The organism is Enterobacter cloacae complex sp. ECC445, assembly GCF_021892025.1.
Lineage (GTDB): Bacteria > Pseudomonadota > Gammaproteobacteria > Enterobacterales > Enterobacteriaceae > Enterobacter > Enterobacter chengduensis.
Window position 1 is genome coordinate 1 of record NZ_JAKLRZ010000015.1, and the last position, 57,671, is coordinate 57,671.

Here is a 57,671-nt window from a genome sequence, read left to right on the forward strand (position 1 = left end):
CCCGGGGGGGGTTATACCGCGCCACTTTTTTTTAACCGGGGGGGGGGGCGGCTCCCCTCCCCCGGCAAAACCGCAACCAACCCCTGGGGGGGGTAACCCAACCGGCCACCCGGCTTTGCATTTAAATCCACGACAAGAAGCCCCATATATGAAGAATGCAACGTTCTACCTTCTGGACAACGACACCCATCAGGATGGCCTCAGCGCCGTCGAACAGCTGGTGTGTGAAATTGCCGCAGAACGTTGGCGCGCAGGCAAACGCGTGTTGATAGCCTGTGAAGATGAGCAGCAGGCGATTCGTCTCGATGAAGCGCTGTGGGCGCGCCCGCCGGAGAGTTTTGTGCCGCATAACCTGTCGGGCGAAGGTCCGCGCGGTGGCGCACCGGTTGAAATTGCCTGGCCGCAAAAGCGCAACAGCAGCGCGCGCGATATTCTGATTAGCCTGCGGATAGATTTTGCAGATTTTGCCACCGCTTTCACAGAAGTGGTAGACTTTGTCCCTTACGAAGAATCTTTGAAACAACTGGCGCGCGAACGCTATAAAGCGTACCGCCTGGCTGGTTTTAACCTGAATACGGCAACCTGGAAATAATGGAAAAGACATATAACCCACGCGATATCGAACAGCCGCTTTACGAGCACTGGGAACAGCAGGGCTATTTCAAGCCTAACGGCGACGAAAGCAAAGAGTCCTTCTGCATCATGATCCCGCCGCCGAACGTCACCGGCAGTTTGCATATGGGTCATGCTTTCCAGCAGACCATCATGGACACCATGATCCGCTACCAGCGCATGCAGGGCAAAAACACCCTGTGGCAGGCGGGGACGGACCACGCGGGTATCGCGACCCAGATGGTGGTTGAGCGTAAAATTGCCGCTGAAGAAGGTAAAACCCGCCACGACTACGGTCGCGACGCCTTTATCGACAAAATCTGGCAGTGGAAAGCGGAATCCGGCGGCACCATTACCCGTCAGATGCGCCGCCTCGGCAACTCCGTGGACTGGGAGCGCGAGCGCTTCACCATGGATGAAGGCCTGTCCAACGCCGTAAAAGAAGTTTTCGTCCGCCTGTACAAAGAAGACCTGATTTACCGTGGCAAACGCCTGGTCAACTGGGATCCAAAACTGCGCACCGCCATCTCTGACCTGGAAGTGGAAAACCGCGAGTCTAAAGGCTCCATGTGGCACATCCGCTATCCGCTGGCCGACGGCGCAAAAACCGCAGACGGTAAAGATTATCTGGTGGTCGCAACCACCCGTCCGGAAACCCTGCTGGGCGATACCGGCGTGGCCGTTAACCCGGAAGATCCGCGTTATAAAGATCTGATCGGCAAATTCGTGGTGCTGCCGCTGGTAAACCGCCGTATTCCGATTGTGGGCGACGAACACGCCGACATGGAAAAAGGCACCGGCTGCGTGAAAATCACCCCGGCCCACGACTTCAACGACTATGAAGTGGGTCGTCGTCACGCTCTGCCGATGATCAACATTCTGACCTTCGACGGCGATATCCGCGAAAGCGCAGAGGTGTACGACACCAAAGGCAACGAATCCGACGTTTACTCCAGCGACATCCCGGCGGAGTTCCAGAAGCTGGAACGTTTTGCCGCGCGTAAAGCCATCGTGGCTGCCGTTGACGCCCTCGGCCTGCTGGAAGAGATTAAACCTCACGATCTGACCGTGCCGTACGGCGACCGCGGTGGCGTAGTGATCGAGCCGATGCTGACCGACCAGTGGTACGTCCGTGCCGACGTGCTGGCAAAACCGGCGGTGGAAGCGGTTGAAAACGGCAGTATTCAGTTCGTGCCTAAGCAGTACGAAAACATGTACTTCTCCTGGATGCGCGACATTCAGGACTGGTGTATCTCCCGTCAGCTGTGGTGGGGTCACCGTATCCCGGCCTGGTACGACAACGAAGGCAACGTTTATGTTGGCCGCAGCGAAGACGAAGTGCGTCAGGAAAACAACCTGAGCGCGGACGTTGCGCTGCGTCAGGACGAAGACGTCCTGGACACCTGGTTCTCCTCCGCGCTGTGGACCTTCTCCACCCTCGGCTGGCCTGAGAACACCGACGCGCTGCGTCAGTTCCACCCGACCAGCGTGATGGTGTCCGGTTTCGACATTATCTTCTTCTGGATCGCCCGCATGATCATGATGACCATGCACTTCATCAAAGACGAAGACGGCAAGCCGCAGGTTCCATTCCATACCGTCTACATGACCGGTCTGATCCGCGACGATGAAGGCCAGAAGATGTCCAAATCCAAGGGTAACGTTATCGACCCGCTGGACATGGTTGACGGTATCTCGCTGGAAGACCTGCTGGAAAAACGTACCGGCAACATGATGCAGCCGCAGCTGGCAGAGAAAATCCGCAAGCGCACCGAGAAGCAGTTCCCGAACGGGATCGAGTCTCACGGTACCGACGCCCTGCGCTTTACCCTGGCGGCGCTGGCCTCAACCGGCCGCGACATCAACTGGGACATGAAGCGTCTGGAAGGTTACCGTAACTTCTGTAACAAGCTGTGGAACGCCAGCCGCTTCGTGCTGATGAACACCGAAGATCAGGATTGCGGCTTCAACGGCGGCGAAATGACCCTGTCTCTGGCGGACCGCTGGATCCTGGCGGAATTCAACCAGACGGTGAAAGCGTTCCGCGAGGCGCTGGACAGCTACCGCTTCGATATCGCGGCGGGCATCCTGTATGAATTCACCTGGAACCAGTTCTGCGACTGGTATCTGGAGCTGGCGAAGCCGGTCATGAACGGCGGCACTGAGGCAGAGCTGCGCGGCACGCGCAACACGCTGATTACCGTGCTTGAAGGTCTGCTGCGCCTGGCGCATCCGGTCATTCCATTTATCACCGAAACCATCTGGCAGCGCGTGAAGGTGATTGCAGGCATCAACGCTGACACCATCATGCTGCAGCCGTTCCCGGAATTCGATGCGGCTAAAGTTGATGAAGCGGCGTCCGCGGATACCGAGTGGCTGAAACAGGCGATTGTGGCGGTGCGTAACATTCGTGCTGAAATGAACATCGCTCCTGGCAAACCGCTGGAACTGCTGCTGCGCGGCTGCAGCGAAGCGGCTGTTCGCCGTGTCACCGAGAACAACACCTTCCTCAAGACCATGGCGCGCCTGGAAAGCATCACCGTGCTGCCTGCGGATGACAAAGGTCCGGTTTCCGTGACCAAAATCATCGACGGCGCCGAGCTGCTGATCCCGATGGCAGGTCTGATCGACAAAGACGCTGAGCTGGCTCGTCTGGCGAAAGAAGTGGCGAAAGTCGACGTGGAAATTGGCAAAATCGAAGGCAAGCTGGCGAACGAAGGCTTTGTCGCCCGCGCGCCGGAAGCGGTCATCGCGAAAGAGCGTGAGCGTCTGGTTGCCTTCGCCGATGCGAAGACCAAGCTGATTGAGCAGCAGGCGGTTATCGCCGCGCTGTAATGCTTTTACCCCTTACGCTTCAGGGCGTAAGGGGTAACCTTCCTGAAAACTCCTCGCTTGCACTCCCCTTTCTGCGGTGCTATTAACAGCAGTTATGTGTCAATTTTTGTAATGAGTAATGCTATGAGCGTGATTATCCCCGTCGCGACGACGATGCGCCGGATCGCTGAGCAGGATAACCCGGCTATCGCCGCCGTTATCCGCACCGTTTCTGCCGAATATGGCCTGACGGCTGACAAAGGCTACACGGTTGCAGATCCCAATCTGGACGCGCTTTTCCAGCTCTACAGCCAGCCTGGGCACGCCTACTGGGTCATCGAGCAAAACGGCCAGGTTGTCGGCGGCGGCGGCGTGGCGCCCCTCAGCTGCAGCGAGCCGGATATCTGCGAACTGCAGAAAATGTATTTCCTGCCAGCGGCGCGCGGGCAAGGACTGGCGAAAAAGCTGGCGCTGATCGCACTGGACCACGCGCGCAAGCAGGGTTTTACCCGCTGCTACCTTGAAACAACCGCCTTCCTCAAAGAGGCCATCGGCCTGTATGAACATCTTGGCTTTGAGCATATCGATGCGCCGCTGGGCTGCACGGGCCACGTCGACTGCGAAGTGAGAATGCTGAAAAGTCTGTAAATTTCGTTCCTGCCCCCTTCTGTTAAGCGGCCGTAAACTGAATGCTCTACACTCTCAGTTCACACCACAACGGGGGAAACACGATGTCGAAGATAAAAAGCTACGCCGCACCGCAGGCGGGTGCAGAACTTGAGCTGTACGAGTACGATGCGGGCGAACTAAAAGCAGAAGACGTCGAAGTACAGGTTGATTACTGCGGGATCTGCCACTCGGATCTCTCTATGATCGACAACGAATGGGGCTTCTCCAACTATCCGCTGATTGCCGGGCACGAAGTCATTGGCCGCGTCGTGGCGCTCGGTAGCGCCGCGCAGGACAAAGGGCTTAAAGTGGGCCAGCGCGTGGGGATTGGCTGGACGGCACGCAGCTGCGGCCACTGCGATGCCTGTATCAGCGGCAACCAGATCAACTGCCTCGAAGGCGCCGTTCCCACCATTATGAACAAAGGCGGTTTCGCCGACAAACTGCGCGCCGACTGGCAATGGGTTATCCCGCTCCCGGACAGCATTGATATCGAATCCGCCGGTCCGCTGCTGTGCGGCGGCATCACCGTCTTCAAACCGCTGCTGATGCATCACGTCACCGCCACCAGCCGCGTAGGCGTCATCGGTATCGGCGGTCTGGGGCATATTGCCATCAAGCTGCTGCACGCGATGGGCTGTGAAGTCACGGCGTTCAGCTCGAACCCGGCGAAAGAGAAAGAAGTGCTGGCGATGGGTGCAGATAAAGTGGTGAACAGCCGTGATCCGGACGCGCTGAACGCGCTGGCCGGGCAGTTTGACCTGATCATCAACACCGTGAACGTGGATCTCGACTGGCAGCCGTACTTTGAAGCGCTGGCCTACGGCGGTAACTTCCACACCGTCGGTGCCGTAATGAAGCCGCTGCCGGTTCCGGCGTTTACCCTGATCGGCGGGGATCGCAGCGTGTCAGGCTCCGCGACCGGTACGCCGTACGAGTTGCGCAAGCTGATGAAGTTTGCCGGACGCACCAAAGTGGCGCCGACCACCGAACTGTATCCGATGTCGAAAATCAACGAAGCAATCCAGCACGTGCGTGACGGCAAAGCCCGCTACCGCGTGGTGTTGAAAGCGGATTTCTGATGTAACTGTGCCGGGTGGCGGCTTCGCCTTACCCGGCCTACTTTCACCGCTGCGCCAATACGTTAAAGACTTCAGCTACCGCGACCGCCCCCGGATCCATCACGCCATCCAGGTTCTCTTTATTGACATACGACGAGCGTCCCGCGCCGGCTTTCGCCATTTTCGCCGTTGCTTCTGCGCCCTGCTGCGCGGCCTGCGCTGCCGCCTGAATATCGCCATCCTTCAATGCTTCAAGCGCCGGCTGCAGCGCGTCGATCAGGGTGCGATCGCCGAGATCCGCGCCGCCATACTGCTTCATCTGCGCCAGCCCGCTGAGCAAGGCCTCGGGTAGCGGCTGACCATCGTGGAGCTTTTGCCCGGCTGCCGTAAAGAAGATCGACATCAGCACCCCGCTCGATCCGCCCATCACCGTCGCCAGCCGTTCGCCCACCAGCAGCAGAAGCTTAGAGACATCATCAAGCGGAAGCGCGTTCTCCTCCAGACGCAGCGCAATATCCCGCGCCCCTTGCGCAAAGGTGGAGCCGGTATCGCCATCGCCCACTTTGGCATCCAGCGCGTTCAGGCGATTTTCCAGCTGGATCAGCGTTGTTGACGCTGCGGAGACAAACGCGCGCACCTGCGGGTTGTCAGACGGGGTATATTCCACGCGATCGTGAATAGCGCTATGCGCCACGGTGCGCAGCGGCGCAAACGCGACGGGCTTCTGCCAGCCCAGCGTCTCGACGTCAGCATGAATCGCCTTTTCAAAGAAATCGTTGAGCTTCAGCAGCGTGAGCGAAAAGCCTTTCATGTCCAGCGCGCTCACCAGCGGCGCAGGGCCAATCAGGTACGCGATATTCTCCTTCAGCGCCGAATGCGCCAGCTCTTTGGTCAATAACGCCATCTCCAGCGCCGATACGCCGCCGAGATTGTTAATCAACACCGCAAAGCGCCCCTCTCCCGCCTGCGCGCGTAACGGCGTCACCAGCGTATCGATAATGGCTTTGCTGTTCTGCGTATCCACGACGGAAGCCCCCGGCTCGCCGTGAATGCCCAGCCCCAGCTCCACGTGGCCTTGCTTGATCCGCCCCTCTTCATCGTCGCTGCCCGGCAGGTTGCACGTTTGCATCGCCACGCCCAGGCTCCAGAGGCTGTCGCAGGCCTGTTGCGCAATATCCCGCACTTCACTCAACGATTTCCCCTGCTCCGCCGCATAGCCCGCGATCTTGTGCACCAGTGCCGTACCGGCAATACCGCGCGGCTGTTTGTTATCCGGCAGGGCGATATCGTCCGCCACGATCGCCATCTCCACCTTCAGGCCGTAGCGTTTGGCCTTTTCAGCCGCCAGGCCGAAGTTAAGGCGGTCACCGGTGTAGTTTTTGACGATCAGCAGACAGCCGCGATCGCCCGTGACCGCGACGATGGCGTTCAGCACCGCATCCACGCTCGGCGAGGCAAAAAGATCGCCACACACTGCCGCCGTCAGCATCCCTTTGCCGACAAACCCGGCGTGTGCGGGCTCGTGGCCCGAGCCGCCGCCGGAGATCACCGCCACGCGGCTTTTGTCCCAGTCACCGCGTGCGACGATCCTGATGGCCGGATCGATATCAAGCTTGACGAGATTGGCGTGTGGCGCAGAAAGGAGTATGCCTTCAATGGCATCGTTGACCAGCTGTTTGCGATCGTTAAAGAAGAATCTGGACATAGTTTCCCACTATTTTGTGAACCGTATGCAAAAGCATAGTCCGCGCTGGATAATGCGCCGCAAAGTCAGGAATTTACTCAACCAAATTGCTATCAGGTTGCCTATACTCCACCCAGGACTAAGAGAGGAAGCGCATCATGAGTACACCACTGTTAATTGCCCGGACGCTGGAAAAAGAGCTGTATCTACTGCCCGGGATGGCGAACCGCCACGGCCTGATCACCGGCGCGACCGGGACGGGGAAAACCGTCACCCTGCAAAAGCTGGCGGAGTCGCTTTCGGAGATCGGCGTGCCGGTCTTTATGGCTGACGTAAAAGGCGATTTAACCGGTGTGGCTCAGGAGGGGACGGCCTCTGAAAAACTGCTCGAACGGCTGAAGAATATCGGCATCACGGACTGGACGCCGCACGGTAACCCGGTCGTGGTGTGGGACATCTTCGGTGAAAAAGGCCACCCGGTGCGCGCCACCGTTTCCGATCTCGGTCCGCTGCTGCTGGCCCGCCTGCTTAACCTCAACGACGTGCAGTCCGGGGTGCTGAATATTATCTTCCGCATTGCCGATGACCAGGGGCTGCTGCTGCTTGATTTCAAAGATCTGCGCGCCATTACGCAGTACATCGGCGATAACGCTAAATCCTTCCAGAACCAGTACGGCAATATCAGCAGCGCCTCGGTGGGCGCCATTCAGCGTGGGTTGCTGACCCTGGAGCAGCAAGGGGCCGAACACTTCTTCGGCGAGCCGATGCTGGATATCAAAGACTGGATGCGCACCGACAGCAGCGGCAAGGGCATCATCAACATTCTGAGTGCGGAAAAGCTCTACCAGATGCCAAAGCTCTACGCCGCCAGCCTGCTGTGGATGCTCTCCGAGCTCTACGAACAGCTACCCGAAGCAGGCGATCTGGAAAAACCGAAGCTGGTGTTCTTCTTTGACGAAGCGCACCTGCTGTTCAACGATGCACCGCAGGTCCTGCTGGATAAGATAGAACAGGTTATCCGCCTGATCCGCTCTAAAGGCGTCGGCGTCTGGTTTGTCTCGCAAAACCCGTCGGATATCCCTGACAACGTGCTCGGCCAGCTCGGCAACCGCGTGCAGCACGCCCTGCGCGCCTTTACGCCGAAAGATCAGAAAGCGGTAAAAGCCGCCGCGCAAACCATGCGCGCCAATCCAGCCTTTGATACCGAAGCGGCGATTCAGGGGTTAGGCACCGGTGAAGCGCTGATCTCGTTCCTTGATGCGAAGGGCAGCCCGTCCGTGGTGGAACGCGCCATGGTAATCGCGCCCTGCTCGCGCATGGGGCCGGTGACCGACGACGAGCGTAACGGCCTGATCAACCACTCTCCGGTTTACGGGAAGTACGAAGACGAGGTGGATCGCGAGTCCGCGTTCGAAATGCTGCAAAAAGGCGTGCAGGCGACAACGGAATCCCAGGATGCGCCTGCCGCGAAAGGGCAGTCTGTCGCCGTGGATGACGGTATTCTCGGCGGGCTCAAAGACATTCTGTTCGGCAGCACCGGTCCGCGCGGCGGCAAGCGCGACGGCGTGGTCCAGACCATGGCAAAAAGCGCCGCGCGACAGGTCACCAATCAGATCGTGCGCGGCATGCTGGGGAGTCTGTTAGGCGGTCGTCGCCGCTAGACGGGGAATCCACGGGCGGCCCAGCGCCGAACCCTGAACGCCGTTCTCCTGCAGATAGCGGTCAATTTCCACCATCCCCGTCCAGCGGTTCTCACACCACAGCGGTGCCAGGAGCGTTGGACGGCGAGCGCTGGCTGAAATGCGGTGATAGACAATGTCCGGCGGCGTGTGGCGAATCATCTCACCCGCCGTGACCGTATAGTCTTCAAGCTCGATACCGCTCAACCGCCCGGCCTCCCAGGCTTTCGCCATAATGCTGCCCTTCACGATGTGCAGCGGGTGAAGCTTGATACCGTCCACGCCGGTTTCAACCACCCTTTCCAGCGTTTCCAGACCATGCTGTTGGCCTTCGCCGGGCAGACCGACAATCAGATGTGAACAGACCTTCAGCCCGCGCTCGCGGGCCAGCCGCGTCGTGCGCTGGTAGCAGGCAAAATCATGGCCGCGGTTGATGCGGTGCAGGGTTTTGTCATGCGCGGTCTGCAGGCCCAGCTCCAGCCAGATCTCGTAGCCCTGCTCCTTGTACTCGCTGAGCAGGTCCAGCACCGCGTCCGGCACGCAGTCCGGGCGCGTGCCGACGCACAGCCCAACGATGTTAGCCTGGCTGACCGCCTGCTGGTACATGGAACGCAGCACCTCCACTTCCGCCCAGGTGCTGGTGTAGGCCTGGAAATAGGCCAGATATTGCTTCGCGCGGTTTACCAGGCTGGCCTGGTGGGCGAGCTGCTCAGCGATAGAGTTATGCTGCTGGGCTTCGTCAGCAAAGGACGCAACGTTACAGAAGGTGCAGCCGCCGCGCCCGATGGTGCCATCGCGATTCGGGCAGCTAAAACCGCCGTGCAGCGTCAGCTTGTGAACCTTTTGCCCGTAACGCTGCAAAAGATCCCCACCAAACATATTGACTAATTTCTGTAACTGCATAATCTGATAGACCGTCCCGGAGAAAGGGGACAAGCCTGCCATTTTTAGCCTCTGTCGGCGATGACCTGGATCAATCGCCCTGGACGGCCTTTATCTATATGAATAAATAATCAGGATTACTGCAATTTCATTCACGCCGTACGTGATTACTTTTCCTTATGTTCTGATTGTTTTTTTCATTTATAGCGCTACCGCTGAAAAACAGTGGGTTTATGCGGGTTTGCAGCCAATGCCAGATTATTATTCTGCTATAAAACCGCTACTCAGCACGCTACATTGATAATACCGCTTTCATATAGTGAGTCAGATCACACTCCGCTGCGCTCTTTAGGGGCTTTGAATCATTGTGAAACTACTTAAATATCTTTTATTTACAATTACATATACCTGCTTTAGCACATTTTTGTATAAATAAGATTGCCATTTGACCTGTGTACCAATTCCCGATAAGTTGGAAATCCGCTGGAAGCTTTCTGGATGAGCGGCCTGCTCATCATATTTATGCAGTAATTGAGATTCCCTCTGAAGCAAGTCCTCAAACTTGTTTACCTGCGCGAAAGGATGAAAAAGAGGGCGAATGCGAGGTCCGCGTATGAAGCGCAAACCCCGTCGCCATGCTCTTTCTGCGCCTGTGCGCCACGGTAAAGTTCAGAGAGAAGCCCGACGAGCCTGGGGAGGTTCACTGATATGTTGTACGATAAATCCCTTGAGAAGGATAACTGTGGTTTCGGCCTGATCGCCCACATAGAAGGCGAACCTAGCCACAAGGTAGTGCGTACCGCTATTCACGCACTGGCCCGTATGCAGCACCGTGGCGCCATCCTTGCCGATGGTAAAACCGGCGACGGTTGCGGCCTGCTGCTGCAAAAACCGGATCGTTTCTTCCGCATCGTGGCGGAAGAGCGCGGCTGGCGTTTAGCCAAAAACTACGCTGTCGGCATGCTGTTCCTGAACCAGGATCCTGAAAAGGCTGCCGCCTCACGCCGCATCGTCGAAGAAGAACTTCAGCGTGAAACCCTGTCGATTGTCGGCTGGCGCAATGTGCCAACCAACGAAGGGGTGCTCGGTGAAATCGCCCTCTCCTCGCTGCCTCGTATTGAACAGATTTTCGTCAACGCGCCTGCGGGCTGGCGTCCACGCGATATGGAACGCCGCCTGTTTATTGCCCGCCGCCGCATTGAAAAACGCCTCCAGGACGATAAAGAGTTCTACGTCTGTAGCCTCTCCAACCTGGTGAACATCTATAAAGGTCTGTGTATGCCGGCTGACCTGCCGCGCTTTTACCTGGACCTGGCGGACCTGCGTCTGGAATCGGCCATTTGCCTGTTCCACCAGCGCTTCTCCACTAACACCGTACCTCGCTGGCCGCTGGCGCAGCCGTTCCGCTATCTGGCGCACAACGGCGAGATCAACACCATCACCGGCAACCGCCAGTGGGCCCGCGCCCGTACCTATAAGTTCCAGACGCCGCTGATCCCTGACCTGCACGATGCCGCCCCGTTCGTGAACGAAACCGGCTCGGACTCCAGCTCCATGGACAACATGCTGGAACTGCTGCTGGCGGGCGGGATGGACATCGTGCGCGCCATGCGTCTGCTGGTTCCACCGGCATGGCAGAACAACCCGGATATGGATCCTGAGCTGCGCGCGTTCTTCGACTTTAACTCCATGCACATGGAGCCGTGGGACGGCCCGGCGGGCATCGTGATGTCCGACGGACGCTTTGCCGCCTGTAACCTGGACCGTAACGGCCTGCGTCCGGCGCGCTACGTTATCACCAAAGACAAGCTCATCACCTGCGCCTCTGAAGTCGGGATCTGGGATTACCAGCCTGACGAAGTGGTCGAGAAAGGCCGCGTAGGGCCGGGCGAGCTGATGGTTATCGACACCCGCGGTGGGCGCATCCTGCACTCTGCCGAAACCGACCACGACCTGAAGAGCCGCCATCCGTACAAAGAGTGGATGGAGAAAAACGTGCGTCGTCTGGTGCCGTTTGAGGATCTGTCGGACGAAGAAGTGGGCAGCCGCGAGCTGGACGACGACACCCTCGCCAGCTACCAGAAACAGTTTAACTACAGCGCGGAAGAGCTGGACTCCGTCATCCGCGTGCTCGGTGAGAACGGCCAGGAAGCGGTCGGCTCGATGGGCGATGACACCCCGTTTGCCGTGCTCTCCAGCCAGCCGCGCATCATTTACGATTACTTCCGTCAGCAGTTTGCGCAGGTGACCAACCCGCCAATCGACCCGCTGCGTGAAGCGCACGTAATGTCGTTGGCCACCAGCATCGGTCGCGAGATGAACGTCTTCTGCGAAGCCGAAGGACAGGCGCACCGTCTGACCTTCAAGTCGCCGATCCTGCTGTACTCTGACTTCAAACAGCTCACCACCATGAAAGAGGAGCACTACCGCGCCGACACGCTCGATATTACCTTCGACGTGAACGACGCGAGCCTCGAAGAGACGGTGAATGCGCTGTGTGACAAAGCCGAACAGATGGTACGTAACGGTACCGTTCTGCTGGTGCTGTCCGACCGTAATATCGCGAAAAACCGTCTGCCGGTACCGGCCCCGATGGCGGTAGGCGCTATCCAGACGCGTCTGGTTGATAAGAGCCTGCGCTGCGACGCCAACATCATTGTTGAAACCGCCAGCGCCCGCGACCCGCACCACTTTGCCGTGCTGTTAGGCTTTGGCGCGACGGCAATCTACCCGTACCTGGCCTACGAAACGCTGGCCCGTCTGGTGGATACCCGCGCGATCGATAAAGACTACCGTGCGGTGATGCTGAACTACCGTAACGGCATCAACAAAGGTCTGTACAAGATCATGTCCAAAATGGGCATCTCGACCATTGCCTCTTACCGCTGCTCGAAGCTGTTTGAAGCGGTCGGGCTGCATGACGAGGTCGCCAACCTCTGCTTCCAGGGCGTGGTCAGCCGCATCGGCGGCGCCGGTTTTGCTGACTTCCAGCAGGATCTGGTGAACCTCTCCAAACGCGCCTGGCTGGCACGTAAGCCGCTGGACCAGGGCGGGCTGCTGAAGTACGTTCACGGCGGCGAATACCACGCCTACAACCCGGACGTGGTGCGCACCCTGCAGCAGGCGGTGCAGAGCGGCGAGTATAGCGATTATCAGCAGTACGCTGAGCTGGTGAATAACCGTCCTGCAGCGACGCTGCGCGACCTTATTGCCCTGAATCCGGGCGATGAAGCGGTCAGCATTGACGACGTTGAGCCTGCGTCCGAACTGTTCAAACGCTTCGATACCGCGGCGATGTCCATCGGCGCGCTGAGCCCGGAAGCCCACGAAGCGCTGGCGGAAGCGATGAACAGCATCGGCGGCAACTCTAACTCCGGCGAAGGCGGTGAAGATCCGGCGCGTTACGGCACGAACAAAGTGTCTCGTATCAAGCAGGTGGCATCCGGTCGCTTTGGCGTGACGCCAGCGTACCTGGTTAACGCCGACGTGATTCAGATTAAAGTCGCTCAGGGTGCGAAACCGGGCGAAGGCGGTCAGCTGCCGGGTGACAAAGTTACCCCGTACATCGCCAAACTGCGCTATTCCGTGCCGGGCGTGACGCTGATCTCCCCGCCGCCGCACCACGATATCTACTCTATCGAGGACCTGGCGCAGCTGATTTTCGACCTGAAGCAGGTCAACCCGAAGGCGATGATCTCCGTGAAGCTGGTGTCCGAACCGGGCGTCGGCACCATCGCCACCGGCGTGGCGAAAGCCTATGCGGACCTCATTACCATTGCCGGCTACGACGGCGGCACCGGTGCAAGCCCGCTCTCCTCCGTGAAATACGCGGGCTGCCCGTGGGAGCTGGGCCTGGTGGAAACCCAGCAGGCGCTGGTGGCTAACGGTCTGCGTCACAAGATCCGCCTGCAGGTGGACGGCGGCCTGAAAACCGGCCTCGACATCATCAAGGCGGCGATTCTGGGTGCGGAAAGCTTCGGCTTTGGTACCGGCCCGATGGTGGCGCTCGGCTGTAAATACCTGCGTATTTGCCACCTGAACAACTGCGCAACCGGCGTTGCGACCCAGGACGAGAAGCTGCGTAAGAACCACTATCACGGCCTGCCGTTCAAAGTGACTAACTACTTTGACTTCATCGCCCGCGAAACCCGCGAGCTGATGGCGCAGCTGGGCGTGAAGCGTCTGGTAGACCTGATTGGCCGTACCGACCTGCTGAAAGAGCTGGAAGGCTTCACGGCGAAGCAGCAGAAGCTGGAGCTGTCTAAGCTGCTGGAGACCGCGCAGCCGCATCCTGGCAAAGCGGTTTACTGCACCGAGAACAACCCGCCGTTCGATAACGGCGTGCTGAACGCACAGCTGCTGCAGCAGGCGAAACCGTACGTGGACGACAAGCAGAGCAAAACGTTCTGGTTTGATATCCGCAACACCGACCGTTCCGTCGGCGCGTCGCTGTCCGGTTACATCGCGCAAACGCACGGCGATCAGGGGCTGGCGGCCGATCCGATTACCGCGCACTTCAGCGGTACCGCGGGTCAGAGCTTCGGCGTGTGGAACGCAGGCGGCGTTGAGCTTATCCTTACCGGCGATGCCAACGACTACGTCGGCAAAGGCATGGCGGGCGGTCTGCTGGCGGTGCGTCCTCCGGTCGGCTCTGCCTTCCGCAGCCACGAAGCGAGCATCATCGGTAACACCTGTCTGTACGGCGCGACCGGCGGTCGCCTGTTCGCCGCGGGCCGCGCGGGCGAGCGTTTTGCGGTGCGTAACTCGGGTGCCATTACCGTGGTGGAAGGCATTGGCGATAACGGCTGTGAATACATGACGGGCGGGATCGTGTGCGTCCTGGGTAAAACCGGCGTGAACTTTGGCGCAGGCATGACGGGCGGTTTTGCCTACGTCCTGGACGAAGACGGTGAGTTCCGCAAACGCGTGAACCCGGAGCTGGTGGAAGTGCTGGACGTTGATACGCTGGCTATCCATGAAGAACACCTGCGCGGTTTGATTACCGAACACGTGCAGCATACCGGTTCTTCGCGCGGCGAAGAGATCCTGGCGAACTGGCCGGCGTTCTCTGCGAAATTCGCGCTGGTTAAGCCGAAGTCCAGCGATGTTAAAGCCCTGTTGGGTCACCGTAGTCGTAGCGCAGCAGAGCTGCGCGTGCAGGCGCAGTAAGGAATTCAGATGAGCCAGAACGTATACCAGTTTATCGACCTGCAGCGTGTTGATCCGCCAAAGAAACCGCTGAAGATCCGCAAAATTGAATTTGTTGAAATCTACGAGCCGTTTTCAGAAGGCCAGGCCAAAGCACAGGCAGACCGCTGCCTGTCCTGCGGTAACCCTTACTGCGAATGGAAATGCCCGGTACACAACTACATCCCGAACTGGCTGAAGCTGGCCAACGAGGGGCGTATTTTTGAAGCCGCCGAGCTGTCTCACCAGACCAACACCCTGCCGGAAGTGTGCGGCCGCGTGTGTCCTCAGGACCGTCTGTGCGAAGGCTCCTGTACGCTGAACGACGAGTTTGGCGCGGTAACCATCGGCAACATCGAGCGCTACATCAACGATAAAGCGTTTGAGATGGGCTGGCGTCCGGACATGACCGGCGTGCGTCAAACCGACAAGCGCGTGGCGATCATCGGCGCGGGCCCGGCGGGCCTGGCCTGTGCGGACGTGCTGACCCGCAACGGCGTGAAGGCGGTGGTCTTTGACCGCCATCCGGAAATCGGCGGTCTGCTGACCTTCGGTATCCCGGCCTTCAAGCTGGAGAAAGAGGTCATGACCCGTCGCCGTGAAATCTTCACCGGCATGGGCATTGAGTTCAAACTGAACGTGGAAGTGGGCCGCGACGTGCAGCTCGACGACCTGCTGAAGGATTACGACGCCGTGTTCCTCGGCGTGGGCACCTATCAGTCCATGCGCGGCGGTCTGGAGAATGAAGATGCGCCGGGCGTCTACGACGCGCTGCCGTTCCTGATTGCCAACACCAAGCAGATTATGGGCTACGGCGAAACCGCCGACGAGCCGTTCGTCAGCATGGAAGGCAAACGCGTGGTGGTGCTGGGCGGGGGTGATACCGCGATGGACTGCGTGCGTACCTCTATTCGTCAGAATGCGGCGCACGTGATCTGCGCCTACCGTCGCGACGAAGAGAACATGCCGGGATCCAAACGCGAAGTGAAAAACGCGCGTGAAGAGGGCGTGGAGTTCCAGTTCAACATCCAGCCTCTGGGTATCGAAGTGAATGCCAACGGCAAAGTGAGCGGCGTGAAGATGGCGCGTACCGAGATGGGTGCGCCGGATGCAAAAGGCCGTCGTCGCGCGGAGATTGTCGCAGGCTCCGAGCACGTGATCCCGACCGATGCCGTGGTGATGGCGTTCGGTTTCCGTCCCCACAGCATGGAGTGGCTGGCGAAGCACAGCGTTGAGCTGGATTCACAGGGCCGTATTATCGCACCAGAAGGCAGCGATAACGCGTTCCAGACCAGCAACCCGAAAATCTTCGCGGGTGGCGATATCGTTCGCGGCTCTGACCTGGTGGTAACGGCGATTGCCGAAGGGCGCAAGGCGGCTGACGGGATCATGAACTTCCTGGAAGTGTAATACCGGCTGAACATGCGGTTTATCATCACCGCATGTTCACCTCCTCTTATTTTTCCCTCATTTAATCTCAGACTGATTCCATCAGGCTGAGATTTATTACGCCCCATTAAATGGTGAGCCTTTATCAACGGTCCGTGATTGCCTTTAAATCGTGAACGCAATCGTATATCCACAATAAAAATATAATTAAGTGTTGAAGCATAAGTTCATATAACGGAGTAATAGAAGAGCGGCGTAATATCTGCGCCGTAAACAAAAGGGATTTAAAATAATGGCTAAAAAACATGCCTATGTAGAATATCGCCCTAAATCAACGAGTGAGGATGAAGAAGTTATCCATCATGTGGTGATTGTTGACGGCGAAGAGATACATACAGAGAAAACGCAGGAAAAGGCTGCCGATTGGGCTTTGGAAAAGGGTTATGCGGTCCATGTCGCCCGCGAGCGCCATCTTAAGGACTTAGATCAACCGCCTCTGTTCCGTGTATATCCCTAGGGCAATGAGATGTGCTTTGTAATACTCCTTGGGATGAAAGCCTCAATGTGCGCTATTTAAAAGCCCTTCGGGGCTTTTTATTCTGTTTCTGAACATGAATGACTTTGAGAGAGAAAATACAACCGCATAGGTGAGATTTATGTCCGTCTATACCGACAATAACATTCACCGCCTGTATATATATTCAAAATAATATTCAAATTTGATATAGCTGTATTCTCTAATACGAAACGACAATAATCTTATTTAACTATATTGTGCGATCCTGCATCGGCACCTCTTTGCCGCTGATAGATTGATACTACATACGGAAATGAAGTTATGAAATTCGATAAAATCGTCACCGGGCTACTCTTTGCTATTTTGTTTTTCAGCGTCGGTAATGCTGTCGCCAAAACCAAACTGCTCTCCGATGCTCAGGTTAAGGATAAAATTATTGCGGAGTCTATCGCTGATTATCCCGGCGTCTGCGCCTGCCCTTTTAATCAGGCACGAAATGGCAGTTCCTGCGGGCGTCGCAGTGCATGGAGTAAAGCTGGCGGCTATTCACCCATTTGTTACCAGAATGAAGTCACTGCTGAAATGATAAAAGAGTGGCGGGAACGTAACAGCTAACCGCTATAAGCAGAAAGCAAAACAGGCCCCATGGGCCTGTTTGATTATTTAACAACGCGTAATGCGGGGCGACCACCGCGGGGCGGCGGTGGATCGTCATCCGGATCGTTGTCATCAGCATGATCCGGTTTATCTCCATCGATAATGGACATCACCGTCTCACTTTCAGTACCTGATGGCGACTCGTCATCATTCAGGCTGGCAACCTCTTCATCATACGCCGCTTCCGGCTCGAACATGGTACCTGCACCGTTCTCACGGGCGTAGATCGCCAGCACCGCTGCCAGCGGTACGGAGACCACGCGCGGTACGCCGCCGAAACGCGCGTTGAAGCGCACCTCGTCGTTTGCCAGCTCCAGGTTACCCACCGCACGCGGGGCGATGTTCAGTACGATTTGGCCGTCACGCGCGTATTCCATAGGAACCTGCACGCCCGGCAACGTCACATCCACAACCAGGTGCGGCGTGAGCTGGTTATCCAGCAGCCATTCATAGAAGGCGCGCAGCAGATACGGACGGCGTGGGGTCAGCTGTGACATTTCCACAGTCATTAGCCTCGGCCGAGACGCATTTCACGTTCCGGTTCAGTTAAGGATGCCAGGAAAGAGTCGCGCTCAAAGACGCGAGTCATATAGCCCTTCAACTCTTTCGCGCCAGGACCGCTGAACTCTACGCCCAGGGTTGGCAGACGCCACAGCAGCGGTGCCAGGTAGCAATCGACCAGGCTGAACTCATCGCTCAGGAAGAACGGTTTCTGACCAAACACTGGGGCAATGGCCAGCAGCTCTTCACGCAGTTGCTTACGCGCAGCGTCAGCTTCAGAAGCGGAACCGCTGATAATCACGTTCATCAACGAATACCAGTCTTTTTCGATGCGCTGCATGTACAGGCGGCTTTCACCACGCGCAACAGGATAGACAGGCATCAGCGGCGGATGCGGGAAACGCTCATCCAGATATTCCATAATGATACGGGATTCCCACAGGGTCAGCTCGCGATCCACCAGCGTCGGTACGCTTTGGCTCGGGTTGAGATCGATCAGATCCTGAGGCGGGTTATCCTTTTCCACATGCTCGATCTCAAAACTGACACCCTTCTCGGCCAGCACGATACGAACCTGATGGCTATAAATGTCAGTAGGACCAGAAAACAGCGTCATTACCGAACGTTTGTTGGCAGCGACAGCCATGAAAACCTCCAGGTATATTCAGAATTTTTACTGCTACCAGCCCAACAGGGGCCAGCCAGATGTTGTATCGCCCATCCCAGAGAAGACACATTGTTCAAGAAACGAACAAAAATCGAGTATTCACCGATATTTGGGCAGAAAATTGGATGATAGTTTACCAGATTTTGATGGCTTTGTGGTGAGGCGATTCTGGAAATGTGGAAAAAGAGAAGATACAGGCATGGATATTGTGGATAACCTGCGCATTATCCATAAAAAAACCCGCCGAAGCGGGTTTTTCGCCAATCGTTCTGCGCAAGCAGAATGGATTAACGTTTGGAGAACTGTGGACGACGACGTGCTTTACGCAGACCCACTTTCTTACGTTCAACCTGACGCGCGTCACGAGTAACGAAGCCAGCTTTACGCAGTTCAGAACGCAGGGATTCGTCGTACTCCATCAGAGCGCGGGTGATACCGTGACGGATCGCACCTGCCTGACCGGAGATACCACCACCTTTAACGGTGATGTACAGATCCAGTTTTTCTACCATATCAACCAGTTCCAGCGGCTGGCGAACTACCATGCGGGCAGTTTCGCGACCGAAGTACTGTTCCAGAGAACGCTGGTTGATTACGATTTTACCACTGCCCGGTTTGATGAAAACGCGAGCTGCGGAACTTTTGCGGCGACCAGTGCCGTAGTATTGATTTTCAGCCATTGCCTATAATCCCGATTAGATGTCAAGAACTTGCGGTTGCTGTGCCGCGTGGTTGTGCTCGTTGCCTGCGTAAACTTTCAGTTTACGGAACATAGCACGACCCAGCGGGCCTTTTGGCAGCATGCCTTTAACCGCGATTTCAATCACACGCTCAGGACGGCGGGCAATCATCTCTTCAAAGGTCGCTTGTTTGATACCACCGATGTGGCCGGTGTGGTGATAGTACACTTTGTCAGTACGCTTGTTGCCGGTAACAGCAACTTTGTCAGCGTTCAGAACGATGATGTAATCACCGGTATCTACGTGCGGAGTGTATTCCGCTTTGTGCTTACCGCGCAGGCGACGAGCCAGTTCAGTAGCCAGACGGCCCAGAGTTTTACCGGTCGCGTCAACAACATACCAGTCGCGCTGTACGGTTTCTGGTTTAGCTGTAAAAGTTTTCATTAAAAGCTTACCCAAATAATAAGTTACACGTTGGTGAACACCCAAACGTTTAGTCAGTTGAGGTTCACACGACAAAGTCCGGCAAACCTACCCCTTCGAATAGCACATGCCGACACATAGAAAGTTTCGGGAAAAAAACCTTCTCGTAACGTGGGGTCGCAAGATTATAGAGAAGTTGAGGTCAAAGATCGACCCTTAAATGTGATTTGGAATGGGTTTTTCGGGGGTGGGTTGCGTGCGGTCTGGTGACCTCACCCCCAGCCCCTCTCCCACAGGGAGAGGGTGGCATTTATTACGGCATATGCTCCAGCTTCAGGTATTCCTCGCTCTGCATCTCCTGCAGGCGCGACAGGCAGCGCTGGAACTCAAACTTCAGCCGTTCGCCCTGGTAAATCTCGTATAAAGGCACTTCCGCACTCACCACCAGCTTAACGTGGCGCTCGTAGAACTCATCTACCAGCGCAATGAAGCGGCGGGCCTCGCTCTCCATCAGCTTCGTCATCACCGGCACGTCCAGCACCATCACGGTGTGGAACAGACGCGACAGCGCGATGTAGTCGTGCTGGCTGCGGGCATCCACGCAGAGCGTCGTAAAGGAGACCGCCAGCGTTTGGTTTTCAACGCCGAGCGTCGGCAGCGGGCGATGGTTAATCTCGAGCTCCGGGGCGCGCTCGCGTTTTGCCCCCGCCAGCGCCAGCCACAGTTTATCCATCTCGCGGGTGGTCTCTGCATTTAACGGCGAGAGCCACAGGTGCGCCTGGGTCAGCGTGCGCAGGCGATAATCGACGCCGGCATCAACGTTCATGATGTCACAATGCTGCTTGATGGCGTCGATGGCAGGCAGGAAGCGTGCCCGCTGCAGGCCATTGCGGTACAGCTCATCCGGCGGAATATTCGACGTGGCCACCAGCGCGATCCCGCGGGCAAATAGCGCTTTCATCAGGCCGCCTAACAGCATGGCGTCGGTGATGTCAGACACAAAAAACTCATCGAAGCAGAGCACGTCCGTTTCCGCCTTGAACCTGTCGGCCACAATCTCCAGCGGATCGGTTTGCCCCTGCAGCGCGGTCAGCTCTTCATGCACCCGCAGCATAAAGCGGTGGAAGTGCAGACGCTGCTTACGTGCGCCAGGCAGGCTCTGGTAGAACATGTCCATCAGCCAGGTTTTTCCGCGACCGACCCCGCCCCACATATATAAACCGCGCGCAGGCGCGTGAACCACTGGCGCTTTTTTACCGAGCAACCGCCCAAACGCCGCCTTTAGCCCGCCGTTCTGTTCGGCTTCCGCGGGTTTGGCCGTGAGCTCCTGATAAATCATCTCCAGACGGTTTACCGCCTCACGTTGAACGTCATCAGGCTGATGGGTGCCCTCGTTCAGGGCCAGTTGATATCGCGATGCAGGGGACAGGTTTTGCATAATCTTATTGTTATTCCTTCAATTAACGCACACCAGCGGACGTGACTGATGAAAAAAAGGCCGTTCTACACTACGCGATGATACGTCAGGATTCCACTTCTGCAGAAATAGCGGTTATAGTGGCATTATCAGGCACAGGCAGGAGCCGAGCCAACACCCTACGGAACAACAAGACAACGGGAGAAGTTCATGACCTGGGAATATGCGCTAATCGGTTTAGTCGTCGGCATCGTCATCGGTGCTGTGGCCATGCGTTTCGGTAATCGCAAATTGCGTCAGCAGCAGTCACTGCAGTACGAACTGGAAAAGAACAAAGCCGAGCTGGAAGAGTATCGTGAAGAGCTGGTCAGCCACTTTGCCCGTAGCGCCGAGCTGCTGGACAACATGGCGACCGACTATCGTCAGCTCTATCAACATATGGCAAAAAGCTCCAGCAGCCTGCTGCCGGAAATGACCGCGGAAACCAACCCGTTCCGCAACCGTCTGGCGGATTCTGAAGCCGGTAACGATCAGGCACCCGTTCAGATGCCTCGCGACTATTCCGATGGCGCGTCCGGCCTGCTGCGCGGTGGTGCAAAACGCGATTAACCGCACAACCTGAATTTATTTTACGGGCGCAGCGAGTGCGCCCGTCCTTTCTTGATGACCCCAGCTATCATTTAGTTAAACACTTCATTGTTCAGCGGTTTAAAATTCAATAACATCAACGTGTTTTTGGGGCCGTTTTTCCTTTATTCCAGGTTACGAGAGTCAACATCGATGAAGAAAAAAAACCAGCTGTTGAGCGCTATCGCGTTAAGTGTCGGGTTATCTCTCTCGGCGTCAGTCCCTGTCTTCGCCGCCATTCCCACCCAGGTGCCTGGCCAGGCGGCCATTCCAAGCCTCGCGCCAATGCTGGAAAAAGTGTTGCCTGCGGTCGTCAGCGTTCAGGTTGAGGGCACCGCGGTACAAAGCCAACGCGTCCCCGAAGAACTGAAAAAATATTTTGGCGATGAGTCGCCCGACCAGCAGGCTCAGCCGTTTGAAGGCCTGGGTTCTGGCGTCATTATTGATGCGGCGAAAGGCTATATCCTGACCAACAATCACGTCATCAGCCAGGCCGATAAAATCAGCGTCCAGCTGAACGATGGCCGCGAATTTGATGCCAAACTGATCGGCGGCGACGACCAGAGCGACATCGCGCTGCTGCAGGTGCAAAACCCAAGCAACCTCACCCAGATTGCCATCGCGGATTCAGACAAACTGCGCGTCGGTGATTTTGCCGTCGCCGTGGGTAACCCCTTTGGCTTAGGGCAAACCGCCACCTCCGGCATCGTCTCCGCGCTGGGCCGCAGCGGCCTCAATCTGGAAGGGCTGGAAAACTTCATCCAGACCGATGCCTCAATCAACCGCGGGAACTCCGGCGGGGCGTTGCTTAACCTTAACGGCGAGCTGATTGGGATCAACACGGCGATTCTGGCCCCGGGCGGCGGCAGTATCGGGATCGGCTTTGCTATCCCCAGCAATATGGCCAAAACGCTGGCGCAGCAGCTGATCCAGTTTGGTGAAATCAAGCGCGGGCTGCTGGGCATTAAAGGTATGGAGATGAGCGCGGATATCGCAAAGGCGTTCAACATCAACGTACAGCGCGGGGCGTTTGTCAGCGAAGTATTGCCTAACTCCGGTTCGGCAAAAGCGGGGATCAAATCGGGCGACGTGATCGTCAGCCTGAACGACAAACCGCTGAGCAGCTTTGCAGAACTGCGTTCGCGGATTGCCACAACCGAACCCGGTGCCAAAGTGAAGCTGGGGCTGATCCGTGACGGCAAGCCGCTGGACGTTGAAGTGACGCTGGACAAGAGCACCTCCTCCTCTGCCAGCGCGGAGCTTATCGCCCCGGCGCTGCAGGGGGCGACGCTGAGCGATGGGCAGCTGAAAGACGGGACGAAAGGCATTAGCATCGACACCGTCGAAAAGAGCAGCCCTGCGGCCCAGGCCGGATTGCATCAGGATGACGTGATCGTCGGCGTAAACCGCAACCGCGTGCAGTCTATTGCCGAACTGCGCAAGGTGCTGGAGAGTAAACCGGCGGTGATTGCCCTGCAGGTCATGCGTGGCAATGAATCTATCTATATTCTGTTGCGCTAAGCATTTGCGACCCGGACATCGCCGCTGCGTGTGATGTCCGGATAACTCATGTTATGCTGCAAATCGTTCCTTTTTTAACGACACGCGCATCATGCTTTTAAAGCTCTTACGTTCTATTGTCATCGGTTTGATCGTCGCTGGCCTGCTGCTGCTGGCGCTGCCGTCTTTACGTCAGTTTAATAAACTGTCGGCTCCCCAGTTTGATAGCACGGATGAAACGCCGGCCACCTATAACCAGGCCGTCCGTCGAGCCGCGCCTGCCGTGGTTAACGTCTATAACCGTGGCCTGAATACCTCCGCCCATAACCAGCTGGAGATCCGCACCCTCGGCTCCGGGGTGATCATGGACGAGCGCGGCTACATCATTACCAACAAGCACGTGATCAACGACGCCGACCAGATCATCGTCGCCCTGCAGGATGGCCGCGTCTTTGAGGCGTTACTCGTTGGCTCTGACAGCCTGACCGACCTGGCCGTCCTGAAAATTAACGCCACGGGCGGTTTGCCGGTCATCCCGATCAACCGTAAACGTACCCCGCATATAGGCGACGTCGTCCTGGCGATTGGTAACCCTTACAACCTGGGTCAGACCATTACCCAGGGGATTATCAGCGCGACCGGTCGTATCGGTTTGAACCCCTCCGGGCGGCAGAACTTCCTGCAAACCGATGCCTCCATCAACCACGGTAACTCCGGGGGGGCGCTGGTCAACTCGCTGGGCGAGCTGATGGGCATTAACACCCTCTCGTTCGATAAGAGTAACGACGGCGAGACGCCGGAAGGGATCGGCTTTGCCATTCCGTTCCAGCTGGCAACCAAAATTATGGACAAGCTGATCCGCGACGGACGCGTGATCCGCGGCTATATCGGTATCGGCGGACGCGAAATCGCGCCGATGCATACCCAGGGCGGCGGTATCGATCAGATCCAGGGCATCGTGGTTAACGAGGTCGCACCGGGGGGGCCTGCGGCCAACGCGGGGATTCAGGTCAATGACGTTATTGTGTCGGTCAACGGCACGCCGGCGGTCTCTGCGCTGGAGACAATGGATCAGGTGGCAGAAATTCGCCCAGGCTCTATCATCCCGGTTGAAGTCATGCGCAACGATAAGAAACTGACGCTGCAGGTCACCATTCAGGAATACCCGGCAACGAACTGACAGGCATAAAAAAACGGAGCGATAAGCTCCGTTTTTTTTGCCGGGAGACGGTGCGTTTTACTTGTTAACGAACTCTTCGCCCAGGGTGATATCTTTTTTCAGCGTATCCAGCATGCCTTCCATCGCGTGTTGTTCAAACGCGCTCAGCGTGCCGATAGACTTACGCTCTTCGATACCGTTTTTACCCAGCAGCAGCGGCTGAGAGAAGAAGCGGGCGTGTTCGCCATCGCCTTCAACGTAAGCGCATTCAACCACGCCTTTCTCGCCCTGCAGCGCGCGAACCAGTGACAGACCGAAACGTGCAGCCGCCTGGCCCATAGACAGGGTTGCAGAACCGCCACCCGCCTTCGCTTCCACCACTTCGGTGCCCGCGTTCTGGATGCGTTTAGTCAGGTCAGCCACTTCCTGCTCGGTGAAGCTCACGCCTGGGATCTGCGACAGCAGTGGCAGAATGGTCACGCCAGAGTGGCCGCCAATGACCGGCACTTCCACTTCTGTTGGCTGTTTGCCTTTCAGCTCAGCAACAAAGGTGTTGGAACGGATGATATCCAGCGTGGTCACGCCGAACAGTTTGTTTTTATCGTAAACGCCTGCTTTCTTCAGCACTTCTGCCGCGATAGCCACGGTGGTGTTCACCGGGTTCGTGATGATGCCGATGCATGCTTTCGGGCAGACTTCTGCAATCTGCTGCACCAGGTTTTTCACGATGCCCGCGTTGACGTTGAACAGGTCTGAACGATCCATGCCTGGCTTACGCGCCACGCCTGCAGAAATCAGCACCACGTCGGCACCCTGCAGGGCAGGACGTGCATCTTCACCGGAGAAGCCTTTGATTTTAACAGCGGTCGGGATGTGGCTCAGGTCAACCGCCACACCTGGGGTTACCGGGGCAATATCGTACAGGGAGAGTTCTGAGCCTGAAGGCAGTTGGGTTTTCAGTAGTAGGGCAAGCGCCTGGCCGATACCACCAGCAGCGCCGAGGACTGCGACTTTCATCCTAAACTCCTTATTATGGTTAACTTAAGTATCTGTAAATCCGTTGCGGCGACCATAATTCAGCAGGTAAATAATTACAATTTTCGTAGCTAAAGAATTTGAGGTCACGCGACTTTATCTCTCACCAGAAGACTATCTGACGACAAAGAGCAACGCTTTAAGAGGTGGTTACAATACACCCTGCCCCGCCACCAAAACAACATCATTTTGATAACATTTAATTTACTTTTAAGCTTATTTGCGCGGCGTGACCCAGGCATGTTTTCTGATAACGAAATCTGATAAAATCACTCCCTTTCATAACATTATTTCAGCCTACCGCTCGGTAGATAATTTGCATAAAAATTCATCCACATGCATAATAATGTTGTTTCTATCGTCATATTCCGGGTGACTTATGCGAAGCTCGTCTAAGCAAGAAGAATTAGTAAAGGCGTTTAAGGCGCTACTCAAAGAAGAGAAATTCAGTTCTCAGGGAGAAATTGTTCAGGCGCTGCAGGAACAAGGCTTCGATAACATCAATCAGTCGAAAGTCTCCCGCATGTTAACCAAGTTTGGCGCGGTGCGTACCCGTAACGCCAAGATGGAGATGGTCTATTGCCTGCCGGCAGAACTTGGCGTGCCGACCACCTCCAGCCCGCTCAAAAATCTGGTTCTGGATATCGATCATAACGACGCCGTCGTGGTGATCCACACAAGCCCCGGTGCGGCACAGCTGATTGCCCGCATGCTGGACTCGTTGGGTAAAACGGAAGGTATCCTCGGAACTATCGCCGGGGATGACACCATCTTTACCACACCGGCCAGCGGTTTCTCCGTTAAAGATCTCCACGAAGCGATTCTGGTTCTGTTCGAACAGGAACTCTAAGCCCCTCTCCCCGTAGCGCCGCTGCGGGGATCGTTCTGCTTCCGCTGCGTTTACCCCCGCTTTTCTACTGCCCTTCACTTTGACAAATAGTGCTTTTTACCACCCATTAACATTCATCTGGTGAATGCTAAATCAAAAAATCGCACAAAAAATCAAAAGCTGATATCCATATGATTTAATTAGATTTACCCATCGATAATGTTCAAAAAACACCCAATATTATGCACTTTGGTTATAAAAAACAGTGCAGTTAACACGTAATAACAATAGAAACCATTAGTCTGGTATTAATTTTTACCGTTATTAGTGTATACTTGATTTTGTGATGAGGGTCACGAAACAAGACCCCACTAAAAAATTCGACGAGGTAAAAATCATGAAAATCAAAACGACTGTAGCTGCGCTGAGCGTCCTGTCCGTCCTGTCCTTCGGCGCTTTCGCCGCTGACTCAATCAATGCTGATCAGGCGCAATCCCGCGAAGCTATCGGTACGGTTTCTGTCGGTGCGGTGGGTACATCGCCAATGGACATGCATGAGATGCTGAACAAAAAAGCGGAAGAACAGGGTGCGTCATCTTATCGCATCATCGAAGCGCGTTCCGGTGACCACTGGCACGCCACCGCTGAGCTGTACAAATAAGTTTTAGTAATAACTGAAAACGTAAATCTCCACTCAACGGCACCAGGCATAAAAATAGCGGTTCAACCCTTCTCGCCGTTGAATCAAAAACCCTATTCAGGAGTAAAGACTATGAAAACTAAATTGATTATCGCAACCCTCGGTCTGGCTTCCGTTCTCTCTTTCGGTGCGAGCGCAGCCGTACAGCAGGTAAATGCCGATCAGGCACAAAATCTGCAGCGTATGGGCAGCGTCTCCGTCACGTCAGTCACCGGCTCACCGATGGATATCCGTCATGAACTTGCCGCCAAAGCTGAAAAAGCAGGCGCCAGCAGCTACCGCGTCACCGAGCTGAATCAGGGCGACCACTGGCATGCTACGGCAGAACTGTATAAATAAACCCTCGTCGTATCTCATCATACGACTTGCCCCTGGCCTCATGGTCAGGGGCTTTTTTTCATTCAATGCCGCGCGTTAAAGCGCAGCTGTCCTTCCAGCTCTTCTTCCGCTTCATCGAACAGCAATATCAGCGCGCCAAAGCGTCTGCGCAGCTTATCGGGCAAATGGATGAACTCAATTTCCAGCGGTAGCGGCAGCTGACTGCCGGTGACCACGTCCCACAGCGTATCCAGATTCGTCACGCTTTCCCGTTCAAGCTCAAACACGCGAATAAATTCACGGTAGAAGTCTTCCTGACCGTCAATCTCGTCAAAATCAAACGTATAGATTTTCATTGCCAGCGACCCTGTCCAGGCGAGCGGCAGATGCCGCCCTGTTTATTATAATCCCCCGATATGCAGGGTTTTCACTTCCAGATACTCTTCCAGCCCCAGCACGGAGCCCTCGCGTCCAAGGCCTGACTCTTTTACGCCGCCAAAGGGTCCCAGTTCCGTGGAGACGGCGCACTCGTTAATGCCGATCATCCCGCTCTCGATGGCCTGCGAAACGCGGAAGACCCGTGAGAGATTCTGGGTATAGAAGTAAGCCGCCAGCCCGTAGGGCGTGTTGTTGGCGCGCTGGATGACTTCATCTTCAGAGGTAAAGCGGAAGCACGCCGCAACCGGGCCAAACGTCTCTTCTTCTGCCAGCTTCATGCCCTCATGGCAGTCGCCCAGCACGGTTGGCATCCAGAAGTTCCCGCCAAGCGGATGGGACTTACCGCCTGCCAGCACGGTTGCGCCTCGGGCGACGGCGTCGTCGACATGCTCCCGCACCTTGTCGACCGCAGAAGATTCAATTAGCGGCCCGACGACGACGCCGTCCTCAAGACCATCCCCCACCTTCAGCGCCTTCACGGCATCGGCAAGTTTATTCACAAACTTGTCGTAGACGGTTTCCTGAATATAAAAACGGTTCACGCTGACGCAGACCTGACCGGCATTGCGGAACTTGTTGGCAATCGCCCCCTTAACCGCCGCGTCGATGTCCGCATCCTCAAAAACGATATAGGGTGCATTCCCTCCCAGCTCCATCGAGACTTTCTTCATGGTTTCGGCGGCGTTGCGCACCAGCGTTTTGCCGACGGAGGTTGAACCGGTAAAGGAGATTTTACGCACGTCCCGGCTGGCCATGATCGCATCGCTTATTTCATGCGTATTCCCGGCCACGGCGTTGAGAACGCCGTCGGGCACGCCGGCCTGTTTCGCCAGCGTAAGCAGCGCAAAGGCGCTGAGCGGCGTGTTATTCGCCGGTTTGATCACCCCGGTACACCCTGCCGCCAGCGCCGGGCCTAACTTGCGGGTGAGCATGGCCATCGGGAAGTTCCACGGCGTAATCGCCGCGACCACGCCAACAGGTTCACGGGTTGCCAGAATGCGCGAGCCGGGTTTGATTGGCGGAATAATTTCACCGTTCGCGCGCTTGGCCTCTTCGGCAAACCACTGGATAAAGCTGGCGGCGTACTCCACCTCACCTTCCGCCTCCTTCAGCGGCTTGCCCTGTTCGGTGGTCATTAACCGCCCGAGCCAGCTTTTATTCTCAATAATCAGTTCGTACCAGCGGTACAGAATGGCCGAGCGTTCTTTCGCGGTTTTGGCACGCCAGGCCGGGAAAGCCTGGGTGGCGGCAGCAATCGCCGCTTCGGTTTCTGCTTTTCCGGCTTTCGCGACGCGGGCGATGACTTCTCCGGTGGCCGGGTTAAGTACGTCAAACGTCGTGTCCAGCGTTTTCCAGATCCCGTTGACCAGATAACCGGTCTGAAAAAGGATGTGATCCTGAAGCGCCTGGGTCGTCATGTGTCCTCCCTTTCTGAATGTAAGAACGTGCTGAAATAAGTATAGCCACAAAAAAACCGACGCTTTTGGCGTCGGTTTTTTTACTTCAGTCAGTTATCCGTGAGGGCATTTTGATAGCGATGCAGCATCAGCGCCAGCCGTCCTACCGGCTCGGTTACCTGAAGCGGCGCGTCCCAGCGCTTAAGCTTTTCCTGATAGATATCGAGCTCTTCAAGCAGCTGCGTAAAATAACGACGCCGTTTGTCATCGCTGCTGGCGGATAGCACATGATCGGCGGTACGGCGTAACTGGCGGTGCCAGGCCGACAGATCGTCGTTGATCGGCACGGGCGCATTGCGCAGGCGCTGGTGCGCGATGATCATGGTTAACGCCAGGCGGAACTTCGCGATATCGCCCGGGAACTTGTTGAGCAGTAAAAACAGCTGCTGGTAGAGCGCGGGAAGGTGGTTCTCTTTACGGCGCGCGGTATTGGTTGTCATCGACGACACGGCGGCCGACACAAACTGGTTCAACAGCACGCGGCCCGTTCTTGCCTGCGAATTATCGCGAACCAGCAGGATCACCATCATTGCCAGGAAACAGCCCACCAGCTGACCTAACGCGCTGTCGAGGAACTGGCTGAAATGGAAGGTCATCGGGTTATCCAGCACGATGATATTAATCGTACTCGCCAGCGCCCCCAGCGATCCCAGCCGCCGCTTTTGCACTTCAATGCCGATAAAGAACGCCATCACCGCCAGGCTAATACAGAGCAGCAGCATGCTCTGCTGGGTCGACGGGATGATGACCAGAAAATAGAGCGCGCCGATCGGCAGGGCGGCAATGGTACCGTACAGAAAATCAATCGCGACCATGCGTGGGTTAGGCAGACGCATCGCCAGTGCGGTCACGACGGCAATCATCACCATCGCGCCGCTGCCGGACGTCCAGCCCGTCCAGAGCCAGAACAGCGTGCCGAGCATACAGGCGAGCGTGGTACGCCAGAAGTTGACCATCGCGTGATGGCGCTCGGCGGATTCGGCCTTGATCACCACCTCTCCCTGAAGCACCTCTTCTTCCGCCGCGCTGATTTTGGCGTTACCGATCACGCCGCGTTTCAACAGCAGATAGCGCGTCGCGGCGCCGACCCAGGTGTAGATCGTCACCGGCGTATCGCGCTCCCCGGTCCAGGCAATCACCCGGCGCATGCGCTTGAGCTGCTTATGTACGTCCTGAACGGTTTCCACCGGCTCGGCAAACAGTTCGCGGAACGTATCGGTGACCGCTTCCGGCCGGGTGTTCTGAATCAGATAGGTTTCACATGCCTGGGTAATCAGCGTAAGAGAAACGGTGTTGAGGGCTTTCAGGCGGCGATTCGCGCGAGCCCAGCGTGACGACTCCATGTTCAGGTTGCTGCGCATCCCCTCCAGCGCCTGGGTGCGGCGAACCAGGCCGCTCCAGGCGTTATCCACCTCTTCGCTGTCGCCGTGCTTGATGCAGAGCTGCATCAGCTGGTACTGGGCGACAATCAGCGCGTCGAGCTCACGGTCGACTTCCTGCTTGATGGAGCGCGGGGAGAACAACAGGTCAGCGACAATCGCACTGACAATACCAATCACAATTTCGCTGCAGCGTTCAACAGCAAACTGCGGGGCGAGCAGCGGTTCGGACTGAATGGTGATGATAATGATCAGCGCGGTATAGCCCGCCAGCCCCCAGGCGTAGGAGTTCTCCACCTTCACCAGAGACGAGATCCAGGTGCAAAAGCCCGCCCAGATACAGCAGACCATCAGCATCAGCAGCGGGGTGCGGATCATCAGGATAATAATGGTGAGCGCCGCGATACAGCCGATGAACGTCCCGATGATACGCAGCATTCCGCGATAGCGGATCGCGCCTGAATAGGGTTCCCCACCCGCGGCAAAGGCGGGACCCGCCGCGACAATCGCGGCCGTCAGCACTGCCCAGCGCGGGGTTTCAAGCTGGAAGTGGAAGCCAACAAACAGCGCCAGCACAATGGCACAGGCCAGCTTCACGGCGAAGCGAATGTGCTGGCTGGCGATGGAAAAGATGCCCATAGCGATTAACCAAACTCGCGCAGGCGGTGGGCGATTTTACGGAAGAACGAGTCCTGGCTGGCATCCCTGTCTTTTTCACCGGTAATCACCACCGTCGCCGTGGTCCCCGCAGGCCACAGGTTGCCCTGCTGTTCATCCAGGTGGATGCGCACCGGCACGCGCTGCGCCAGACGTACCCACTCCAGGTTGGAATCCACCGTCGCCATTCCTTTGGTATCGTTAGAGCTGCTGGAGTTGGTTACCCCTGCCGCGACGCTGTCGACGGTGCCTTTAATGACGCGGTTACTGCCCAGCGGCGTGATTTCCGCACGATAACCCGGACGCACGCCTTCAAGCTTGGTCTCTTCCATATAGGCGAGCACGTAGAAGGAGTTCTGCTTAACCAGCGCCACGGCGGTTGAACCACGGGTAATGAACTCCCCGGCATAGACGTTCAGGTTGGTTACCCAACCATCCGACGGGGCGCGGATCACGGTGCGCTCCAGATCGAGCTTAGCGAGATCGCGCGTGGCTTGCGCTTTCGCCAGCTGGTGCAGCACGGTTTGCAGCACGTTGTTGGACTGGTCAATCTCTTCACGGGACATGGCCTGAACGCCCAGTTGGTTACGGCGCCCTGCCTCGCGGCGTTTCTCCGCAGCCAGCGCCTGGTAATAGGCCACGTCCGCTTCGGCCTCTTCCAGCGCTTTCTGGTAACGTGGCTGGTCGATGGTGAACAGGACCTGGTCTTTCTTCACCAGCTGGTTATCGTGGACGTTGACCGCTGTGATAAGGCCGGCCACGTCAGGGGCGATTGCCACCACATCGGCGCTGAAGCGTGCATCACGCGTCCACGGCGATTCGGTGTAATAAACCCAGGCGCGGAAAATAGCGATGAAGGCGAGGATAACCAGCGCCATGGTGATGGCAGTGCGGGAGATTTTTCTTGTTAGCGTTTTCACATCAACCTCAGACAAACATGCGCGATATCAGGTAAAACAGGCAGCAATACAGCGCGGTATTGAACAATGCAGGGTGCCAGACGAAATCGTAGATCCCGGTAGGGACCAACACCTTGCGCACCAGCCAGAAGATCGCCAGTGATAAAAGTAGCTCGAAAAATATCGGTGGGAACGACAGACCGAACACCACGATAACGGGAAACAGACTCATGTTGACCTTGATAAGAGAGAGTGCAGGCTTCAGAATTTTTTAGCGCGCGCCATCGCAGGAGAGCAAGAAACGCCGGGCGAGAATGGCGCAGCCGTTATGTAATTAATAATATATTAACGTAACTGTTATGCTGTTATCTATAATATGTGATCTAAATCACTTTTAAGCCAGAGTGAACAATGGAACGTTTAAAACGCATGTCGGTCTTCGCCAAAGTGGTTGAACTGGGTTCGTTTACCGCCGCGGCACGCCAGCTTCAGATGAGCGTCTCATCCATCAGCCAGACGGTGTCTAAACTGGAAGATGAGCTTCAGGTCAAGCTGCTCAACCGCAGTACCCGCAGCATTGGGCTGACGGAAGCGGGTAAAATTTACTATCAGGGCTGCCGACGCATGATGCACGAAGTGCAGGACGTCCACGAACAGCTCTACGCTTTTAACAACACCCCGATCGGCACGCTGCGCATCGGGTGTTCTTCAACTATGGCACAAAATGTTCTCGCTGCCATGACCGCGGATATGCTGAAAGAGTACCCCGGGCTGACCGTTAATCTGGTGACGGGTATCCCTGCGCCGGATCTGATTGCTGACGGGCTGGACGTGGTGATCCGCGTCGGCGCGCTGCAGGATTCCAGCCTGTTCTCGCGTCGACTGGGCAGCATGCCGATGGTCGTCTGCGCCTCAAAAAGCTATCTGGCGCAGTACGGTGTTCCGGAGAAACCCGCCGATCTTACCAACCACTCGTGGCTGGAATACAGCGTGCGGCCCGACAATGAATTTGAGCTGATTGCCCCGGAGGGGATCTCCACCAGGCTGCTGCCGGAAGGGCGATTCGTCACCAACGATCCGATGACCATTTCGCGCTGGCTGGTGGCCGGTGCCGGGATCGCCTACGTCCCCCTAATGTGGGTGATCAACGAGATCAACAGCGGCGTGCTGGAGATCCTCTTCCCCCGCTACCAGTCCGATCCGCGTCCGGTGTACGCCCTGTATACCGAAAAAGACAAACTCCCTCTCAAGGTACAGGTGTGTATTAACTATCTGACCGAGTATTTTGTGGACGTGGCGGAGCTGTTTCAGGGAATGCGGGGAAGAAGAAAGGAATAATCGATTTATCCCTGAAAGTATATGAGCGATGAATATTCCCAGGATGAATCACATCCGCATTCTGGAATATTCCCTCGTTACTATCAGGAATAGCTAATTGACACTACCGCCGCCCGCCCATTACTTTATATGCAGTCTGTTCATCAGACTGTTATTAATTTGTTACTGATATGAATAATAAAATGTATTTCGCAGGATGACGTTAAACAAGGAAAACAAATGAATCTCTTTGAACAAACACCGCCTTCACGCAGGCGCTATGGTCTCGCCGCGTTCATCGGTTTAATTGCAGGGATTGTCTCCGCCTTTGTCAAATGGGGAGCCGAAGTACCGCTTCCGCCACGCAGCCCCACCGATTTATTCACCGGCGCATGCGGGCCTGAGCAATTAATCAGGGCCGCAAGCCAGATTGACTGCTCTCGTAATTTTTTGAACCCTCCCTATGTATTTTTACGCGACTGGCTGGGCGTCGTCGATCCTAACGCGGCGGTTTATACCTTTGCCGGACATATATTTAACTGGGTCGGCGTGACGCATATTATTTTCTCCATCGTCTTCGCCGTAGGCTATTGTGTAGTGGCTGAAGTCTTCCCGAAAATTAAACTCTGGCAGGGTTTGCTGGCGGGTGCGTTAGCTCAGCTTTTTGTGCATATGATCTCCTTCCCGCTGATGGGGCTGACGCCACCGCTGTTTGAGCTGCCGTGGTATGAACACGTGTCAGAGATCGTGGGCCATCTGGTCTGGTTCTGGTCGATCGAAATCATTCGTCGTGACTTGCGTAACCGCATCACGCACGAGCCGGATCCGGAGATACCGCTGGGTAACTTACGTTAAAAAAAAGGCGCTACATCGGTAGCGCCTTTTTTTTGCATGAACAGGTCAGGCGGTACCGCCCACCGTCAGGTTGTCCACCTTCAGCGTTGGCTGGCCCACGCCCACCGGCAGGCTCTGGCCCTCTTTGCCGCAGACGCCCACGCCGTTGTCCAGCTTCAGATCGTTGCCGACCATCGAGATCTGCTGCATGGCTTCAATACCGGAGCCAATCAGGGTTGCACCTTTCACCGCTTTGGTCACCTTACCTTTCTCGATAAGATACGCTTCTGACGTGGAGAAAACAAACTTACCGGAGGTGATGTCTACCTGGCCGCCGCCAAAGTTAGGCGCAAAGATACCGTAATCAACGGATTCGATAATCTCCTGCGGCGTGGATTTGCCCGGCAGCATATAAGTGTTGGTCATGCGCGGCATCGGCAGGTGCGCGTAAGACTCACGGCGGCCGTTGCCCGTCGGCGCGACGCCCATCAGGCGCGCGTTAAGTTTGTCCTGCATGTAGCCTTTCAGCACGCCGTTTTCAATCAGCACATTGTACTGGCCTGGCGTACCTTCATCATCGATTGCCACCGAGCCGCGACGATCGCGCATGGTGCCATCATCCACCACGGTGCACAGCTCAGAGGAGACGAGCTGTCCGATTTGACCGCTGAACACGGACGTTCCGCGACGGTTAAAGTCGCCTTCCAGACCGTGGCCCACCGCCTCATGCAGCAGTACGCCCGGCCAGCCGGCACCCAGCACCACCGGGAATGACCCCGCCGGCGCCGCAACGGCATTCAGATTCACCAGCGCCATCCGCACGGCTTCTTTTGCCCACGCGTCAGCGCGAGCTTCACCGTCGACATCGGCCAGGAACCAGTCATAGCCGAAACGACCGCCGCCGCCGCTTGAGCCACGCTCGCGTTTGCCGTCGTCATCGACCTGCACGCTGATCGAGAGACGCACCAGCGGACGGACGTCTGCCGCCAGGGTACCGTCCGTTGCGGCCACCAGAATCAACTCATACACGCCGCTCAGGCTGGCAGAGACTTCCTGCACGCGCTTATCGGCAGCGCGGGCGACTTTGTCCACGCGGCGCAGGATATCCAGCTTCTCTTCACGGCTCATGCTCTGGAGCGGATCGATGCTGGTATAGAGCGCAGAATGCTGCACTTCTCCCAGCGTTTTCACACGACCATCGCCGGTATCACGCACGATGGTACGTGCGGCCTGCGCGCTCTGCTCAAGTGCGGCGAGGCTAATCTGGTCGGCATAGGCAAAACCGGTTTTTTCCCCGCTGACGGCACGGACGCCGACGCCCTGGTCGATGTTGTAAGAGCCATCTTTGATGATGCTGTCTTCTAAAACCCAGGATTCGTGATAGCTCGACTGGAAATAGAGATCGCCGTAGTCGAGACGGCGTTCGGTCAGTTGACCAAGAATGGAGAACAGGTCCTGATGGCTCAGGCCGTTCGCTGCGAGCAAATGTTCACTTACCAGGTTCAGACTCATCGTATTGCTACTCGTTCGTTGCCGCCCGTGGCGGTATAAAGATCGTATTTATTGAGAGTGAGGCAATTACCTGCCCACGTCAAATCATTGCTGTGCATCTTTGCGCGGCTGGCGCAGCACCTCGTTAATCTGCGGTTTATCGATCGGACCGGTAATGCGGTAGCGCAGAATGGAGACTTTGCTCCACAGCGGCCCCAGCACCTTGCTGGCGGCAAATACCGCCGCACCGACAATCGGGTTCACCACGAAGGCCGCCGCAACGCCCACGCTCGCGGAAATTTCCGGCGCCACCACGGCTTCCATATCCAGCTCGCGACGCACAAGGTTTACGGAGCCTTTCATGGCGATATCCGCCTCCAGGCCGTCCACCAGCGTGTCATCCGTATGCATAACGCCATCTTTGATCCAGGCCGTGCTGCGGATGGAATCATAGTAGAAGCCTTCGCTGAAGGTATCGCTGAAGTCGAAACGCAGCTTGCGCAGCAGCGCGTCAAAACTCAGCAGGCGCAGGATCTGCCCGGCGCGCCCCGTGCTCACGTCGGCGATTTCACCTTTGCCGAAGCGGGTTTTCAAAATACCGTTCAGCGAGGCTTCATCAGGCTTCCACGGAGCATCACGCCAGTGAAGATCGTAATCGACGTCAAATGACGAGCCGCGCAGCGGCGTGCTGATCCCAAAGAAATTGGCTGCCGCATCCAGCTTGTTGCCTTTAATATCGCCCTTCAGGGACGTTCGCTGCTCGCCCGGCTTATTTACCCATTCCCCTGCGGCCGTCATGCGGCCAAAACCGGTATCAATCAGGCCGCCGGACAGCCTAAGCGTATTGGCCTGAATGGCGAAATCACCGTCGATACGGCCGTATTTTTGCCCCCACAGCCAGCATTCCGCACAGCGCAGCTGGAGATCGGGCCAGCCGCTAAAATCGATACGGGAGGTTTGACCCAGCGGCGATGTTGCTGCCGGTTTGTCTTTCCCGCTCGCGGCGCTTGCCGGGTTGAAGTAGAGGTAGCGGATCGCCGCCTGCCACGGCGCGTGATTGCGCATGGTCAGCGTACCGTTGATCTCTCTGCCCTGAGCCTCCACCTTCGTGCCGTTAGCGACGGGCTGCGAAATAATACTCAGGTTGTTCCACTGCTGCCCGCCCAGCATCAGCGACGGCGTGCGCACGGTTATGGTTTGCGGGAACTGGGCGGTTTCATCCACGTTTTGCCCAACGCCTTTCTGGAACAGCGCCAGCCACTCTGCGCCGTCCATCGGCGGGAGATTTAGCTCAATGCCCGCCTGCTCCGGCAGCGGCGGCGTGGAGCGGCTATCGGTTGTCCAGATGGCTTTGTCGAGGGTGAGCTTTTTGTTAAGCAGCCAGCGGCTGTTGAAGTGGTTTGTCCCGCCCGCGCTGCCGGTCAGCGCGAAGCTGTTCAGGTTGCCATCGACGTTCAGCTTGACCGGCAGCGGCTGCCCGGCCTGTTTATCCAGCGGCGCAGGAAGCTGGCTGCGAAGGTTTTTCAGATCGCCGGTGATGTCGACCTTGTACTGGGCACCCGCGTGGTAGGGCAGATCGATGGCCACTTTCCCCTGCCAGGGGACCGCCCCCTCCACTGACGCCTCAATCGGCTTCGGCAGGACATCCATCCGCGCTGGCTGCCAGCTACCGTCCAGATTGACGGCCACCTGATAGGCCTTTTCACCCTCGGTGGTGGTGAAGTCGATATTTACCGGCTGATTAAACCAGCTGGCGGTCAGCGGCTCGCTCCTGAGGTTACCGTTCACAAAGCTGAACTGCCCGCTGAGGTTTTTGAGGGTGCTCTCAAGGGGTTTGATGAACAGACTGTTGTTCTTCAGACGGACGTCACCTTTGGCGGTGGTCATCTCTCCGTCCAGCGGGATATCAAGATGTAAGCGAGCATTCACATCGCCATCAAGCTGGAGCTGCTGAAGCGTCGCGGCCAGCGATTCTTTCAGCGGCGTCTCCTCAAAGTACGGCCCCACCGCTTTACCCGGGCCGTTGATATCGGCGTCGATCAGCAGCTTCTCTTTTGAGTAGTCTGGAATGTTGGCCGTCAGGTTGCTGGCCGTCACGCCGCCCAGCGCCACGCTGTCGGACTTCATCCACAGTCCGTCATTGAGGAAGTTAAGCTCGATATCCAGGTTTTCAAGCGCGGGCCAGCCCGGCTGGAACGCGAAGGTGGCGTTGTGCAGCGGCACCAGGACCTGGAACTGACCTTCATTATGTTTGTACGGGAAAAGATGCGGATTACCGCCGTAGACCAGCGTGGCGTTATCCGCCTGACCGCCCTGAATCGCGCCACTGAGATAGTCGACCAGCGCCTTGCCCATCAGGTTTTCCGGGAAATAGCGCCAGGCCTGAGAGCCGTCATCGGTACTGATTCCGGCCAGAATCCCCAGCCACGGCTCGTCGCCTTCAGGCTGCAGGTAGCGGAAGTCGCCGCGCGCGTGCACCGCTTTGGCTTTCACATCGATATGGCGGCCATCAAGCTGGAAACCCTTATCGTTACGGAGCCAGCTCAGTACCGCGTTGCCCTGTTCGATTTCCAGCGGCGCGCGGAAGACCGTCTCGTAAGGCATTTTGGCGTCGTGCATATCTACCGTCAGCCTGCCGTTTTCCACGCTGCCTTCCAGCTTGCCGCTAAAGTGCTCCGCCCCCGGCAGCAGCTTCCACTGCTTCCAGGCAAGATCTTTCCACGTTGCCTGGAAGCGGGTTTTTTCCGTCGCCTGCAGCGGGATATCCAGCGCCAGAGCGTCTATCTGCCCGCTCGGCTGCGTTGCCAGCCAGATGTCGCCGAGGTCCGGGGAAATCTTTGCCGCCATCGAGCGCAGCCCTTCAATGGCAGCTAAATCGAGATTGCTGGCGCGGATGCGCAGTTCGTCGCTGCGTTTACTGGCCTTGCCGCCCACGTCCTGCTCCGGCATCCAGGCCAGCGTCAGCGCACCGCGCGGCCACGGCTTGCCGTCCATGGTGATGCGCGTATCCGGAATGGCAAACTGCCAGCCCTCTTTTTCCTGCGTCACGTGCGCGGTGAGGTTATCAACGGAAAGCTGATGCTGCTGTTTTTCGCCTTTCCAGCTTGCGCCCCCCTGCTTAAGCCAGATATCACCGCTGGCAAATTCACCTTTCGTCAGGGTCAGCCAGCCTTCAAGGCTGAAGCGGGCGGTTTCCAGCTGCATATTCTGCTGGATCCAGTCGCCCAGCCACGGCTTCACGTCGACGTCGTCGGCCTGCAGCCAGACTTTGCCGTTGTTTAGCAGGCCGTCATCGTCCCGCAGATCCATGCGCACCTGCATCACGCCATGCTGGCCGTTCAGGCTGGAGAGGCTCACCTGTCCTTCAGCGCGGTGTCGATTTTTGCCGTTGAGCCAGGTTAGCTGCGGGATCGCCAGTTCGGCGCGCTGGCCGGAAAGCGTAATAAAGCTCACCTCGCTGTCGCGCAGATCGAAATGATCGAACTGGCGGAGGAAGAGATCGCTGAAATGGTTCGCTTCCAGTCCCTGACTATTATCACCGCCGGAGATCGGCGTATTGGTCAGAAACTGGAGCTGGTAAAAGGTGAGATCGCGGAACTGCCAGCGAAAATGCAGCAGGCTTTGCCAGACGTCCAGCGCCAGGGTCACGCGCTTGATGTTGAGGTGGCCACCGTCTTTGAGGCTGGCATTGATATCCCGGACATCGAGCGTCGGGCCAAAATTCTGCCAGCTAGCGCTAATCTGGCTGACGTTCACCGGCACGCCGGTAGTGGATTCGATTTTCGCCAGCAGTTGCGGACGCCAGCTGTCCAGATGCGGCAATACGAGGCGTAGCCCGCTCACGAGCAACGCGACAATCACGACCAGCGTTGCCCCTGTAAGCAATAAAATCCCCGGCAATCGCCTCACGCATCTCTCCTTGTCAGCTTTCGTCACGCAGCGTACTGCGTTTTACATCATTACGACGTCAAACTGCTCCTGGTTATAGAGCGGTTCAATTTGTACTTTTACCTGTTTGCCGACAAAGATTTCCACTTCCGCCAGCGCGTGTGACTCTTCGCCTTTCAGCGCTTCAGCCACCGCAGGGGAAGCATAGACCAGAAAACGATCGGAGTCGTAGGCGTGATGAACACGGACGATTTCTCGCATAATTTCGTAGCAGACGGTCTCAACCGTCTTTACCGTTCCGCGTCCATGGCAGGTCGGGCATTCATTACACAGCACATGCTCAACGCTTTCACGGGTACGCTTACGCGTCATTTCCACCAGCCCCAGCTGTGAGAAGCCGTTGATGCTGGTTTTCACGCGGTCTTTACTCAGCGCCTGCTCCAGCGAATGCAGCACCCGGCGGCGGTGGTCTTCATTACTCATATCGATGAAGTCGATGATGATAATGCCGCCCAGATTGCGCAGACGCAGCTGGCGCGCGATCGCCTGCGTGGCTTCGATGTTGGTGTTGAAGATGGTGTCATCCAGGTTGCGATGGCCGACAAACGCGCCGGTGTTGATATCGACGGTGGTCATCGCTTCGGTCTGATCGATGATCAGATAGCCGCCTGACTTCAGCTCGACCTTACGCTCCAGCGCGCGCTGGATCTCGTTTTCGACATCATAGAGATCGAAGATCGGCTGGCGCCCGGTGTAATGCTCCAGCAGGCCCGGCATTTCCGGAATGTATTCAGCGGTAAACTCCAGCAGGGCCTCATACGTCAGGCGAGAGTCTACGCGAATGCGGTCGAGCTGCGCATCGGCAAAGTCGCGCAGCACGCGCTGCGCCAGCGCCAGCTCACCGTAGAGCTGGTAGCGGGTCTGGTTGCGTTTTTTACGCTCCATCACTTTGGTCCAGACGCGCTTCAGGTAAGCCGCATCCGACGCGAGGTCTTCCTCGCTAATCCCTTCCGCCGCGGTGCGGATGATAAACCCGCCCTGTTCATCGCAGTAGGCGCTGACCACTGTCTTCAGACGCTCGCGCTCGCTTTCGCTCTCAATACGCTGTGAGACGCCGACGTGCGACGCGCCGGGCATGAAGACCAGATAGCGGGATGGTAAGGTGATGTCGGTGGTCAGACGGGCACCTTTGGTGCCAAGGGGATCTTTCACCACCTGCACCATCAGATCCTGTCCCTGACGCACCAGTTCAGAAATGTCGCGCACGGCAAACTGCTTTTGCTCTTCGCCCGCGACGCACTCGGTGTGCGGCATGATATCGGAGGCGTGTAAAAACGCCGCCTTATCGAGTCCAATATCTACAAAAGCCGCCTGCATACCCGGTAGTACACGACTGACACGACCTTTGTAGATATTGCCTACTATTCCGCGCCGCGCTTCACGCTCAATATGAATTTCCTGAAGAATGCCACCATCAATATAGGCCACACGGGTTTCCGATGGCGTTACGTTTACCAACAATTCAGCCGTCATAATTATCCCTTCCCTCACGCAGTGAGTTAAAATTGCTCAGCAACTCATACGTTTCCACCAGCGGTAAGCCGACTACGGCGTGATAGCTGCCATGAATCTTCCTGACAAAACAGCCACCCAGCCCCTGAATACCGTATGCACCTGCTTTATCCATCGGTTCACCGCTGGCAATATACGCGGCGATATCGTCGTCGGTAAGTACTCTGAACGTCACTTCTGTCACCACCAGGCAATCCAGCACGTGCTGGCTGTCAGCCAGCGCGACGGCGGTCATCACCTGATGCGTTTGCCCGGACATTTTGCGCAGCATGCGCGCCGCATGATCGGCGTCGCGCGGTTTCTCAAGCACTTCACCGTTAAGAATAACGATGGTATCTGCTCCCAGCACGGGAAGATCGCGAGGCACTAACGCTACGCCAGCCTGCGCTTTTTCGCGCGCTAGTCGAGACACGTACTGTTGAGCACTTTCACCCTCAGCACGTTTTTCTTCAATGCCGGTCACGATGCGTTCAAAAGAGACCCCGAGCTGCGTCAGGAGTTCCTGGCGGCGCGGGGAGCCGGAAGCGAGATACAAAGACGTCATAGAAACCTTTTATTGCACAGCAAACTGCTGGCGAACCTTACGCATCAGCAGGAACAGCCATGGCCAGAGCACACCGTTTACTACACTACTCCAGAACACTTCCGGTCGGAAAGAGACGTTGATCACTAAAAACTCTGCCCAGAAAACAACGATATCCGCAGCGAGCGACAACAGCATCACCACCAGGGCCTGTTGCCAGAGCGCAAGGTTACGGAAGAGCTGGAATTTAAGTGCGACGAGGTACGCAATAATACTCATGGACAAGGCGCGCACGCCAAGCGTTGAGCCACTAATGAGATCCAGTATGGCACCCATCACAAAACCTGTGCCGACATTTACGCGATGCGGCAGGGCAAGGATCCAGTACAGTAAAATGAGCAAGACCCAGTTTGGCCGGAAAACGAGAATGTCATCCGGCCAGGGCATCACTTGCAGTAACAGCGCAATGAGAAACGAGAGCCAGATGACCCAGCGTCCCTGGCTACGATAGCTTGCCACTACTGCCCTCCCGAAGAGACTTTAGGCGGTGGCGGCGCATCCGGCAGCGGCTGCGTTAACCCCGTAGCCGGTGCCGGGACTGGCGCAGGTGGCCCCATGGAATCTGCAGGCGGGAGAACCTGCGGCATCATCTGCATCAGGCGCTCGTTGGCCACACGATGGACCTCTTCAGGCGTCATCGGGTTAGCACCGTTACGATCGGCACCCCACAGCAGCAGCAGATAGCGCAGACGCTGTAAACCGGCGGTTGGACGCGCCTGAATCACGGTATAGGCACGCTGCGTATCCAGCTTCACCGAAGAGACCACTGCAACCGGATAGCCTTCAGGGAAGCGGCCACCCAGACCGGAGGTCACCAGCACGTCGCCCACGCGGATATCCGTGTTGGCCGGCAGGTGTTCCAGCTGCAGGTCGTCCGTACAGCCGTTCCCGGCGGCAATCACGCGAATGTCGTTACGCAGAACCTGGATCGGCAGCGCATGCGTGGCATCGCAAATCAGCAGCACGCGGCTGGTCAGTTTAGCCACGGCAACAACCTGGCCCACAACGCCTTTATCACTGATAACAGGCTGACCTTCATAGACGCCGTTCACGCTCCCTTTGTCGATCACAACCTGATCGCTGTAGGGGTCGTTCACGGTTGAGATCACCTGGGTGACCATTTTCTGCTCATCCTGACGCAGCGGCGAGCCGAGCAGTTCACGCAGACGCGCGTTTTCCTGCTTGTATTGCCCCAGCATCAGCAGTTCGCTGTTTTTCAGCAACAGTTCCTGACGTAATGCCCGGTTTTCGAGTTCGAGTTGGTCGCGCGAAGACAGCGTTTGAGAAACGGAGTCGAGCAGTTCGCGGGGACCATTTGAAACAAAGTAGAAAGGACTGACGGCGGTATCCATGTACGTTCTGATCTGGCTGAACGTACCGAGGCGGCTATCGGCAATAATGACCCCAAGCGCAACCAGAACCGCCAGAATGAGGCGAAACTGTAGCGATGGGCCACGGCTAAAAATTGGCTTCATAGGCTATGCGTATTCTCGCGTCAGAGAGAAAGGGTAGCAAATTGCTACCCTCTCAAACTCGACTACTCTTCGCTGAACAAATCGCCGCCGTGCATGTCGATCATTTCCAGCGCCTTGCCACCACCACGGGCGACGCAAGTCAGTGGATCTTCTGCAACTACGACAGGAATACCTGTCTCTTCCATTAACAGGCGGTCGAGGTTACGCAGCAGCGCACCACCACCGGTCAGAACCATACCGCGCTCGGAGATATCGGATGCCAGCTCTGGCGGACACTGTTCCAGCGCAACCATTACCGCACTCACGATGCCCGTCAGCGGTTCCTGCAGCGCTTCCAGAATTTCGTTGGAGTTCAGGGTGAAACCGCGCGGCACACCTTCAGCCAGGTTACGGCCACGCACTTCAATCTCACGCACTTCATCGCCCGGATACGCAGAGCCGATTTCGTGTTTGATGCGCTCTGCGGTGGCTTCACCGATCAGAGAGCCGTAGTTACGGCGCACATAATTAATGATGGCTTCGTCGAAGCGGTCACCACCGATACGTACGGAAGAGGAGTACACCACGCCGTTCAGAGAGATAACGGCCACTTCAGTGGTACCACCACCGATGTCCACCACCATAGAACCGGTCGCTTCGGAAACAGGCAGACCCGCACCGATAGCCGCAGCCATTGGCTCTTCAATCAGGAACACTTCACGTGCACCTGCACCCTGGGCAGATTCACGAATTGCGCGACGTTCTACCTGGGTTGCGCCAACCGGCACGCACACCAGAACACGCGGGCTTGGGCGCATGAAGCTGTTGCTGTGAACCTGCTTGATGAAGTGCTGAAGCATTTTTTCAGTCACGAAGAAGTCGGCGATAACGCCGTCTTTCATTGGGCGAATAGCGGCGATGTTGCCAGGGGTACGACCCAGCATCTGCTTCGCGTCATGACCCACTGCAGCGACGCTTTTCGGCGAGCCTGCACGATCCTGACGAATGGCCACAACAGAAGGCTCATTCAATACGATGCCTTGTCCTTTTACATAAATAAGGGTATTCGCGGTACCCAGGTCAATGGACAGGTCATTGGAAAACATGCCACGAAATTTTTTCAACATACTAAGGGATAATCCTGAAAGCTGGGGCGGAAAACAAAATCCGCTTACTTTACCAACCACACGCAGCAGCGACAAGGCGCAAAAATCATCTGCAACGGTGAAAATTTGTGCAGTACGTTTCCTGATGTTACAAAATTGATCCCTGACTCCCTCAGGGCTGAGTCAACAGCAGCATTCCTTACTGACCTTTGTAACGCGTTAAAGGTCGTTCACTGGCTTTTTTGCTCGACATACTCAAAGCTACAGGCGCGATATTCTACGTGAAAACAACATAAACGGCAGGTCAAACAGAGTATCTTTGCAAATATTTTTTCACGTTGGTGTCAAGCGGCTGAGAGGCAGCAAAAAAATCCCCCTGACCACCCATGACGCCGCGCTCTGTTAACATCTGCCATTCGGCTCTGGAGCGTACGCCCGCGGCAAAGACCTGCGTTCGCGTTCCCTTGCAGGCTTCGACCAGACTCTGAACCAGCAGCTGGTTTTCCGTACGCTTCTCAATATTCCTTACCAGCCCTGGATGGAGCTTTAATAGCTCCACATCCAGCTCCTTGATCCAGTTGGTACTGACCAGCGTTAAACCTGCCTGCGTCACGGCGACACGCGCGCCCAGCGCATTGATCAAACGGACCACCGGACGTAACCGGCTGATGTGTTGACCTACATCGGCCTCAGCAAGTTCAAAAATAATGTGTTTGCGTTGCGATTTTTCGCATTGCATTAATGTATCACGTAGCCAGCGCTGAAAACGTGGACGTATTAACGACTCCACGGTCACCTGTAACGCCAGGTTCTCTTCCGGCCAGAAGGATAAAAACGGCATCAGCCGGGTAATTTGCTGGCGGTCATACTCTTCGGACAGACCAAATTGCAGCACCATCGGCAGATATTCCGCCGAGATAACCTCTTCCGTACCGTCAAAAATACGACACATTAATTCACGGTGATGAACGTTCCCATTTTTCATGACCGCGGGTTTTTGATAGATACGTGGCCCGCCGCGGCTAAGCATTTGCTCAATCAGCGTACGCCAGCGCACGTTGCCGCGCCCTTTTTCCGGCAGCGAGTCATCATACACCGCCCATCCGTTTGCCCCCTGCAACACGGCGTTGCGGGTAGCGGCTTCCGCATGTTCCATCACCTGTTCTGTCGATTGCCCGCCGCGCCAGGCGCAGATCCCCATGTGGACCATATCGTCCCTGTCGAGCATTTTGCTCTGCGGCAGGGCATCCACCGCCTTCAGCAGCTGGCTGGCGATGCTTTCCGACTCCTTCAGCGTGCGATGCGGCAGCAACACGGCAAAGTCGCTGCGGTGATAGCGGGCCAGCAGCGCGCCCGGGTAGCGCATAATAAAGGTGGAGAGCAGGTTGATCAGCGTAAAGAGATTTTCTTCCGCGACCCGCTGTCCCCAGGTGTCGCGCAGGAGATCGAAATCGGGCAGGCGAATCATCATCACCACCCCGTGCGTCCCCACTTTTTCTGAATCGTCGAGCAGCGTGGCGAGCTGATTATCAAAGAAAAGGCGGTTGTTAAGGCCGGTTTTATTATCCTGCGCCGCATAAGAGCGGATCAGCGAATCCATTCGGCTGCGCTGGTCGCTGGCAAACTGGATTTCGGAGAGCAGTGTATCGAGCGCGCTGCTGGCGCGTGCCGGCCACTCGTGAACAGAGCCACGCACCTGCGGGCCACGTTCGCCGTTAAGGATCCTTACGGAGCGCATCTCCAGGAGTTCCTGGCCGGAGAGCTGGCGGCGCAGCCAGCGGACCGCGAGAAAGATCAGCAGGACGATAAACGCAACGGCAACGGTGAGCGGCGCGGTGGTCATCATGGAACGAAAATAGCTGGCCATCGGATCGAGGTAGACCATGTGTATCGTCATCCCCGGATTTTTAAGGGAGTGCACCGTCACCTCCCGGTACTGACTCACCACGCCCGCGGGGCGGTAACTTCCGGGCCGCGCGTGGCTTAACACACGATGCGCTCCCTGCTGGATGTCGATCTGAACAATATCAACAGGTACCATCAGCTCATCAAGCTCGCGGGAGAGCGCCGGTAGCGGCGTTGTCAGCAGACGCGTATCAATCACCGACGCAACGGACTGTACCCGATTGACCAGCTTGTCCTGAATGGCGTTGTAAAAGCTTAGCGAACAGCCCAGAAGGGTGACAAAAATGGTCAACCCCGTCAGCAAGGTGATAAAAGCTGAGAACTTCGTCGTTAATCGCATCCTTGAGATTACTCCGTGGGTTGATGGGGTAGCGAGTAAGCGCTAACTTGCATTTCAAATGCGGCATACTACCAAATCGGGCGTATCTGGCAATTTATTGCGTTAAATCGGCACTGCGTTTCCCTGAGCGAGTATAGTCTTCAGAAATTATTTTCCAATCATCTGAGTCGAGAGGACCCCGTATGCAGGCTTTGATCTTAGAACAGCAGGACGGCAGAACGCTTGCCTCGGTACAGGCGGTAGAAGAGCATCGCCTGCCGGAAGGCGACGTCACCGTCGACATCGACTGGTCCAGTTTAAATTATAAAGATGCGCTGGCGATTACCGGTAAGGGTAAAATCATCCGAAATTTCCCTATGGTGCCGGGAATTGACTTTGCGGGCCGGGTTCATACCAGCGAGGATCCGCGCTTCCATCCGGGCCAGCAGGTGCTGCTCACCGGCTGGGGCGTGGGTGAAAATCACTGGGGCGGGCTGGCCACGCAGGCGCGCGTGAAGGGCGACTGGCTGGTGCCGATGCCGAAAGGCATGGATGGCCGCAAGGCGATGATCGTCGGCACGGCAGGCTTTACCGCCATGCTGTGCGTGATGGCGCTTGAAGACGCGGGCATCCGCCCTGATTCGGGGGAAATTGTCGTCACCGGCGCCAGCGGCGGCGTGGGCAGCACGGCAGTGACGCTGCTGCACAAGCTGGGCTACCAGGTCGCGGCGGTGACCGGTCGTGAAAGCACCCACGATTACCTGCGCCAGCTCGGCGCCAGCCGCATTCTTGGCCGCGACGAATTCGCGGAAACCCGTCCGCTGGAAAAACAGGTCTGGGCCGGGGCAGTGGATACCGTCGGAGACAAGGTGCTGGCGAAAGTGCTGGCGCAGATGAATTACGGCGGCTGCGTGGCAGCCTGCGGGCTGGCGGGCGGATTTGCCCTGCCAACCACCGTGATGCCCTTTATTCTGCGTAACGTCCGCCTGCAGGGCGTGGATTCCGTGATGACCCCTGCGGCCCGTCGTACGGCGGCATGGGAACGTCTGGTACGCGACCTGCCTGAATCGTTCTACACCCAGAGCGCCACGGAGATAACCCTCAGCCAGGCGCCGGACTATGCCAGTAAGATCATGGACAACCAGTTCCACGGTCGCGCGCTGGTGAAAATCGCCTAATCTTCAAATTTTCGTGACATATTCGCGCGAATCCCTCTCCTCCGTCATGCTTAGGAAAACGCATGACGGAGGATGCCATGAAAAACCGAAAGCTGACGGAAGCCGACGTAACGTCTGAGTCTGTCTTTATGTTACAGCGCCGCCAGATCCTGAAAATGCTTGGCATCAGCGCCACCGCGCTATCGCTCTCGCCTGCAGCACACGCCGACCTGCTCGACTGGTTTAAAGGCAACGATCGGCCGAAGGCCCCGTCCGGCGCCCCGCTCACCTTTACAAAACCGGCCGAATGGCAAAACAAACTGACGCTGACGCCGGAAGATAAAGTCACTGGCTACAATAACTTCTACGAATTTGGTCTGGATAAGGCCGACCCTGCCGCCAACGCCGGTAGTCTCAAAACCGATCCGTGGACGCTGAAGATTGATGGCGAAGTGGCGAAACCCCTGACGCTGGATCATCATGACCTCACCACCCGCTTCCCGCTCGAAGAGCGTATCTATCGCATGCGCTGTGTGGAAGCCTGGTCGATGGTGGTGCCCTGGGTAGGCTTCCCGCTGCATAAGCTGCTGGCGATGGTTGAGCCCACCAGCAACGCAAAATATGTCGCCTTCCAGACGCGCTATGCGCCGGACGAGATGCCCGGGCAAAAAGACCGGTTTATCGGCGGCGGGCTTGAATATCCCTATGTGGAAGGGTTACGCCTCGATGAGGCGATGCACCCGCTTACCCTGCTGACCGTCGGCGTGTACGGCAAGGCGCTTCCGCCGCAGAACGGTGCCCCCATTCGTTTAACCGTGCCGTGGAAGTACGGTTTCAAGGGGATTAAGTCTATCGTCAGCATTAAGCTCACCCGCGAGCGCCCGCCAACCACCTGGAATCTGGCGGCGCCCGACGAATACGGTTTCTTCGCCAACGTGAACCCGCACGTGGATCACCCGCGCTGGTCGCAGGCGACCGAGCGGTTTATCGGTTCCGGCGGTGCGCTGGACGTTAAGCGCCAGCCGACGCTGCTGTTTAACGGCTATGCAGATGAAGTGGCCTCGCTGTACCGTGGCCTCAATTTACGGGAGAACTTCTGAGTGCGTTTAACGGCAAAACAAATCACCTGGCTGAAAGTGCTGCTGCACCTGGCCGGGTTACTTCCTTTTATATGGCTGTTCTGGGCCGCCAGCCAGGGGCTCTTTAGCGCCGATCCGGCAAAGGATATCCAGCATTTTACCGGTCGGATGGCTCTGAAATTCTTACTGGCCACCTTGCTCGTCTCGCCGCTGGCGCGCTACGCTAAACAGCCATTATTGATACGCACCCGTCGGCTGTTAGGGCTATGGTGTTTTGCCTGGGCGACGCTGCACCTCACGAGCTATGCCCTGCTGGAACTGGGAATTAACAATCTGGCACTGCTTGGCCGCGAACTGGTGACGCGCCCTTATTTGACGCTGGGTATCGTGAGCTGGGTGGTTTTACTGGCGCTGGCGCTGACCTCTACGCAGTATGCGCAGCGAAAACTGGGCAGGCGCTGGCAGCTGCTGCACAACTTCGTCTATCTTGTTGCGATCCTCGTGCCCATTCATTACCTGTGGTCGGTGAAGATCCTCTCCCCGCAGCCGATCCTGTACGCACTGGCCGCCGTGGCGCTTTTAGCATGGCGTTACAAGAAGTTCCGCCAGTGGTTACGATAGTTCGCGAAACTGTGCGTTTTCCCGCAGATTACCCCTCAACCGCAAATCTTTTTCGGATAGCGGTTGATAATCTTCCCTGATAAGACCAGTATTTAGCTGCTAAATGCTACGAAATCGTTATAATGTGCGACCTTGGTTCGCCTTACAGCGGTTTTAAGCCTCTGAAAAGGTGACATTTGCGTTTCGAAGGTATATTTTGTTTTTTACCCGAAAATCGCAGGAGATAGCGGCATAATGACTGATAAGTTCCATATCTTAGTTTTGAACGGACCGAACCTGAACATGCTCGGCACCCGTGAGCCAGAGAAGTACGGCACGCTAACATTGAGTGAAATTGTTAACCGTCTGGGAACGGAAGCAGCGTCGCTGAATGTGGATTTGGATCATTTTCAGTCGAACGCGGAGTACGCACTCATCGACCGTATTCATCAGGCTAAAGACACTGTGGACTATATCCTGATCAATCCGGCCGCGTTTACGCACACCAGTGTTGCTATCCGCGACGCACTGCTCGCGGTGAGTATCCCGTTTATCGAGATCCACCTTAGTAACGTGCACGCCCGAGAGCCGTTCCGCCACCATTCATATCTGTCGGATATCGCTGCTGGCGTTATCTGTGGACTTGGCGCTGACGGCTATTCATACGCTTTACAGACAGCGGTAAAACGCTTGTCACAATCACACTAAACAAGAGTACGGAACCCACTCATGGATATTCGTAAGATTAAAAAACTGATCGAGCTGGTTGAAGAATCAGGCATCTCCGAACTGGAAATTTCTGAAGGCGAAGAGTCTGTACGCATCAGCCGTGCAGCCCCAGCCGCTAGCTTCCCGGTAATGCAGCAAGCTTATGCTGCGCCAGTGCAGCAGCCTGCGCTCTCCGCAGCCGTTGCGCCAGCAGCAGAAGCCGCACCTGCCGCTGCAGCAGAAATCAGTGGTCACATCGTACGTTCCCCAATGGTTGGTACTTTCTACCGCACCCCGAGCCCGGACGCGAAGGCGTTCATCGAAGTGGGTCAGAAAGTCAACGTAGGCGATACCCTGTGCATCGTTGAAGCGATGAAAATGATGAACCAGATCGAAGCAGACAAATCAGGTACTGTGAAAGCGATTCTGGTCGAAAGTGGTCAGCCGGTTGAATTTGACGAGCCGCTGGTCGTCATCGAGTAACGAGGCGAACATGCTGGATAAAATTGTTATCGCCAACCGCGGCGAGATCGCACTGCGTATTCTTCGTGCCTGTAAAGAACTGGGCATCAAGACCGTGGCTGTGCACTCAAGCGCGGATCGCGATTTAAAACACGTATTGCTGGCGGATGAGACGGTCTGTATTGGCCCGGCTCCGTCCGTAAAAAGCTATCTGAACATCCCGGCTATCATCAGCGCCGCTGAAATCACCGGCGCGGTGGCAATTCATCCGGGTTATGGTTTCCTCTCTGAGAACGCCAACTTTGCTGAGCAGGTTGAACGCTCTGGCTTTATCTTCATCGGCCCGAAAGCCGACACCATTCGCCTGATGGGCGACAAAGTGTCTGCAATCACGGCGATGAAAAAAGCCGGTGTACCAACCGTACCAGGCTCTGACGGCCCTCTGACCGACGACATGGATGCTAACCGTGCTCATGCTAAACGCATTGGCTACCCGGTGATCATCAAGGCGTCCGGCGGCGGCGGCGGTCGCGGTATGCGCGTTGTGCGCAGCGATGCTGAACTGGCGCAGTCCATCTCCATGACCAAAGCTGAAGCGAAAGCCGCGTTCAGCAATGACATGGTGTACATGGAAAAATACCTGGAAAACCCACGCCACATCGAAATTCAGGTGCTGGCAGACGGCCAGGGTAACGCTATCTATCTGGCTGAACGTGACTGCTCCATGCAGCGTCGTCACCAGAAAGTGGTCGAAGAAGCGCCAGCACCGGGCATTACCCCGGAACTGCGTCGCTACATCGGCGAGCGTTGCTCCAAAGCGTGCGTTGATATCGGCTATCGCGGTGCGGGTACGTTCGAGTTCCTGTTCGAAAACGGCGAGTTCTACTTCATCGAGATGAACACCCGTATTCAGGTTGAACACCCGGTTACCGAAATGATCACCGGCGTTGACCTGATCAAAGAGCAGCTGCGTATTGCAGCGGGCCAGCCGCTGTCCATCAAGCAGGAAGAAGTTGTGGTGAAAGGCCATGCGGTCGAGTGCCGTATTAACGCCGAAGACCCGAACACCTTCCTGCCGAGCCCGGGTAAAATCACGCGTTTCCACGCGCCGGGTGGCTTTGGCGTGCGCTGGGAGTCTCATATCTACGCCGGTTACACCGTACCGCCGTACTATGACTCAATGATCGGCAAGCTCATCTGCTACGGCGAAAACCGTGACGTGGCGATTGCCCGCATGAAGAATGCCCTGCAGGAGCTGATCATCGACGGTATCAAAACCAACGTTGATCTGCAGATGCGTATCATGAGCGACGAGCACTTCCAGAATGGTGGAACCAATATCCACTATCTCGAGAAGAAACTCGGTCTTAACGAAAAGTAAGACTGCTCGCGTGCGAAAAGGCCGGATTATCCGGCCTTTTTTATTTCTGGGGCCAGGAAAGCCTCATGATGTACAATCCCCGCTTTCTTCATCCACAAGGGACAAAAAATGGACAAACGTTTTGTTCAGGCCCATAAAGAAGCGCGCTGGGCGCTGTGGCTGACCCTTCTCTATCTTGCTGCATGGTTAGTAACTGCTTACTTACCAGACTCCGCTATCGGCATCACCGGCCTGCCGCACTGGTTTGAAATGGCGTGTCTGTTGGTACCGCTGGTCTTCATTCTGCTGTGCTGGGCAATGGTGAAATTTATTTATCGCGATATTCCGCTGGAGGACGATGATGCAGCTTGAAGTCATTCTGCCGCTTGTCGCATACCTGCTGGTCGTGTTTGGGCTGTCCGTTTATGCCATGCGTAAACGGACGACCGGCACCTTCCTGAACGAGTATTTCCTTGGTAGCCGTTCGATGGGCGGCGTCGTGCTGGCCATGACGCTGACTGCCACCTACATCAGCGCCAGTTCATTTATCGGAGGACCCGGCGCCGCCTATAAGTACGGGTTAGGCTGGGTGCTGCTGGCCATGATCCAGCTGCCTGCCGTCTGGCTCTCGCTGGGTATACTGGGTAAAAAGTTCGCCATTCTTGCACGCCGTTATAATGCCGTGACGCTCAACGATATGCTGTTTGCCCGCTATCAGAGCCGTTTACTGGTGTGGCTGGCAAGCCTGAGCCTGCTGGTGGCCTTTATTGGCGCAATGACGGTGCAGTTTATTGGTGGCGCACGCCTGCTGGAAACGGCGGCCGGTATCCCCTACGAGACAGGCCTGATCATCTTCGGCGTCAGCATTGCGCTGTATACTGCGTTTGGCGGATTCCGCGCCAGCGTGCTGAACGATACCCTGCAGGGATTGGTTATGCTCATCGGCACCATCGTCCTGCTGGTGGGGATTGTTCATGCGGCGGGTGGACTCACTCATGCGGTGGAAACCCTTGAAGCGATTGACCCGAAACTGGTCTCGCCGGAGGGTGCAGACGATATTCTTTCGCCGACATTTATGACGTCGTTCTGGGTGCTGGTCTGCTTCGGGGTCATTGGTCTGCCCCATACCGCCGTGCGCTGCATATCCTATAAAGACAGCAAAGCTGTTCATAAAGGCATCATCATCGGGACCATCGTCGTCGCGGTCCTGATGTTTGGAATGCATCTGGCGGGTGCATTAGGACGAGCGGTTATCCCTGATCTTACCGTGCCGGATCTGGTGATCCCGACGCTGATGGTCAAGGTGCTTCCACCATTTGCCGCCGGGATTTTCCTCGCGGCGCCAATGGCCGCTATTATGTCCACCATTAATGCCCAGCTTCTGCAAAGCTCCGCGACTATCATTAAAGATCTCTATCTCAATCTGCGCCCTGAGCAGGTAGAGAATGAACGACGCCTGAAGCGTATGTCGGCCGTCATTACGCTGGTATTAGGGGCCCTGCTGCTGCTAGCCGCATGGCGGCCGCCGGAGATGATCATCTGGCTCAACCTGCTCGCGTTTGGTGGGCTTGAAGCGGTATTTCTGTGGCCGCTGGTGCTAGGGCTCTACTGGGAGCGTGCGAACGCTGCGGGCGCGCTGAGCGGCATGATTGTCGGCGGCGTGCTGTATGCCGTTCTCGCGACGTTTAAGATTCAGTACCTGGGCTTCCATCCGATTGTCCCATCGTTGCTGTTAAGTTTACTGGCGTTTGTGGTCGGGAACCGTTTCGGTCAGCCCGTCCCACAGCCCGCTATGATTTCTACTGATAAATAAAGAGTTTTGCCATGCCGTGGATCCAACTAAAACTGAATACAACCGGCGCTAACGCCGAAGAGCTGAGCGACGCGCTGATGGAGGCCGGTTCGGTCTCTATCACCTTCCAGGACACGCATGACACGCCAGTCTTTGAGCCGCTGCCGGGCGAAACCCGCCTGTGGGGTGATACCGACGTTATTGGCCTGTTTGATGCCGAGACGGACATGAAAGAGGTTGTCGCGATTCTGGAGAATCATCCTCTGCTGGGCGCGGGTTTTGTGCACAAAATCGAACAGCTGGAAGACAAAGACTGGGAACGCGAGTGGATGGATAACTTCCACCCGATGCAGTTCGGCAAGCGTCTGTGGATCTGCCCAAGCTGGCGCGATGTCCCGGATGAAAACGCGGTTAACGTGATGCTCGATCCGGGCCTGGCGTTTGGTACCGGTACGCATCCAACGACGTCCCTGTGCCTGCAGTGGCTGGATGGTCTCGATCTGGACGGTAAAACGGTGATCGACTTTGGCTGCGGATCCGGGATCCTTGCCATTGCCGCCCTGAAACTGGGCGCGGCTAAAGCCATCGGGATCGATATCGATCCGCAGGCGATTCAGGCCAGCCGGGATAACGCCGAGCGTAACGGCGTCTCCGATCGTCTGGAGCTGTATCTGCCGGATGCCCAGCCAGAAGCCATGAAAGCCGACGTGGTGGTCGCAAACATTCTGGCGGGCCCACTGCGCGAGCTGGCACCATTAATTAGCGTGCTGCCCGTTGAGGGCGGTCTGCTGGGGCTTTCCGGTATCCTGGCAAGCCAGGCGGACAGCGTGTGTGAAGCCTACGCCGATCTCTTTGCCCTCGACCCGGTGGTGGAAAAAGAAGAGTGGTGCCGCATCACCGGCCGTAAAAAATAAGCATTTGGCGTGGTCATCTGACCACGCCTTTCCCCCGCTGATAATCCTCTCTCCCCCGGCCATTCTTCGGTAAAATAACCTCACAAATCATGTTGATTTGTATTATAAAAATTCACCGGAAGAATATGATGAAACACATTACAGGCAAGGTAGCGCTGCTGGCGCTGAGCATGGTTTCGGCTTCAGCATTTGCGTCACACTGGAGCTACGAAGGGGAAGGTTCCCCGGAACACTGGGGCGAGCTGGACGAGGCCTACAAGACCTGTCAAAGCGGAATGAACCAGTCACCTATTAATATTGATTCGACCGCTAACGCCCATCTCTCCCCGCTGCAAACGCACTACGTTGATGGCCCGGTTACGCTGACAAACAACGGACATACCATTCAGGCCAGCGAACAGGCTGACACCCGCGATACCATCACTCTGGATAAGCAAACCTGGACGTTACAGCAGTTCCACTTCCATGCGCCGAGCGAAAATACCGTGCATGGCAAGAAGTACGCGATGGAGATGCATCTGGTACATAAAAATGCCAGTGGAGAACTGACGGTGGTGGCCGTCATGTTTGATAAAGGTGCTGCGAATCCGGAGCTGGAAAAGCTGTGGGGCGTAATGCCGCAGCAGGCCGAACAGAACGTCTCCATCAAACAGGATCTTAACCTGAACACACTGCTGCCAAAGGATAAAACGTACTGGCGCTTTAGCGGTTCACTGACTACCCCGCCGTGTTCAGAAGGCGTCACCTGGATTGTGCTTAAGCAGCCCCTGACGGTGTCTGCAGAACAGCTTGAGAAATTTACCCATACCATGCATCACGATAATAACCGTCCGGTACAGCCGCTGCATGGGCGTGTTGTGGTCGAATAAGACGCACTTTTCGCATGACGATCATGTTCTAAAATGCGACGCAGATCGCAAAGAAGTGGGAAAATCTGCTGCTAAAAACAGCAGATTATCCCGCTTCTGTAATGCATTTATTCAGAAATGATGAGAAGTTACGGGAAATTGTAAGCGCCCATAAAATAACCATTCACGTATAACACAATGATTTAAATAGTGAATAATTTTGAACGGACAGATTGAGCGGCGATTCCTTGATCTACCGCAGTAGATTGTTCAAAGTTTGGCCTTTCATCTCGTGCAAAAAATGCGTAATATACGCCGCCTTGCAGTCACAGTATGGTCATTTCTTAACTCATGCGCATCGGACACCACCAGCTTAGAAATCGCCTGATCGCAGCCCCTATGGCAGGTATTACAGACCGGCCGTTCAGGACGCTGTGCTACGAGATGGGAGCCGGTTTAACCGTATCCGAGATGATGTCGTCTAACCCGCAGGTTTGGGAAAGCGACAAATCCCGCCTTCGGATGGTGCACGTTGATGAACCGGGTATCCGCACCGTGCAAATTGCCGGAAGCGTACCTGAAGAGATGGCAGATGCCGCGCGGATTAACGTGGAAAGTGGTGCCCAGATTATTGATATCAATATGGGGTGCCCGGCCAAAAAGGTGAATCGCAAGCTTGCAGGTTCAGCCCTTCTGCAATACCCCGACCAGGTGAAAGCTATCCTGACGGCGGTTGTCAGCGCGGTGGACGTTCCTGTTACGTTAAAGATTCGCACGGGTTGGTCGCCGGAACACCGTAACTGTGTAGAGATTGCCCAACTGGCCGAAGATTGTGGCATTCAGGCCCTGACCATTCATGGACGCACTCGCGCCTGTTTGTTCAACGGCGAAGCTGAATACGACAGCATTCGGGCAGTTAAGCAGAAAGTTTCCATTCCGATTATCGCGAATGGCGACATAACTGACCCGCTTAAAGCCAGAGCTGTGCTCGACTATACGGGAGCTGATGCTCTGATGATAGGACGTGCCGCTCAGGGAAGACCCTGGATCTTCCGGGAAATCCAGCATTATCTGGACACTGGGGAGCTGCTTGCGCCACTGCCTTTGGCAGAGGTTAAGCGCTTGCTTTGTTCGCATGTTCGGGAACTGCATGACCACTACGGTCAGGCAAAAGGGTACCGAATTGCGCGTAAACACGTCTCCTGGTATCTCCAGGAGCACGCTCCAGATGACCAGTTTCGGCGCACATTCAACGCCATAGAGGATGCCAGCGTACAGCTGGAGGCGTTGGAGGCATACTTCGAAAATCTTGCGTAATGAAATAAAGAGCTGACAGAACTATGTTCGAACAACGCGTAAATTCTGACGTACTGACCGTTTCTACCGTTAACTCTCAGGACCAGGTAACTCAAAAGCCCCTGCGTGACTCGGTTAAACAGGCACTGAAGAACTATTTTGCTCAACTGAACGGTCAGGATGTTAATGACCTGTATGAGCTGGTACTGGCTGAAGTTGAACAGCCACTGTTGGACATGGTGATGCAATACACCCGCGGTAACCAGACCCGCGCTGCGCTGATGATGGGTATCAACCGTGGTACTCTGCGTAAGAAACTGAAAAAATACGGCATGAACTGATACTAATCAGTTAAATGCTTGTTTAAAAAGGCGCTCTTCGGCATGGGGAAGCGCCTTTTTTATTCCCTGCCCCGCTCCGTCAACGCATTGTAAACCTTCGCTTATCCCGCTTTCCAACCTCGGTTTTTCGTGTATATTTCCCCCACCTTACTGGCGCTCTTCTCGCGGAATGACACAATGATTCGTAAATACTGGTGGCTGGTTGTCTTTGCAATCTTCGTTCTCGTTTTCGATGCACTCCTGATGCAGTGGATAGAACTGATGAGCACCGAAACCGACAAGTGTCGCAATATGAACTCCGTCAATCCGCTGAAGCTCGTGAACTGCTCAGAGCTCGACTAACCACCCGATTGCGCACGTCACCCCGTGATTACCCACTAAAAACGGGGATTTAAATCCCTTTGAGCCATTACCTGACGGTGATAATGTCTCGCCCTTCTCAACCGCTCTAGCGTAACCCCAGACTTGAGTAGAACCGTCCATGCTGGCCAGCCAATACAACCCTATCCTTGTCGTCCTCTCCTTTGTTGTGGCTATTCTTGCGGCCTATACCGCACTGAACATGGCTGCACGCGTCGCCGGGAGTGAGGGCGTCGCTGCCCGCGTCTGGCTCGCTGGGGGAGGTATTGCTATGGGCATTGGCGTGTGGGCCATGCATTTTATCGGCATGCTGGCGATGGACCTCTCAATGAGCATGAGCTACAACGCCAGCCTGACGGTGTTATCCATGGTCATCGCCGTGGGTTCGTCACTGTTCGCGCTATGGCTCGTGAGCTGCGAGCAATTACGCTTGCGCCGTCTGCTGCCC

At 56.3% G+C, this 57,671-nt stretch carries 52 protein-coding genes (1 of these 52 running past the window's edge); 31 read left to right on the forward strand and 21 right to left on the reverse strand.

All coding sequences use genetic code 11. The features are described from left to right. Positions 1–148: 148 nt before the first annotated feature. From holC to ahr, 4 genes are all read left to right on the forward strand, one after another. Complete coding sequence (gene holC / locus L6R44_RS13525; protein WP_008502815.1) at positions 149–592, forward strand: DNA polymerase III subunit chi; 444 nt, start codon at positions 149–151, stop codon at positions 590–592. Further along, on the forward strand, positions 592–3,447 hold the full coding sequence (locus L6R44_RS13530; RefSeq protein ID WP_237424505.1) for a valine--tRNA ligase: 2,856 nt from the start codon (positions 592–594) through the stop codon (positions 3,445–3,447). Before holC ends, L6R44_RS13530 begins: the two co-directional genes overlap by 1 nt. 123 nt (positions 3,448–3,570) lie before the next feature. Continuing rightward, positions 3,571–4,074 (forward strand): GNAT family N-acetyltransferase, encoded by a 504-nt coding sequence (locus L6R44_RS13535; protein WP_237424506.1) that lies wholly within the window; start codon positions 3,571–3,573, stop codon positions 4,072–4,074. A gap of 83 nt (positions 4,075–4,157) precedes the next feature. Further along, positions 4,158–5,177, forward strand: coding sequence for an NADPH-dependent aldehyde reductase Ahr (gene ahr / locus L6R44_RS13540; protein ID WP_237424507.1), 1,020 nt, complete (start codon positions 4,158–4,160; stop codon positions 5,175–5,177). Positions 5,178–5,220: 43 nt separating this feature from the next. Here the strand turns inward: ahr and L6R44_RS13545 are convergent, their stop codons facing one another. Beyond that, the gene (locus L6R44_RS13545) at positions 5,221–6,861 is read right to left on the reverse strand and encodes a dihydroxyacetone kinase subunit DhaK (RefSeq protein WP_237424508.1); all 1,641 of its coding nucleotides are present in this window, start codon (positions 6,859–6,861) and stop codon (positions 5,221–5,223) included. A gap of 137 nt (positions 6,862–6,998) precedes the next feature. Here L6R44_RS13545 and L6R44_RS13550 point away from each other — a divergent pair, with 137 nt between their 5' ends. After that, complete coding sequence (locus L6R44_RS13550) at positions 6,999–8,501, forward strand: helicase HerA-like C-terminal domain-containing protein (RefSeq protein ID WP_237424509.1); 1,503 nt, start codon at positions 6,999–7,001, stop codon at positions 8,499–8,501. Here L6R44_RS13550 and L6R44_RS13555 read toward each other — a convergent pair. Beyond that, positions 8,481–9,422, reverse strand: coding sequence for a TIGR01212 family radical SAM protein (locus L6R44_RS13555; RefSeq protein ID WP_237424525.1), 942 nt, complete (start codon positions 9,420–9,422; stop codon positions 8,481–8,483). The genes L6R44_RS13550 and L6R44_RS13555 overlap by 21 nt on opposite strands. A gap of 687 nt (positions 9,423–10,109) precedes the next feature. Between L6R44_RS13555 and gltB the strand changes: the two genes are divergently transcribed. The 4 genes from gltB to L6R44_RS13575 all read left to right on the forward strand — a co-directional run bounded on the left by gltB (position 10,110) and on the right by L6R44_RS13575 (position 17,109). Then, the gene (gene gltB, locus L6R44_RS13560; protein WP_045890126.1) at positions 10,110–14,570 is read left to right on the forward strand and encodes a glutamate synthase large subunit; all 4,461 of its coding nucleotides are present in this window, start codon (positions 10,110–10,112) and stop codon (positions 14,568–14,570) included. Positions 14,571–14,579: 9 nt separating this feature from the next. After that, positions 14,580–15,998 carry a glutamate synthase subunit GltD gene (gene gltD, locus L6R44_RS13565; protein WP_237424510.1) on the forward strand — a complete coding sequence of 473 codons (1,419 nt, stop codon included), beginning with the start codon at positions 14,580–14,582 and terminating at the stop codon, positions 15,996–15,998. Between the two features lie 271 nt (positions 15,999–16,269). Then, positions 16,270–16,494, forward strand: coding sequence for a hypothetical protein (locus L6R44_RS13570; RefSeq protein WP_237424511.1), 225 nt, complete (start codon positions 16,270–16,272; stop codon positions 16,492–16,494). Between the two features lie 321 nt (positions 16,495–16,815). Next, positions 16,816–17,109: a hypothetical protein gene (locus L6R44_RS13575; protein WP_032642415.1), complete on the forward strand. Its 294-nt coding sequence runs from the start codon at positions 16,816–16,818 to the stop codon at positions 17,107–17,109. Between the two features lie 44 nt (positions 17,110–17,153). Here the strand turns inward: L6R44_RS13575 and sspB are convergent, their stop codons facing one another. From sspB to zapE, 5 genes are all read right to left on the reverse strand, one after another. Next, positions 17,154–17,654, reverse strand: a complete 501-nt coding sequence (sspB, locus tag L6R44_RS13580; RefSeq protein WP_237424512.1) for a ClpXP protease specificity-enhancing factor — start codon at positions 17,652–17,654, stop codon at positions 17,154–17,156. Between the two features lie 5 nt (positions 17,655–17,659). Then, a complete protein-coding gene (sspA, locus tag L6R44_RS13585; protein WP_032642417.1) occupies positions 17,660–18,298 on the reverse strand; it encodes a stringent starvation protein SspA in 639 nt (212 codons plus the stop codon). A 308-nt stretch (positions 18,299–18,606) separates the two neighbouring features. After that, the gene (rpsI, locus tag L6R44_RS13590) at positions 18,607–18,999 is read right to left on the reverse strand and encodes a 30S ribosomal protein S9 (RefSeq protein ID WP_003860436.1); all 393 of its coding nucleotides are present in this window, start codon (positions 18,997–18,999) and stop codon (positions 18,607–18,609) included. Positions 19,000–19,014: 15 nt separating this feature from the next. Beyond that, positions 19,015–19,443 carry a 50S ribosomal protein L13 gene (gene rplM, locus L6R44_RS13595; protein ID WP_032642418.1) on the reverse strand — a complete coding sequence of 143 codons (429 nt, stop codon included), beginning with the start codon at positions 19,441–19,443 and terminating at the stop codon, positions 19,015–19,017. 292 nt (positions 19,444–19,735) lie between these two features. After that, a complete protein-coding gene (gene zapE / locus L6R44_RS13600) occupies positions 19,736–20,860 on the reverse strand; it encodes a cell division protein ZapE (protein ID WP_032642420.1) in 1,125 nt (374 codons plus the stop codon). Positions 20,861–21,049: 189 nt separating this feature from the next. On the opposite strand from zapE, the gene zapG reads away from it, so the two are divergent. From zapG to degS, 3 genes are all read left to right on the forward strand, one after another. Then, positions 21,050–21,448, forward strand: coding sequence for a Z-ring associated protein ZapG (gene zapG / locus L6R44_RS13605; protein ID WP_010436126.1), 399 nt, complete (start codon positions 21,050–21,052; stop codon positions 21,446–21,448). 171 nt (positions 21,449–21,619) lie between these two features. After that, on the forward strand, positions 21,620–22,987 hold the full coding sequence (gene degQ, locus L6R44_RS13610) for a serine endoprotease DegQ (RefSeq protein WP_032642422.1): 1,368 nt from the start codon (positions 21,620–21,622) through the stop codon (positions 22,985–22,987). 91 nt (positions 22,988–23,078) lie between these two features. After that, positions 23,079–24,146 (forward strand): outer membrane-stress sensor serine endopeptidase DegS, encoded by a 1,068-nt coding sequence (gene degS, locus L6R44_RS13615; RefSeq protein WP_008502834.1) that lies wholly within the window; start codon positions 23,079–23,081, stop codon positions 24,144–24,146. A 57-nt stretch (positions 24,147–24,203) separates the two neighbouring features. On the opposite strand, the gene mdh is transcribed toward degS, so the two are convergent. Beyond that, positions 24,204–25,142 (reverse strand): malate dehydrogenase, encoded by a 939-nt coding sequence (gene mdh / locus L6R44_RS13620; RefSeq protein WP_008502835.1) that lies wholly within the window; start codon positions 25,140–25,142, stop codon positions 24,204–24,206. Positions 25,143–25,539: 397 nt separating this feature from the next. Between mdh and argR the strand changes: the two genes are divergently transcribed. The 3 genes from argR (at position 25,540) to yhcN (L6R44_RS13635) (ending at position 27,028) form a co-directional block, all read left to right on the forward strand. After that, entirely contained in the window at positions 25,540–26,010 is a 471-nt protein-coding gene (gene argR / locus L6R44_RS13625) for a transcriptional regulator ArgR (protein ID WP_023309388.1), read from the forward strand. 376 nt (positions 26,011–26,386) lie between these two features. Then, positions 26,387–26,650, forward strand: coding sequence for a peroxide/acid stress response protein YhcN (yhcN, locus tag L6R44_RS13630; protein ID WP_077064350.1), 264 nt, complete (start codon positions 26,387–26,389; stop codon positions 26,648–26,650). A 111-nt stretch (positions 26,651–26,761) separates the two neighbouring features. Next, a complete protein-coding gene (gene yhcN, locus L6R44_RS13635; RefSeq protein WP_032659672.1) occupies positions 26,762–27,028 on the forward strand; it encodes a peroxide/acid stress response protein YhcN in 267 nt (88 codons plus the stop codon). 62 nt (positions 27,029–27,090) lie between these two features. Here yhcN (L6R44_RS13635) and L6R44_RS13640 read toward each other — a convergent pair whose 3' ends face one another. The 5 genes from L6R44_RS13640 to aaeX form a co-directional block, all read right to left on the reverse strand. Beyond that, positions 27,091–27,363, reverse strand: coding sequence for a barstar family protein (locus L6R44_RS13640; protein WP_032642424.1), 273 nt, complete (start codon positions 27,361–27,363; stop codon positions 27,091–27,093). A gap of 45 nt (positions 27,364–27,408) precedes the next feature. Next, the gene (locus L6R44_RS13645; protein WP_237424513.1) at positions 27,409–28,863 is read right to left on the reverse strand and encodes an NAD-dependent succinate-semialdehyde dehydrogenase; all 1,455 of its coding nucleotides are present in this window, start codon (positions 28,861–28,863) and stop codon (positions 27,409–27,411) included. 89 nt (positions 28,864–28,952) lie between these two features. Next, the gene (gene aaeB / locus L6R44_RS13650) at positions 28,953–30,920 is read right to left on the reverse strand and encodes a p-hydroxybenzoic acid efflux pump subunit AaeB (RefSeq protein ID WP_237424514.1); all 1,968 of its coding nucleotides are present in this window, start codon (positions 30,918–30,920) and stop codon (positions 28,953–28,955) included. A 5-nt stretch (positions 30,921–30,925) separates the two neighbouring features. Beyond that, entirely contained in the window at positions 30,926–31,858 is a 933-nt protein-coding gene (aaeA, locus tag L6R44_RS13655; protein WP_032642737.1) for a p-hydroxybenzoic acid efflux pump subunit AaeA, read from the reverse strand. 7 nt (positions 31,859–31,865) lie between these two features. Further along, positions 31,866–32,069, reverse strand: a complete 204-nt coding sequence (gene aaeX / locus L6R44_RS13660; RefSeq protein ID WP_003860416.1) for a p-hydroxybenzoic acid efflux pump operon protein AaeX — start codon at positions 32,067–32,069, stop codon at positions 31,866–31,868. 179 nt (positions 32,070–32,248) lie between these two features. On the opposite strand from aaeX, the gene aaeR reads away from it, so the two are divergent. Further along, positions 32,249–33,175 carry an HTH-type transcriptional activator AaeR gene (gene aaeR / locus L6R44_RS13665; RefSeq protein ID WP_032642431.1) on the forward strand — a complete coding sequence of 309 codons (927 nt, stop codon included), beginning with the start codon at positions 32,249–32,251 and terminating at the stop codon, positions 33,173–33,175. A gap of 219 nt (positions 33,176–33,394) precedes the next feature. After that, on the forward strand, positions 33,395–34,009 hold the full coding sequence (locus L6R44_RS13670) for a YagU family protein (protein WP_032642433.1): 615 nt from the start codon (positions 33,395–33,397) through the stop codon (positions 34,007–34,009). 45 nt (positions 34,010–34,054) lie between these two features. Here the strand turns inward: L6R44_RS13670 and tldD are convergent, their stop codons facing one another. The 8 genes from tldD to csrD all read right to left on the reverse strand — a co-directional run bounded on the left by tldD (position 34,055) and on the right by csrD (position 46,327). Then, entirely contained in the window at positions 34,055–35,500 is a 1,446-nt protein-coding gene (gene tldD / locus L6R44_RS13675) for a metalloprotease TldD (RefSeq protein ID WP_047716087.1), read from the reverse strand. Positions 35,501–35,584: 84 nt separating this feature from the next. Beyond that, on the reverse strand, positions 35,585–39,388 hold the full coding sequence (gene yhdP, locus L6R44_RS13680) for an AsmA2 domain-containing protein YhdP (RefSeq protein WP_237424515.1): 3,804 nt from the start codon (positions 39,386–39,388) through the stop codon (positions 35,585–35,587). 42 nt (positions 39,389–39,430) lie between these two features. Then, a complete protein-coding gene (gene rng / locus L6R44_RS13685; protein ID WP_237424516.1) occupies positions 39,431–40,900 on the reverse strand; it encodes a ribonuclease G in 1,470 nt (489 codons plus the stop codon). After that, complete coding sequence (locus L6R44_RS13690; RefSeq protein ID WP_032642441.1) at positions 40,890–41,483, reverse strand: Maf family protein; 594 nt, start codon at positions 41,481–41,483, stop codon at positions 40,890–40,892. Before L6R44_RS13690 ends, rng begins: the two co-directional genes overlap by 11 nt. 9 nt (positions 41,484–41,492) lie before the next feature. Further along, the gene (gene mreD / locus L6R44_RS13695; RefSeq protein WP_023309399.1) at positions 41,493–41,981 is read right to left on the reverse strand and encodes a rod shape-determining protein MreD; all 489 of its coding nucleotides are present in this window, start codon (positions 41,979–41,981) and stop codon (positions 41,493–41,495) included. Beyond that, positions 41,981–42,997 (reverse strand): rod shape-determining protein MreC, encoded by a 1,017-nt coding sequence (gene mreC, locus L6R44_RS13700; protein ID WP_032642443.1) that lies wholly within the window; start codon positions 42,995–42,997, stop codon positions 41,981–41,983. Before mreC ends, mreD begins: the two co-directional genes overlap by 1 nt. Before the next feature lie 62 nt (positions 42,998–43,059). After that, positions 43,060–44,103: a rod shape-determining protein MreB gene (gene mreB / locus L6R44_RS13705; RefSeq protein ID WP_000913396.1), complete on the reverse strand. Its 1,044-nt coding sequence runs from the start codon at positions 44,101–44,103 to the stop codon at positions 43,060–43,062. 283 nt (positions 44,104–44,386) lie between these two features. After that, positions 44,387–46,327 carry an RNase E specificity factor CsrD gene (gene csrD, locus L6R44_RS13710; protein WP_237424517.1) on the reverse strand — a complete coding sequence of 647 codons (1,941 nt, stop codon included), beginning with the start codon at positions 46,325–46,327 and terminating at the stop codon, positions 44,387–44,389. Between the two features lie 182 nt (positions 46,328–46,509). On the opposite strand from csrD, the gene acuI reads away from it, so the two are divergent. The 14 genes from acuI to L6R44_RS13780 all read left to right on the forward strand — a co-directional run. After that, on the forward strand, positions 46,510–47,484 hold the full coding sequence (gene acuI, locus L6R44_RS13715) for an acrylyl-CoA reductase (NADPH) (protein WP_237424518.1): 975 nt from the start codon (positions 46,510–46,512) through the stop codon (positions 47,482–47,484). A gap of 77 nt (positions 47,485–47,561) precedes the next feature. After that, on the forward strand, positions 47,562–48,563 hold the full coding sequence (gene msrP, locus L6R44_RS13720) for a protein-methionine-sulfoxide reductase catalytic subunit MsrP (RefSeq protein ID WP_237424519.1): 1,002 nt from the start codon (positions 47,562–47,564) through the stop codon (positions 48,561–48,563). Continuing rightward, on the forward strand, positions 48,564–49,163 hold the full coding sequence (gene msrQ, locus L6R44_RS13725) for a protein-methionine-sulfoxide reductase heme-binding subunit MsrQ (RefSeq protein ID WP_237424520.1): 600 nt from the start codon (positions 48,564–48,566) through the stop codon (positions 49,161–49,163). A gap of 234 nt (positions 49,164–49,397) precedes the next feature. Next, on the forward strand, positions 49,398–49,850 hold the full coding sequence (gene aroQ, locus L6R44_RS13730; RefSeq protein WP_032642454.1) for a type II 3-dehydroquinate dehydratase: 453 nt from the start codon (positions 49,398–49,400) through the stop codon (positions 49,848–49,850). A 21-nt stretch (positions 49,851–49,871) separates the two neighbouring features. Further along, positions 49,872–50,333, forward strand: coding sequence for an acetyl-CoA carboxylase biotin carboxyl carrier protein (gene accB, locus L6R44_RS13735; protein WP_010436174.1), 462 nt, complete (start codon positions 49,872–49,874; stop codon positions 50,331–50,333). Between the two features lie 10 nt (positions 50,334–50,343). After that, positions 50,344–51,693 (forward strand): acetyl-CoA carboxylase biotin carboxylase subunit, encoded by a 1,350-nt coding sequence (gene accC / locus L6R44_RS13740; RefSeq protein WP_023333644.1) that lies wholly within the window; start codon positions 50,344–50,346, stop codon positions 51,691–51,693. Between the two features lie 108 nt (positions 51,694–51,801). After that, the gene (locus L6R44_RS13745; protein ID WP_006178860.1) at positions 51,802–52,044 is read left to right on the forward strand and encodes a YhdT family protein; all 243 of its coding nucleotides are present in this window, start codon (positions 51,802–51,804) and stop codon (positions 52,042–52,044) included. Then, positions 52,034–53,485 (forward strand): sodium/pantothenate symporter, encoded by a 1,452-nt coding sequence (gene panF, locus L6R44_RS13750; RefSeq protein ID WP_237424526.1) that lies wholly within the window; start codon positions 52,034–52,036, stop codon positions 53,483–53,485. Before L6R44_RS13745 ends, panF begins: the two co-directional genes overlap by 11 nt. A gap of 11 nt (positions 53,486–53,496) precedes the next feature. Further along, the gene (prmA, locus tag L6R44_RS13755; protein WP_029741742.1) at positions 53,497–54,378 is read left to right on the forward strand and encodes a 50S ribosomal protein L11 methyltransferase; all 882 of its coding nucleotides are present in this window, start codon (positions 53,497–53,499) and stop codon (positions 54,376–54,378) included. 128 nt (positions 54,379–54,506) lie between these two features. Continuing rightward, positions 54,507–55,247 carry a carbonic anhydrase gene (locus L6R44_RS13760; RefSeq protein ID WP_237424527.1) on the forward strand — a complete coding sequence of 247 codons (741 nt, stop codon included), beginning with the start codon at positions 54,507–54,509 and terminating at the stop codon, positions 55,245–55,247. A 330-nt stretch (positions 55,248–55,577) separates the two neighbouring features. After that, on the forward strand, positions 55,578–56,543 hold the full coding sequence (gene dusB / locus L6R44_RS13765; protein ID WP_023309409.1) for a tRNA dihydrouridine synthase DusB: 966 nt from the start codon (positions 55,578–55,580) through the stop codon (positions 56,541–56,543). A gap of 23 nt (positions 56,544–56,566) precedes the next feature. Further along, positions 56,567–56,863 (forward strand): DNA-binding transcriptional regulator Fis, encoded by a 297-nt coding sequence (fis, locus tag L6R44_RS13770; RefSeq protein WP_000462905.1) that lies wholly within the window; start codon positions 56,567–56,569, stop codon positions 56,861–56,863. Between the two features lie 177 nt (positions 56,864–57,040). Continuing rightward, complete coding sequence (locus tag L6R44_RS13775; protein WP_032642458.1) at positions 57,041–57,205, forward strand: DUF2556 family protein; 165 nt, start codon at positions 57,041–57,043, stop codon at positions 57,203–57,205. Between the two features lie 139 nt (positions 57,206–57,344). After that, positions 57,345–57,671 carry the 5' end (the start) of a putative bifunctional diguanylate cyclase/phosphodiesterase gene (locus tag L6R44_RS13780; RefSeq protein ID WP_032642459.1) on the forward strand. 1,755 nt of this gene lie beyond the right edge of the window, so the window shows 327 of its 2,082 coding nt (coding positions 1–327); the start codon lies at positions 57,345–57,347; the stop codon falls past the right edge of the window.

Excerpts from the sequence above, each read along its gene's own strand:
- rplM (WP_032642418.1), bottom strand. The coding sequence starts at position 19,443 with ATGAAAACTTTTACAGCTAAACCAGAAACCGTACAGCGCGACTGGTAT.
- aaeX (WP_003860416.1), bottom strand. The coding sequence starts at position 32,069 with ATGAGTCTGTTTCCCGTTATCGTGGTGTTCGGTCTGTCGTTCCCACCG.
- degQ (WP_032642422.1), top strand. The coding sequence starts at position 21,620 with ATGAAGAAAAAAAACCAGCTGTTGAGCGCTATCGCGTTAAGTGTCGGG.
- csrD (WP_237424517.1), bottom strand. The coding sequence starts at position 46,327 with ATGCGATTAACGACGAAGTTCTCAGCTTTTATCACCTTGCTGACGGGG.
- panF (WP_237424526.1), top strand. The coding sequence starts at position 52,034 with ATGCAGCTTGAAGTCATTCTGCCGCTTGTCGCATACCTGCTGGTCGTG.
- prmA (WP_029741742.1), top strand. The coding sequence starts at position 53,497 with ATGCCGTGGATCCAACTAAAACTGAATACAACCGGCGCTAACGCCGAA.
- L6R44_RS13530 (WP_237424505.1), top strand. The coding sequence starts at position 592 with ATGGAAAAGACATATAACCCACGCGATATCGAACAGCCGCTTTACGAG.
- aaeB (WP_237424514.1), bottom strand. The coding sequence starts at position 30,920 with ATGGGCATCTTTTCCATCGCCAGCCAGCACATTCGCTTCGCCGTGAAG.
- dusB (WP_023309409.1), top strand. The coding sequence starts at position 55,578 with ATGCGCATCGGACACCACCAGCTTAGAAATCGCCTGATCGCAGCCCCT.
- L6R44_RS13760 (WP_237424527.1), top strand. The coding sequence starts at position 54,507 with ATGAAACACATTACAGGCAAGGTAGCGCTGCTGGCGCTGAGCATGGTT.
- L6R44_RS13640 (WP_032642424.1), bottom strand. The coding sequence starts at position 27,363 with ATGAAAATCTATACGTTTGATTTTGACGAGATTGACGGTCAGGAAGAC.
- rng (WP_237424516.1), bottom strand. The coding sequence starts at position 40,900 with ATGACGGCTGAATTGTTGGTAAACGTAACGCCATCGGAAACCCGTGTG.
- accB (WP_010436174.1), top strand. The coding sequence starts at position 49,872 with ATGGATATTCGTAAGATTAAAAAACTGATCGAGCTGGTTGAAGAATCA.
- sspA (WP_032642417.1), bottom strand. The coding sequence starts at position 18,298 with ATGGCTGTCGCTGCCAACAAACGTTCGGTAATGACGCTGTTTTCTGGT.
- L6R44_RS13545 (WP_237424508.1), bottom strand. The coding sequence starts at position 6,861 with ATGTCCAGATTCTTCTTTAACGATCGCAAACAGCTGGTCAACGATGCC.
- gltB (WP_045890126.1), top strand. The coding sequence starts at position 10,110 with ATGTTGTACGATAAATCCCTTGAGAAGGATAACTGTGGTTTCGGCCTG.
- mreB (WP_000913396.1), bottom strand. The coding sequence starts at position 44,103 with ATGTTGAAAAAATTTCGTGGCATGTTTTCCAATGACCTGTCCATTGAC.
- acuI (WP_237424518.1), top strand. The coding sequence starts at position 46,510 with ATGCAGGCTTTGATCTTAGAACAGCAGGACGGCAGAACGCTTGCCTCG.
- argR (WP_023309388.1), top strand. The coding sequence starts at position 25,540 with ATGCGAAGCTCGTCTAAGCAAGAAGAATTAGTAAAGGCGTTTAAGGCG.
- aaeR (WP_032642431.1), top strand. The coding sequence starts at position 32,249 with ATGGAACGTTTAAAACGCATGTCGGTCTTCGCCAAAGTGGTTGAACTG.
- mdh (WP_008502835.1), bottom strand. The coding sequence starts at position 25,142 with ATGAAAGTCGCAGTCCTCGGCGCTGCTGGTGGTATCGGCCAGGCGCTT.
- accC (WP_023333644.1), top strand. The coding sequence starts at position 50,344 with ATGCTGGATAAAATTGTTATCGCCAACCGCGGCGAGATCGCACTGCGT.
- L6R44_RS13550 (WP_237424509.1), top strand. The coding sequence starts at position 6,999 with ATGAGTACACCACTGTTAATTGCCCGGACGCTGGAAAAAGAGCTGTAT.
- L6R44_RS13745 (WP_006178860.1), top strand. The coding sequence starts at position 51,802 with ATGGACAAACGTTTTGTTCAGGCCCATAAAGAAGCGCGCTGGGCGCTG.
- L6R44_RS13690 (WP_032642441.1), bottom strand. The coding sequence starts at position 41,483 with ATGACGTCTTTGTATCTCGCTTCCGGCTCCCCGCGCCGCCAGGAACTC.
- degS (WP_008502834.1), top strand. The coding sequence starts at position 23,079 with ATGCTTTTAAAGCTCTTACGTTCTATTGTCATCGGTTTGATCGTCGCT.
- zapE (WP_032642420.1), bottom strand. The coding sequence starts at position 20,860 with ATGCAAAACCTGTCCCCTGCATCGCGATATCAACTGGCCCTGAACGAG.
- L6R44_RS13570 (WP_237424511.1), top strand. The coding sequence starts at position 16,270 with ATGGCTAAAAAACATGCCTATGTAGAATATCGCCCTAAATCAACGAGT.
- L6R44_RS13555 (WP_237424525.1), bottom strand. The coding sequence starts at position 9,422 with ATGCAGTTACAGAAATTAGTCAATATGTTTGGTGGGGATCTTTTGCAG.
- gltD (WP_237424510.1), top strand. The coding sequence starts at position 14,580 with ATGAGCCAGAACGTATACCAGTTTATCGACCTGCAGCGTGTTGATCCG.
- aroQ (WP_032642454.1), top strand. The coding sequence starts at position 49,398 with ATGACTGATAAGTTCCATATCTTAGTTTTGAACGGACCGAACCTGAAC.
- L6R44_RS13535 (WP_237424506.1), top strand. The coding sequence starts at position 3,571 with ATGAGCGTGATTATCCCCGTCGCGACGACGATGCGCCGGATCGCTGAG.
- mreC (WP_032642443.1), bottom strand. The coding sequence starts at position 42,997 with ATGAAGCCAATTTTTAGCCGTGGCCCATCGCTACAGTTTCGCCTCATT.
- holC (WP_008502815.1), top strand. The coding sequence starts at position 149 with ATGAAGAATGCAACGTTCTACCTTCTGGACAACGACACCCATCAGGAT.
- L6R44_RS13575 (WP_032642415.1), top strand. The coding sequence starts at position 16,816 with ATGAAATTCGATAAAATCGTCACCGGGCTACTCTTTGCTATTTTGTTT.
- msrP (WP_237424519.1), top strand. The coding sequence starts at position 47,562 with ATGAAAAACCGAAAGCTGACGGAAGCCGACGTAACGTCTGAGTCTGTC.
- fis (WP_000462905.1), top strand. The coding sequence starts at position 56,567 with ATGTTCGAACAACGCGTAAATTCTGACGTACTGACCGTTTCTACCGTT.
- yhcN (WP_077064350.1), top strand. The coding sequence starts at position 26,387 with ATGAAAATCAAAACGACTGTAGCTGCGCTGAGCGTCCTGTCCGTCCTG.
- L6R44_RS13645 (WP_237424513.1), bottom strand. The coding sequence starts at position 28,863 with ATGACGACCCAGGCGCTTCAGGATCACATCCTTTTTCAGACCGGTTAT.
- L6R44_RS13775 (WP_032642458.1), top strand. The coding sequence starts at position 57,041 with ATGATTCGTAAATACTGGTGGCTGGTTGTCTTTGCAATCTTCGTTCTC.
- yhcN (WP_032659672.1), top strand. The coding sequence starts at position 26,762 with ATGAAAACTAAATTGATTATCGCAACCCTCGGTCTGGCTTCCGTTCTC.
- zapG (WP_010436126.1), top strand. The coding sequence starts at position 21,050 with ATGACCTGGGAATATGCGCTAATCGGTTTAGTCGTCGGCATCGTCATC.
- L6R44_RS13670 (WP_032642433.1), top strand. The coding sequence starts at position 33,395 with ATGAATCTCTTTGAACAAACACCGCCTTCACGCAGGCGCTATGGTCTC.
- tldD (WP_047716087.1), bottom strand. The coding sequence starts at position 35,500 with ATGAGTCTGAACCTGGTAAGTGAACATTTGCTCGCAGCGAACGGCCTG.
- ahr (WP_237424507.1), top strand. The coding sequence starts at position 4,158 with ATGTCGAAGATAAAAAGCTACGCCGCACCGCAGGCGGGTGCAGAACTT.
- rpsI (WP_003860436.1), bottom strand. The coding sequence starts at position 18,999 with ATGGCTGAAAATCAATACTACGGCACTGGTCGCCGCAAAAGTTCCGCA.